Here is a 57,671-nt window from a genome sequence, read left to right on the forward strand (position 1 = left end):
CTGTTTGTTTTGGGAATTGAATTCACCTCTGTTCCAGATATACACAATAGAGTTATTTTGTCAATGCGTAAGTCCTAAAATACTTCAATGGCAACCCTAGCCAGAGATTTGATTGGCACGGCGAACGAGTTTGCCCAACTGGGACAGACAACCAATGATGATGCTTACACGTTATTTATAGATGCCTGTCGGCGTTGTTCCCCCGGGGGTGGCTGGGACGAACCCGAATGGGAGCAAATCTGGAATTCAGCAATGCAATCGAATCCTACTTCCAGCCTCAGCCACAAAATTTCCCCCAAAGCTGTAAAAAATTGCATCAAAGGTGAATACTGGCGCTTTCTCAAATCTCAAAATAATCAAGCCGAGATTTTGGATTAAGATAAAACCTCGGCTAATTCAAGTAGAAACAAAGCTCTTGAATCTGACGATAAACTGATTCAAGATTACAACAATATATCACGTTTTTTCAGAAATCGTATCCGCCTAAATAAATTAACTAAGCGGATTGAAATCGACAATCAACCAGTGTCGATCGATCGAGCAAAAATTCAGTTAGCTATCCGTTACGGAATTCTAGTTAAATCCTGCAAAGAAGACGTTTTGGATATTATCACAGAGCTAGCAGAACAGAACCAATACTCGCCGATCGAGGAGTATTTGCTATCACTGCAAGTTCCTGCTGATACTTTAATTTTGGATAATCTTGCCGAAAAATACTTCGGAGTCAGCTCGGCAATTTATCAGACTTTCGTCCGGAAGACTCTCATCGGCGCAGTTGCCCGCGCACTCTCACCGGGGTGCAAGCTCGATACAGCTTTGATCCTTCAAGGCAAGCAAGGTTTCAAAAAATCTACCTTCTTCAAAATCCTCGCCGGTGATTATTTTGATGACAGCTTAGGTGCTGTCTCCGACAAAGATGAACGCCTTAAATTACACCGAGCCTGGTTTGTCGAATGGTCTGAGTTGGAGAGCATCTTCAAACGCCGGGATGTAAGCAATACCAAGGCTTTCTTATCAAGTGCGGTCGATGCTGTGCGACCGCCCTACTGTCGCGATACCCAAGATTTTCCCCGCGCCAGCGTCATCGTTGCCACAACCAACAAAGATGAGTTTTTGTCAGACGAAACTGGCAACCGGCGATTTTGGATTATCCCAGTAAATAAGCGCATTGATACCAAACTTTTAGCCAAAGAACGAGATGCAATCTGGGCTGCTGCTGTTGCTGCTTTCAAAGCCGGCGAAAGTTGGTGGCTGGATTACGACGAGGAAATCACTGCCGAAACTATAGCCCAAGAATTTCAAACCACAGACCCTTGGCTAGAGTCGATCGTAAATTACACCCAGCACCGGGAATGGGTGCTTCTAGGCGATCTTCTCGATCACCTTCAAGTTGATTTGAGCCGACAAGAGCGCTCGCACCAAATGCGAGTTACCGGCATTCTCAAAATTCTCGGCTGGTCGAGGGGCTTGAAGGTAATCGCCGGGAAAAGATGTCGCGTCTGGAGCAAGTGCGATCGACCACCTGATGATGAAAGATCAACCTCATTTTGCGAGGTCGAGCAAAAAGTTGATCAACCTGAATCCCTTGCTGTATCAGTGTTTGGGAAACAAACTCAGCAAGTAGATCAACCCGATCAACCTTTAACACCAAAAAAAGGTATTTTTTCTGGAACAGACAACGGTGTAACAAAAACTGGAACGCAGGGTACAGAAAATCCCGAAAGTTTTGGTGAGTTTTCGGTGCAGGTCGATCGGACCCTGGAAACCTTGCTACCGGAGGATTTTCAGAGCGATCAACCTCTTTTTTTAGAGGTCGATCGGATTCAAGAAACATCTGACAATGAAATTGCAGAGCTTGTTAATTTTATTCGGGCTGCCATAAGCGAGGGCGATCGCGAATTCGCCAAAAATATTCAGGGCATCATCACCGCCTGTTGCAGCAGCGGTGTTGTCGATCGCCAAAAAGTCTGGGCAGCCCTAACTGCCAAAGAACAAACTGCCCTCACAGCATTACTCAGACCCGAATCCACGCCCGAATCCACGCCCGAAGCCGAACCCGAAGCCGAACCCGAACCCGAACCCGAAATTGCTTGCGAACTCATTGACTCTCTAGACGCCAAAAAAATCCGAGACATTGCCTTGATTTGGTGGGATGAATACTATCCGGAGCATACTCAAAACCTAATTACTCAAATGTTTGGGTGGCAAGCACCGGGGACTAAATATGACGCAGCAACCATTGCCGATTGGTTGGAAACAGAGAATGAGTTAGTACGCGATCGAATTCATCAATTATTCAATTTGGTAAATCCGACTGAGGAAACACCATGAATATCTCATTGGAACTGACGATGGAACAGCAATTCAAACTCAAGGTTTATATCGAACAAACCAAATTGCTTTCCAGCGAAGAAGCGCGCATTTTACTTGTAGAAATGATGCGACAAAACATGATTAAAGACAACGTAATTAAGAATTTGTTAAAGGTGGGAAATGAGCGATTTTAGCATTTTTGTGGACCTGTATGCTGCCTGCCGAGTTTTTCGTTGCAGCGAACGGACTTTATTAAGATACAGGCAGCAAGGCAAACTTTTAGAAGGCATACATTGGGGAAGAAATCCTAGCGGGAAAGTGCTTTATAATAAAGCACTTCTCGAACATTTGGTGATTTGCAGTGGCAATATTAATTGTCACGATCACCAAATGTTTATTCAAAAATATCTGAGCGATCGACCCGAGAATCAACCTCAGAAACGGGGTCGAAAACAGGCAACAAATCTGGCAACTGTGGTGGGTTGACAAGGCCGGCATAATTTTCGTATAGAGTGCGAACATTGTGACCGGTAAGCGATGCGATCGCCACTGGATTCATGCCAGCTTCCAAACCATGCGAAATCAAAGTATGCCGGGTGTTATAAGGCTTGCGATAATCAATGCCTAATTCAGCAAGCACAGGTTTCCAGTAACGGTTGCAGAAATTCTTGGAGTCGATCGCACAGCCGTTTGTACTGGTAAAGATTAGATCGTCGGGCCCGTGAGCGATAGTCGGTCGCCGATCGAGCAATAGCTGTTGCAGCCGTGGTGTTAGCGGCACCGTGCGCGCCTTATTAGTTTTGGTGGATTTGCGAGATCCGTTGCTCAAACTTTCTCCGATCCAGATGCGCGAGCACTCAGGTGAACAATGTCGCCAGAGGAGCGCTGCTGCTTCCCCGGTGCGAAGGCCGACTCCGAATTTGAATTCCACATAGTCCGCATAGTGATTAAGTTCGGGAGCTGAGCGGAATTTGTGAATAATGGCGCTTATTTCTGTAAGTGTGAACGGTTCCGGGCGTTGTTTGGGTGCGACCGAAACGTGAACATCAGCCCAAGGATTTTCGACTACCAGCTTCTTTTTTAGTCCCCACTCCCAGCAAGCATTGATCAAAACGATCCGTTCCCTTACGGTGACGGGTTCCAGTTTCTGTGCCAGCCAATCTCGAAAGTTCTCAGCAACATTTTCAGAAACAGAAATGCTTTTCTTGTTTTTGAAAAATACAGAAACGTGTTTCTGTAACGCAAGATATTTAGACAATCCACCGTTGGAGATGGATCGGCGCTTGTATTCGACAAATTGGTCAAACAACTCAGAAACAGAGATTGATTCTTGTTTCTGAGGCTTGTATTTGACGAGGGAGGGGTCAAAGTTGCCACTAGCGATGTCTAGCTCGATTTGGCTGGCTTTCATGGAGGCGGCTTTGCGATTGACGATCGTGTCTGGTAAGCCGATGTAGAGCCAAAAACGTTTGCCTTGCCATGACCAGGCAAGCCGCAGCCGATCCTTGAAAACTTCTATATTTACCGAGCCTTTGGGCATATCGCAGATTTATCGCATTGAGTGTCTGGGATTGTCAGTGAGTGTCACCCCTAATTGAGAATAGCAGATCTACCAGTTTGGTTGTAGAAACAACAAAACCCGCTGTGTAAACGGGTTTTATTTATGGAGAATAGCGGGCTCGAACCGCTGACCCCTACAATGCCATTGTAGTGCTCTACCAACTGAGCTAATTCCCCTTTCTTTTCGCGCTCTTCATTATGCCTTAACTGACCAATATTTGTCAATCCTTTTTGTAAAATTAGTTTGGAGCCTTGGATTGGCAAGGCTTTCGGCTTTTTATTTAAAAAAATTCTCCTCGATTCTGGACAATTGTCGATCGCTACTACGATTTAGTAAGTGTGTTGGGATATTTCGGCTAAATGGCTCAAACAAGACCCCATGAGGAAGTAGACGACTACCAGGGCCGCTGCTGAGACCGCAACTAGAGTACCGGCTAGCATTAGTGAAAATTCGCGCTGCGCGATCGCCTCTTGCATTAGGTGCAAAGACCAGGCAACGAGGGCAACGTCAATTATTAAAATAGAAACCAGCATAAGTTACGATTTGTAACAGCTTAACTATTGTAACAAAACTTTGCGCGCAGTGCAGATAAGCTCAGATCTATTTAAGTATTGATGTAAAACGGATGGGGAGCAGGGGAAAGTCATCAAGAAAAAAGTATAGGTGGTCTTAATAATTACGATATGCAAACTAAATGAGAGCTAGCTCAGCTTTTTAGGGGCGGTTGTGCGATCGCAACCCGGAAGCGGGCGTTTTTGAGGGGTAAGTGCGTAAGCGTTGCTTGCAGCTTTTTAGTCGCCCGTTTTGAGTATAAGCCGTAGCTCGATCGACAACTTCCTCCACCGCTTGAATTTCTACAAAGTGATTGCCACCGCCGATGGTAACTAACCCGCCATCCCTGACAGTGCCGTCATTTGGGACTAATTCTTCAAGAGCCCATTTGATATCGCCATTCATCGAACCGCCGAGAAAAGTACGCGAGGCGAAGCTATCCCTCGCGGGCCCAATCGCACTCTTGTTGCGCCAACTGCTGGAAATCAGAATTGGCCGCGCTGCCGGTTGGCAACTCCTGCATAGCATCCAGCCATCCGGGTATCCCGTGTTGGAACACGGCGCGAGCGGTTTTTGCGCGAGCGCTGACATCGCCAGTACCGAAGAAATAATCGCCTTTGAGCAATTCTACAAATCGATCGCGCTGACTGAGGAATTGTTCGATAGACAAATCAGCAACGTGCAAGCGCATCCCGCAGTTGATATCGGAACCGAGAGCCGCCGGAATCACCATTTTTGCTGTTTGGACTATCGAGCCAATTGCCACACCCCCATCCCCCGGATGGAAGTCAGGAGTAGCGCCAGCGCGACAAACGCAGCCACCTGGAGGGTGCCGAACCTTCGCCAAACTTGCTAACTGTTTGAGCGCCTTTGCTTCCACCGGAAAACCCTCAGTCCGCAAAACTTCTGCTGTAGCACAGACATTTTCACTATTTTCTCTTGTGAAACAGGCCGGAGTGCCAGTTTTCTCTTGTGAAACAGGCCGGAGTGCCAGTTTTCTCTTGTGAAACAGGCCGGAGTGCCAGTGTTCTTTCAGAGAACTATTGAGACAAATCGAGTAGACTCGATCGTCGTAACGAACATCAAGACCTTGCCTAGACAAAGCTCGCAAAACCCTGTTCAAATTTTTCGGCTGCTGCATAAAGAGTCTGTTGCGGGTCGATCTGCAACCCCCACAAATTGAAGAGATGTTGTAGTTAGTAAAAGACTTTGGTTCAGCAGCCGCAATCTTTTTAGACAGAAGTTGAAGGCAACTTTTCTACTTATTACAAATAGGGCAGATTATTTTTGCCCTGTCAACGTACCGAAACGATCGGTCTCAAGCGACGGTTCCAGGATTGGCGAACCTGTTCCCTGTTCTGCTTTTGGGCGCTGTCAGCGCCGCTCTAGTTTCCTGTCTTTTTTCTTAAATATAAATTAGCTGACTAAGGGTTAGTTTGTAGTTAGTTTGTAGGGTGCGCCGCAGCGCACCGGCCGAGCTTATAGCGTGCGTCGAAAAAAACTGAAAAAGTCAATCGCTGGAGGAATCGGACACCCTGTCAACACTAAGCGCAGTGCACGCCCTGCTTTCATACCAAATTTCAAGCTTTTTATGGACTAAAAACCAGGAGCGGCAAACACGCCAGACTTTCTCTGGCTGACTAAGGGTTGGGTTCAGTTTTCCAGGAAACCAGAGTTTTTTTCACTTCCCGCCAATAACCCCCAAGTTTTGTTTCTCCGAAAGCCGTGCGCATTTTCTGAATCATGCTGCTTCTTACAGGTGGCTTTCCGTAGTAAAGAAATTGACTCATGTCTTTAGTCAGACACGGATTCATGAAAGTTTTAACATCTTCGCGAGCCAAATATTTATCCCGAACCTCCTGCAAATATTCATCTCGAGCATTTGTGTGAAATACCGTCCAGCTCGGGTCTTCCACCTTACACAAAGTATATTGCTGGTGCGCCTCCATATATGCGATAAATGCTTCTTCCAGCAAAAACCTGCCAAACTTGTGTTCTCCGTGAAATCCTGTCGCAATATATTCACCCAGACATTCTTGCATGACTGTAACGAAGGTACTGCGCTTCATCAAAGAAAAATTGATCGTGCAGGCTTGAATCAAGTACCACCCAGGCGAAGCGTCGAAATGTTTGAAGGTTCTATTAAAAGCTCCGCCCACTGCAAAAATTTCATCTCGATCGAGATAATCGATCGCTTCCTCTAACCAACCGTCGTGACCTTCTCTGTAAGGTAACGTGTCTATTTTAAAGAACAATACATACGGTTTGCTAGCGATTGCTGCCGCTGTATACTCCTGAATAAAACATCTCTCCTTGTCATTGTCTTGATGGTGCGGTGCAATGATTTGCAGCTTATCAATTAAACCCTCTTGATACAGTTCCCAATAAACTTTTTGAGTGTCGCTATCGCTGCCACCGTCCACAACAATAACTTCCCCTGGTTTGCCGCCTAAAAACTTAAACCAATCTAGGAGAATCTCTCTATAGGCTAACCCATTGCCAAAATTGGCTGAGACCATCGACACTTCGCTGAGTTTGTTTAATTGCTCGCTCATGATTTATTTTCCCCAGAGTAATATACCGTTTGCTCGTTTCTTACAACTTACTAAAATTTTATACGAGTGTCAATTTTCCCTAACATCAGTTCAGTAAAAATACTGAGAACTTTAATCTATTTTTGAGTATATTTGTAACAGCAACAGTTTGGGACGCACGCCGGCTCTCATCAACCGGGTTTTTTAACCTAGGACTAATACCCTTTTCGATTTGAGATTTTCAATTGGGAATGACTTACTGCATAAGGGTTTAGAGCTTACCTCCCGTTGCATTCTTTTTTGAAACTGGTATAAGGCAAAAAACCCGGTTTCTGTAGAGCCTGTCAGCTAGCCTGTAAACTTGTAAAGTTAATACATCAGGATTTGCGCGCAGAAACTTAAGAAACCGGTTTAAAAACCGATATCCCTCGCACTGCACGAAGGATTTTGGGGTCAAATAACCCGGTTTATACGATAAATCTTAAGTCGAGCAACGAAGCATCCAGAAAGAAACCGGGTTGCTGCGCAAGTCCTAAATAAGTTTGTTTGACAGGCGAAAAACGGCAAAGTTTTAACTAGAGATCGCTTACAGATAATATCTAACCGTTGTGACAACCCGACTTCTTTTAGCCCGCAAAGCAGCTTTCAAAAAGAAAGCAGTTTGATTGTGCAGCAGTCCCTCCCACCAATTTCGCGTCACAAAAGCCGGAATAATCAGCGTTAAGAACACTCCCGGCCGCTGTTCTTCAAACAAAGTCAAAAAGTGAGTCAAAGCCTCAGTAACAGAACGGTAAGGCGATTCCAGAATTTCCAAAGGAATGTCGGACTGCAAATCTTGCCAAGCTGCTTGCAATTTTGCTCGATCGCTCAAACCAATATCCACGTGAACCGCCACAACCTCATCAGCAATTAAACGAGCGTAATCCAGGGCCTCCAAAGTTCCCCGGTGCAACTGCCCGACTAACACCACCGCCGGATGTGTCACCTCCTTAACTTTAGGTCTCCGAAGATAGGATTTAGGTGCTATTCCCTGAATGCTCAAGCGAGCCGCTACATAGCGATAGTGGCGGTGAATCGCTAAAAATAGACTGACTGCGATCGGAATAGTTACTACCACAACCCAAGCACCCAAAAGGAATTTGGTAGCGATAATTACACCCAAAACTCCCGTTGTAGCCACTGCACCAATACCGTTCATCGCAGCACTAGATTGCCAACCTTTACCTCGCTCCTTAAACCAGTGAATTACCATTCCCGATTGAGAGAGAGTAAAAGAAGTAAAAACCCCAACTGCATAGAGCGGAATTATTGCGGTAGTATCGCCTCGGAAGATGATAATTAAAACAGCAGCGCAGAGGCTGAGCAGATTAATGCCATTAGAATAAACCAGCCGATCGCCCAACAGCGACAACTGCCTCGGCAAAAACCCGTCCCGCGCCAAGAAATAACAAAGTCGCGGAAAATCCGCATAACTCGTATTCGCAGCCAACAGCAAAATCAACAGAGTTGCTGCCTGCAAATAATAATAAAATATACCGACTCCAAAAATCTGTTTTCCCAACACAGAAAGCAGCGTTTCATTTTCTCTAGGAATCACTTGATAAATATGGGCTAAGTAACTAATGCCCAAAAACATCACTCCCAGAATTACCCCCAAATAAGTTAAAGTCAGGCGCGCATTCTTCCATTCAGGAGGCTTAAAAGCCAACACCCCGTCCGATATCGCTTCAACTCCAGTCAGGGCAGTACAGCCCGCCGCAAAGGCGCGCGCGATCAGAAATAAACCCAAAGGTTCCTTGGCTGGAATATTTTCTAATGCCGGCAAAACATGACCTGTTGCCTGTTGGAATAAACCCGAACCAATCAAGATAAAAATGCCCACGATAAACGCATAGGTGGGAACCATAAATATCTTGCCAGATTCCCGCAGTCCCCTGAGATTGGCAAACATGATCAGGACAATAAAAACTAAGCACAGTTCGACGGTATAGCGGTGCAGCGAGGGAACTGCTGAAGTCAAGGCCGCAACGCCAGCCGAAATACTCACAGTTACGGTGAGGATGTAGTCAATCATCAGCGAAGCTGCTGCGATCAAACCGGGATAAATACCTAAATTTTCTCGGGCTACAATGTAAGCACCGCCGCCGTTGGGGTACGCTTTAATCGTCTGTCGGTAAGACAGCGCCACGATCGCCAACAGTAAAATAATAATTCCCGAAATAGGCAGCGATAAACTCAAACTGCTGCTCCCTGCTAGTAACAGCACCAGCAGAGTTTCTTGAGTAGCGTAGGCAACAGACGACAGTGCATCGGAAGCAAGAACAGCTAGTCCTGTAGCGTTGCTCAGCCGTTCGTGAACAGATGCGCTGGTGGGGAGAGATTCACCCAGTAAAACCCGCTTGAGTCGAGAATAAGTGTACATTGAAACTCAATATATAGGCGTCCACAAATCATAATCGACACGGGGACAGTTTTCAGCAATTTTTGGCTCACAAGTTGTAATTCTCTCTCGCTTGTTGAGTCAGCTTCAGCTTGTGTTCGAGAGCTGGCCAATTTTCGGCTTGGATATCGCTGATGAACTCGTCGAGACTGTCGCGGTAAATAGAGAGCGATCGCAACAATTGCTCTCGATTGTACTTGGCCACCATCACTCCCAGCTCGGGGTTGCCGCCCCCTACGCGGCTGGTGTCCCGAAAACCCGAACTCGCCAAATGCTGGGCTAAATTAACAATATCTCGATCGCCCTCTCGATCGCACGCAGCAACCAGCGTCGCGCTCGCCATAAGGGGCAAATGAGAAATCCAAGCCACAGCCCGATCGTGATCCTCGGGCCCGCACCGGTAAACCGACGCGCCCAACAACCGCGCAATTTCCTCAACCTTCTCCACTGACTGCGACGGAGTCTGGGCTGTCGGAGTCACCACATAAGGCCGGCCCACAAACAAATCCCTTACCGCCGCCTCGATGCCGCTTTGTGCCGTCCCCGCCATCGGGTGTCCCCCGACAAAATTCGGCCACAGAGCAGACACAGCCTGCACTATGGGGGTTTTGACGGAACCGACATCCGTTACAATCGTATCAGGGGAAAGATGCGGGAGCAACTTTTGGACGGTCGGCTCGATCGCGGATAACGGCGTGCAGATAAAAACCAGATCCGCTGCGGCCATGTCAGACAGGTGTATGCTGGCATCATTGACAACACCGTTTTCTTGCGCGCGATCGCAAGTTTGCTGCCTGCTGGAAACTCCAAAAACATCAAACCCCCGCGATCGCAAATCCAGGGCGATCGAGCCACCAATTAAACCAAGTCCTACAATACCGATATTCATTAGCAATAAAATGGGGATATTTGATACGGTGCCGCCCCCATGACAGTCGAGGAACTCCTGAAAAAATATGCAGCCGGAGAAAGAAACTTTGCCGGAATCAATCTAACTGAGGCCAACCTCAGCGGCGTCAACTTGAGCGGAGCCAACCTCACAGGTGCGAATCTGAGTGTAGCAAACCTCAGCGGAGCCAACCTCAGCAAAACCAACCTCACCGGTGCCAAACTCAACATCGCCAGACTCAGCGGCGCCCATCTCGGCGGCGCCAACCTCACCGACGCCGACCTCAACGTCGCCTACCTAGTGCGAGTTGACCTCAAAAGAGCCACACTCACAGGAGCCAAACTGATCAGAGCCGAGCTAATTCGAGCCGAGCTCAGCGGAGCCAACCTCAGCGGAGCCAACCTCAGCGGCGCCACCCTCACCGAAGCCACCCTCCGAGGAGCCAACCTCGCTCAAGCCAACCTTCGAGGCGCTCACCTCAGCGGCGCCTGCTTGACAGAAGCCAACCTCGAACAAGCCAACCTGCAAGGCGCCGACCTCAGCCGAGCCGACCTCAGCGGTGCCGACTTGCGAGGCACAGAACTGCGACAAGCCAACCTCACTCAAGCCGTACTCAGCGGCGCCGACCTCAGCGGCGTCAATTTGCGCTGGGCCATCCTCAGCGGCTGCAACCTGCGCTGGGCAGATCTGAGCGAAGCCAAATTGAGCGGCGCCGACCTCAGCCGAGCCGACCTCTGCCACGCCAACTTACTCAATGCCAGTTTAGTTCACGCCGACCTCTCAAATGCCTATCTGATCCGCGCCGACTGGATTGGAGCCGACTTAACCGGAGCCACCTTAACCGGAGCCAAACTCCACGCAGTTTCGCGGCTCGGCATCAAAACCGAAGGCCTGACCTGCAAGTGGGTCGATCTCAGCCCCAACGGCGACCACAGCCAAATTTACTGGTTGAACTCCGGAGGAACCCACGAATTTTTTCACTCGTCCTTGCCCACAGTTAGGATTGTGATTGACTCGCCCTTAGACCAAGGCGCTCATTTTGCCCTAGCTGCAACTTATTACCAAATTGCTCAACAATACCCGAGTTTAAGTCAGCCGCCCACGATCGAAGTCAGCTCCAGGCGCACCGTACTCGCCTTTAAAATGGACAGCGACGATAAATTATTTGCCACCGCTTACGTTGCCATCATTCCTTTTAACGACGGCGCCACAACTCAAAAAAATCTGATAGCTTTGATGAAAATGATTCAATCCCACGATGCAGGCAAACTGAACGTCAAAGAATCAAAACACGTCCAGTTATGCAGCAAAGCTCTCAACCAAGCTATCAGCAAAGTAGACCAAATCAAAATTTCAAGTTCTTTTCCAAAAATCGGCGAAAGTATCAATTTTTTTCAAATTCCTACACAGATGATCTTAATTAATTCCCGCGACCAAAGACTCAGCGTATATCACCACCCAGCCTTCGGCAAGCGCCTGATTAAAAAATACGATCCGAACAATTTAGGGGCAGGCAAGCTAGCTGAAAGCACAAAATTGGGTCAAGCTAATATTACAAGCATTTTGGATTTTATAAAAGGCTTCCACAATATAGATGTCTAGGCATATTGCATCAAGTTACAAAAAATGCTTATTCTATTTAAAGGTTGGCACAACAAAGCTTTGTTCTAGCTAACACATCAGGGAAAGTGAAAAGCATGGACGCCGAAGAACTCATCGCCAAATATGCAGCAGGAGAAAGAGACTTTACTGCCATCCTCCTGTGCGAGGCCAATCTCAGCAGGATCGATCTGGCTGGGGCTAATTTCAGCGAGGCAATCTTGAGCCTCACGAACATGAGCGGCACCAATCTCTCAAACGCCAACATGAGAAAAGCTAAACTCAATGTTGCTAGACTCAGCGGTGCCAATCTCAACAAAGCCAACCTCAGCGGCGCTATCCTCAACGTGGCTAACTTGATTCGAGCCGACCTCAGCGAAGCCCAACTCGTGGACGCTACACTGATCAGAGCCGAACTGATCAGAGCCGACCTCAGCGGTGCAAACTTGAGCGGTGCAAACCTCAGCGAAGCAGATTTGAGAGAAGCAACCCTCAGAGAAGCCAATCTAGAGCAAGCCGACCTCAGCGGGGCTCACCTCAGAGGCGCTTGTCTGACAGCGGCGAACTTGGAACGGACAAACTTGCACAGAGCCGACCTCAGCAGGGCAGACTTGCGAGGAGTTAACCTCTGCAATGCCGAACTCAGACAAGCTAATCTGTCTCAAGCCAACCTCAGCGGCGCTGACTTGCGAGGCGCTAATCTGCGGTGGGCCGACCTCAGCGGGGCGAACCTGACGGGCGCTGACCTCGATGAGGCGAGATTGAGCGGGGCTAACTTGTACGGGGCAAATTTGAGCAATGTCAACCTGTTGAACGCTACTCTGGTACACGCGGATTTGACTCAAGCGAATTTGACTCACGCTGATTGGGTGGGCGCAGATTTGACGGGGGCGGCCCTGACAGGGGCAAAAATTTACGCGGTGTCCAGGTTTAATCTGAAAGCCGATGATATAACCTGCGATTGGGTGGATATGAGCCCTAACGGCGATCGCAGCCACATTCAGCGCTTTACCCCAGAAGAATCTCAACGGTTTTTTAATGCTACACCGCCGACAGTTCAAATTATTGTCGATCGACCCCTCGACCCCGACGCCAACTTTATCCTCGCGGCTACCTACCGCCAAATTGCCCGTCAATACTCGGGTTTGAGCAATCCTCCCAGCATAGAAGTTAATTCGCGGCGCACAATCATCTCATTTAGAATAGAGCAAGACGAGCAACTATTTTCCACTGCTTTCGTTGCGATTATTCCCTTTAGCGACGCGGCATTTACTCAGAAAAATCTCATTACTCTGATCAAGATGATTCAACCGCAAAGCGGCAATAATAACCTAGGCGTTAGAGTCTCTAATCTGGTAGTGCAATTGAACGTCGCCCTGACCAAAACAATTAGAAAAATAGGGGAAATGAAAATCCAGCCGGTTCGCCTCGATCGCGAACCAATGTCGAGTTTTTTCCAATCGCCTACCCAAACTGTACTGGCTAACTCCAGCGCCGAAAGTTTGATGGTGCACTATCACCCCGACTTTGGCAGAAACTTGACCAATTTGCCGGGAGTCAACAAAACCTCGATCGGGCCGGCAATTAATGCCCAAAGATTCACAACTCCGCCGCTAAATACGGTGGTTGAGTTCGTCAAAAGCTTTTATCAACTCGGTGAGTAAATACTATAAATTCCTTTAAAATTTTTTATATTCATGCCACATAAAAGTTAGTTTCTCGCCCTTTCAGTCAGGTAACAACAATGGAAGCTGAAGAACTTCTCAAACGATTTGAACTCGTCAAAAGATACACAGAAGGCGACAGAGATTTCACAGGAATCAACCTGAATGAAGCTAATCTCAGCCGCATCAACCTCAGCCAATCAATTTTAAGGCAGGCTAGCTTATTTGTCACCAACATCAGCGGCGCTAACTTGAGCGAAGCTGACTTGAGCGAAGCTAACCTGAATGTGGCTAGACTCAGCAGCACCAATCTCTCGCGGGCAATCTTAAACGGGGCTAGTCTCAACGTAGCAAACTTAGTGAGAGCCGATTTAAGCGCAGCTCAATTAATCGGAGCATCCCTGATTAGAGGCGAATTAGTCCGCTGCGAACTCAGCAAAACTAACTTCAGCGGCGCTAACCTGACTGAAGCCGATTTAAGAGAGGTAAAACTGACGCAAGCTAACCTCTCCGGTGCTAATCTTTCCGGTGCAAATCTCAGAGGTGCTTCGGCTTCATCAGCTAACTTTCAAGAAGCTAACTTGCACGGCGCGGATTTGATGAAAGCAGAACTTAACGGCGTCAATTTGAGCAATGCCGATCTGAGACAAGCTTCTTTGCAGGAGGTGAATCTGTGCGGTGCCCATTTGAGCGGAGCTAACCTCAAATGGGCCGATTTGAGCGGAGCTAACCTCAGCGGCGCGGATCTGAGCGATGCTAAATTGAGCGGGGCTAACCTCAGCGGAGCAGATTTAAGAAATACTAATTTAGCCAATGCTAGTTTGGTTCACGCTGATTTGACAGAAACCATTTTGATTAACGCTGATTGGGTGGGCGCAGATTTGACGGGGGCAACTTTAACGGGGGCAAAAATGTATTTGGTTCCCCGGTTTGGCATCATCGCAGATGATATTAATTGCCAGTGGGTTGACATCAGCCCAGCAGGCGATCGCAGTTTGGTTCAACAATTTAATTCGCCGTCTGAAGCGATAAAATTTTTAAATCACACGCCGGGGTTAGTGCGAATTGTGGTTGACGCACTTTTAGACCACTCAGCAAACAGCACTTTAGCAACAGCTTACAGCGAAATAGCTCGGCATTACGGGGCAATGAGCCGTCCTCCCAATATTGAAGTCGGCTACCGGCGGACAACTCTAACTTTTAGGTTTGATAGCGACGAGCATTTATTGCCAGCAGCTTTTTTGGCGATTCTTCCTTTTAATGACGCCTTAGAAACTCAGAAAAATATTGTGGCGGTTGGGAAAAATATCGCAATTCAAGATTTGGAAGAAAAACGGATAGTGCAGTTGTCTAAAGCATTGAATGCAGCGAGGGGTAATTTAAATGATGTGAAAAAAAGGCTGGAAACAGCACTAAATGCCGGTCAGCAAACAAAGTTTTTTCAGTCACCTACCCAAACTATTTTAATTAGTTCGGGGCAGGAGAGTTTGACGGTGCAGTCTCACCAGAATTTTGGTCGGCGCAGCGGAAATAATCAGGAGAGTAAATTTAGTTTGCCTGTGGGTCAAAAAGTAGTTGATTTTATGGCAAGTTTTGATTATGTTGATTGAGAAATCCCAACAGTGAAATCGATTGATTGAGGTAGAAGTCCATAACTCGCTGCTGAGCTTTTTGCGATCGCACTCCGAGCCGCACTGGCCCCACCATTTAACGATGGCGCGGCTCGTGGCGCGGGCTTTGCGCTTGGGGCGCAGCGCTCTGATCCAAACTGGGCTTCCCGCAGGAGCTTACCGACAGCGGTATCGAGTCAGCTATTTGATGCCGATTTTGATGTGGCCCGAGCCCGTGATTTTAGTGGCGCCGGCACCGCTGCTGGAACATTTGCAGATGGTGGAAATTCCGCGATTGCAAGAGTGGCTGCAAACTAAAAAGCCGATCGAGACTTACTCCCATAATGCCGCTGGACGAGGATTGATGCTAGCAGATCCGCAGTCTTGGCTGGCGGATCGCTTGGCGGGAAATTCGGAACTTCACAGCAAGATCCCGACAATTATCGACGGTGTGGATGACTTGGAAGTTTGGACGCGCCAGCAATTGACGGCGGGTTTGCAACCGGCTGACTGGAATGATTTAATGCAATCTGGGCCTTTGGAAGCAGATGCAATTCTTCAAGCGCGGGTGCTGTTAACTCGGGCTGTGTTTCAGCATCCAGCTAAGCCTGATGAGTGCTATTTGCTGGAAACCGCAGAGCAAAATATTTTGCAGGGGCTATTTGAAACGATCGAGCCTAACCCTGTGATTCCGGCTGCTTGGCTCAATTTTTGGCAGCGGTGGAACACAAACGGGAAACTGCGGTGGGCGCAAATTCATCGCTCTGCTGGGTCATTTTCGCTGTTTAGCGCGCCGGTGCAGGTGGCGGACGTTTTGGGCAAAATTTGGTCTGCCGTGCCTGTGGTGTTGATTGGCTCTGCGGTGGATGTGGAACCGAAGGCTCCGATCTTCCGGCAAATGATGGGATTGCCTGAGTTGACGAGTGTGAAGTTTTCGCCCGATCGACAAAACGAATTAATTCAACTGTACATTCCCAACTGGCTGCCGCTGCCGAATACGCCGGAATTTCAGGGTGTTTTAATGGAAGAAATTCGGACTTTGCTGTTGATGAGCGCGTCGGTGGCGGGTTTAACTGTGCTGATTGTTGGTGATGTACCGCTGAAGGCGAGGCTGGCGGCGATTTTGGCTTCTGAGTTCGGTTCTCGGGTGCAGGTGGAAAAAACCGATGTGGGGGAGAATGCGATTTTGGTGACGGGGTGGGAGTTTTGGCGGGAACATCAGGGGGAGTTGAGGGCGCCTCACTTGCTGGCGATCGCGACTTTGCCGCTACCTTCTTTGGAGAATCCTTTGGTGACGGCGCGTGTGGCTTTTTATAAGGAACAGCGCCGGGATTGGTTTCGGTTGTATTTGCTGCCGGCGGCGCTGAATGAGTTGCAGCGGGCGATCGCGCCGGTGCGAGAACGTCAGGGGGTTGTGGCGATTTTTGACAGCAGGGTGATTCACCGCAGTTACGGACAGCAGATTTTAGCGGCGCTGAGTCCGTTTGCGAGGATTGATTATTTGGATACGACTTGGTTGACGCAGGCTTGAGATGACCTGTTGGCGTATAATTTGGTTGTTATCGAATTGAAATCTAATTTAGCAGACAAAAATTATGGGCGAATCTAAGCGTCGCAAAGAGGCGATCGGCGACGAATACGGTAAAGAAGAGCGCATCCTTCCCTGGCTGCCGATCACGAAAACCCAAAGCGAAGATTTTGTGAAGTGGACATCTCGCGGAAGCTGGATCGGGATTAGCCTGTTGGTGGCTTGGTGGATTGTGGTGCGGTTTGTTGGGCCTGCGGCGGGTTGGTGGGTGGTTAACTGATGGCGACGGTGCGATCGGGCAAAAGTGCGATCGCACATTGTGTCGAGTTTAACTCTGAAACTAGCGGCTGAATTTTTTTTGGCAATTTTAGTTGCAAATCAGGAGTCAGTATGTTATGATATTTATCTTCGGGCAATTAGCACAGTGGTAGCGCACTTCCTTCACACGGAAGGGGTCACAGGTTCAAATCCTGTATTGCCCATTAAAAATTTTAAGGTGACTCATTTAGGCGATCGCAGGAATAGAGCTAACTTTATGATACAAATAATTTTGAACTCAGAACAAGAAAAGTTATTGCAACAACTGTTAGAAACAGGGAAATATACAACCCCCGATCGGGTAATTACTGATGCTTTAAAAGCTTTATCAGAAAAGCAATATCTTAATCAACCTCGGCAAGTAGTAAAAATTGTTTCAGGAAAACCTGCACAAGAGTTACTAGCAGAAAAAATTAAAACGAGCTTGGAACTTAAGAGTAGTTATCAGCCAGATCCACACCGACAAGCTTTAGCTGAATATTTTAACAACTTATGTGAAGAAACTCAGGCTTTACACGCCGATCGTCCTTTAACTGATGAAGAAATTGCCGAAGAAATTGCAGCTTATCGGAGAGGAGAATGAGAGTAAGCTAACAGTAGGGTGCGTCAGGGGGAAATTCTTAGTTTGTTGTCGTCACATTCTGCCCTGACGCACCCTACAACTGAAGTAATTGGTGTTTAGCTTAAGCTTCAACATATTCGCAAATAGAGACAGGTTCGGGAATTGGAAAAGCATCCTCTTGTAGTCCTTCAATATGAAATGCGATCGCGTCTTTAATTAAATGCCTCACCTCTTCTAAACTTTCAGCCACAGCTACACACCCAGGTAAATCGGGAACATACGCACCGTAGCTAGTTTTACCTTTTTCAATTACCACAGCATAACGCATTAATCTTCCTCCTTGATAATTAATTAGACACTGTTCAACAAGACCAAAACAGCCGTAGCTTGCGGGGCGGGACGCGATCGCCCAAAACACCCATTTTCTACTACAAATATACTACAATAAGAATGTAGCTCGTGCCCCCGCAGGAGGTTTCCTCGTGACAAATGCCAATCTTCCTCAAAATTTCAACTTAATCGTGCCCGCCGGAACCCAAATTGTCACCAAAATAGAGGTCAAAAACCCCGGTGGAGACCAATCTTGGAAACAGGGCGCAGTAGGTGTGATTGTCAAATCGCCTACAGACAATTCCCACGCATATTTAGTCAAACTCCCAGACGGAACAGAAGTTAGTCTGCGGCGGCACGAACTCAGCATCCGCAAGCAGTTTCAGAGCGAAGGATTGCAGTCAGGAGGAGATTTTCTTGCAGAATACAACCTCTATGATTCTGTAATTTACCGCTGCATTGTTGGTTCGAGAGCTTATGGTCTTGATAACGAGCAATCCGATACAGACAGGCGCGGGATTTACCTGCCGCCGGCAATTCTTCATTGGTCGCTTTACGGCATTCCAGAACAATTGGAAAATAAGGAAAATCAAGAATGCTATTGGGAACTGCAAAAGTTTTTGGTTTTGGCGCTAAAAGCTAATCCCAATGTGCTCGAATGTTTGTACACTCCTTTGGTAGAAACGCTTTCTCCTGTAGCAGCCGAATTGCTGGAAATTCGCGAAATCTTTCTTTCGCAATTGGTTTATCAAACTTACAATAGCTACGTTTTGTCGCAGTTTAAAAAGATGGAGCAAGACCTCCGCAATACTGGGGAAATTCGCTGGAAGCACGCGATGCACTTGATTCGGTTGCTGCTGTCAGGAATTACGGTGCTTAAGGAGGGGTTTGTGCCGGTGCGGGTGCAGGATTGTCGATCGCAACTTTTGTCGATCCGCAATCAAGAGATATCCTGGGATGAGGTGAATCGCTGGCGGTTGAGCTTGCACGCAGAGTTCGATCGCGCTTTTGCGGAAACTAAGTTGCCAGAACGTCCTAATTATGATAAGGCTAATCTGTTTTTGATTAAATCTCGTCAAGGTGCGATCGGCTAAAAGGGGCGGGTTTACGAGATCATTAATTTGAGACATATATGGTTGGTAAAACCCGCCCCTACAGGTATTTGCGATTGTTTAACCGGAATTGAAATTAGCATTGATAAAATGTTGAAAAAATGACAGAATACATCTCGAATCTAGCTAAAATTATCTCCGATCGACCTTATCCGCTGCTGTTTGCGACTGTCAGCGGCTCGCACTTATACGGCTTTCCTTCCGCAGATTCTGACTTCGACTTGCGGGGAGTACATATCTTACCGCTACCGAAAGTAATTGGACTGATTTCGGGAGACGAAACAATTGAAGTTTCGGAAGTTCGGGAGAAGATGGAACTCGATTTAGTCACTCACGATATTAAGAAGTTTCTTGAGTTGCTGTTGAAGCGCAACGGCTACGTGTTGGAACAACTCTATTCGCCGCTCATAGTTTACAGTACAAAGGAACATGAAGAGTTAAAGGATCTCGCCTCGAACTGCATTACCAAGCACCACAGCCACCACTATCTCGGTTTTGCTCAAACTCAATGGAGATTGTTTGAGAAAGAAAGCCCGCGTCGGGTGAAGCCGCTGCTGTACGTTTACCGCGTGTTGCTGGCTGGGATTCATTTGATGCAAACGGGGGAAGTTGAGGCGAATTTGGTTAAACTTAATGATAAGTTCCAGTTGCCGTATATTCCAGATTTGATTGCTCGCAAGCTGGCTGGGGAGGAAAAATCTGTGCTGGAAGATACAGATATTGCATTTTATCACCAGGAGCGCGATCGGCTAATCAATGTATTAGAAGATGCAAGTTTCACAAGTCATTTACCGTCAAATCCTAATGCAAAGGTTGCTCTTAATGATTTTCTGGTAAAGGTGAGAATGGCATCTTTGAATTAAGCTGTTTCATGTCTTATTGTTAAGAATTAAGACGGGCGGGACGCCCATTCCACTCATGGTTGGGGAGATTTTAATTAGTTGGTGGCCCACGGGCGGGACGCCCATCCCAAAAGAATTGGGGAGATTTTAATTAGTTGGTGGCGAGAGTGTGTAATTCAATGCAATCGGCCCGAAGCATGGCGTCAGCCGTATCACTTTTTTTATAAAATGAGATAGAGTAAAAGTATTGTGCAACCCTTCCACTATCAGAGGTAATAATGCAAATCACCTTGAGTCCAGATCAAACCCAAGTTCTTGAAGCTTTAGTAAAGCACGGTCAATATTCCTCCCTTGAAGAAGCAATTAACACAGCCTTGCTGTTATTAATTGAGGACCTTACTTTATCCGATAGCAGCAACAACCCAAACTATTTAGCTTGGGTTGAAGAAACTCGCAATAAAATCAATATAGCACGAGAACAGGCACAACGCGGTGAGTTGCTCGATGCAGATGATGTATTAGCTCAACTTAGAGATAAGGTGAAAAAAGCCAGAGAAGTAATAGTATGAATCGCTTGCTAATTACAATCGAAGCTAGTCGAGATTTATCGGAAATTTCTGATTACTTTTTGGCGCAAAGTGTAGATGCGGGCGATCGATTTGTAGAAACATTTGGTAAAAAATGTCAGTATCTAGCCGAGTATCCATATTTGGGGCGCTCCTATGCACAATTTGCTCCCAATTTACGTGGTATACCGTTGATGGGATACATCATTTTTTACCAAATAGTTGGTGATGGTATTGAGATTTTGCGAGTTATTAGCGGTTATCGTAACTTGCAGGATATTTTCAATACTGATTGAGTAAAAGCAGTGTTCATTGGCGGGTTTTGCGAAGAAGATTTTTTTGTACTAACCGCTGAGGGCGCAGAGGGCACAGAGAAAGAGAAAAGAAAGAAATGGTGCTGTTCACAAATCACTTAGAGTCGTTCTCATACCTGCGCGGCGTGTAAACCCAAACATCTCCATATTTGCGGGGAATAATCCGAGTTTGACTCGAACCGACAATTACTAAAGTTCTCATATCCGCATCTTCCGGCTGCAATTCGGCGAGGGTGCAAACGCGCACGGATTGGCCCGGGCGGCCGAGGTTTCGCCCCAATACAACCGGGGTTTTAGCATCGCGAGTTTCTAACAAAATCTCGATCGCCCTTTTCAATTGCCAAATCCGCTGTTTCGAGATTGGATTGTAGAATGCCATCACTAAATCGGCCGAAGCCGCAGCCGCAATCCGCTGTTCTATGACCTCCCAAGGCTTGAGAATATCTGAAAGCGAAATCGCACAAAAATCGTGTCCGAGGGGTGCTCCGATCGCAGCAGCAGCCGCCTGCATGGCAGAAATCCCCGGTGCCACCCGAATGTCGATGCCTTCCCATTCGGGTTTGCTGTCAAAGTCGATCGCCTCAAACACCGCCGCAGCCATCGCAAAAATACCCGGATCTCCCGACGAAACGACGGCGACGGATTTACCGGATGCTGCTAAATCTAAAGCAAAACGCGCGCGATCGATCTCTTCCCGGTTGTCGGAATCGTGCCTGTTTTGTCCTTCTCTCCGTGTTCCGGCTAAGTCGAGATAGAACTTGTAACCCACCCAATCCGTGGCTTCGCGCAAAATTTCCTTCACTTCCGGGGACATCCAGGGCGCGCCTCCTGGGCCCGTACCGACGATCGCCAGTTTGCCGCGGCTGATGCCGATCGCACTTGGATCGATCGGTTCGGTAGCAAGTGCGATCGCGCAACTGAATGCGTTTGTGCGATCGCAGCGGACTGCTTGACTGTTTGCACCGGCTGCTGTCTGGGCTATTTGGGCGGCGGTGAATTCAAAATTAGGATTATTTTCTCTTAATTTAACCGAGTCGAATTCCACAAGTTCGGGAAGATTCAAAAAACGGACTGGGACTTTAAAATATTGGCTAATTGATTCTAAAGTCGGATTTCCCATCTCATGTTTTAAAGCAAAAAATCCGGCAACTGAGGCGGCTGCTAAACCTGCGTTTTCTAAGATTTGCTGCACGTAAGAAACTGCTACTTCCGGCTCAACATAGGATAGATTTGTGAGTGCAAATGCTGCAATTTGCGGGTGGTAAACTAAACAGTCGGGCGTCGGTACAATGGCTTTTTCGGTGACGCGGATGGTTAATTGGGCTTCGGGGGCGATCGGCAAATTGCTCTCCCAAAGCCAGTTAGCAGCCCCTTCTAGCTGTACTTTCGCCCCGGCGAGCAAATTTGAAATAAAAGTCTTCGCGTCCTCTGGATTCGCTAAATAATAGCCTTGGGGAGGGCTCAGCAGGGCGGTGCGAAACCGGATATCTCCCGTCGTCGTGATGGCGGGCTGTACGCCGAGGGCTGCTGCAATTTCTCTGGCTAAGTCGTTGACTCCGTGCAAACCTCCCAGCAGCGGTACTACGGCGCTTCCATCTTCGGCGACTGCTAAGACTGGGGGTTCGGCGCGTTTGTCTGACAGCAGCGGGGCGAGGGTGCGGATGATAATTCCGGCGGCGCAGATGGCGATGATTGGGGTTTGTGTTGCGAATAATTCCCGCAGTGTTTCGCCGAAGTTGCTAAAGTTGATGTTTGTTTGGGATGTGCGATCGACTAAACCGTAAATCTGGGAACCTGGGAAGACTGCGGAGATTTTTTGGGCGATGGCTAGGCTGTTTTGACCTAAAATAATTATTGCGGGAGAAACTCGATTCACGGTTTTATATATGGCTGTGTTTGGATTGGTTTGATTATTTTAATCTGTTGTTACTTCAATAAGACATCTTTGACGAACCGCGAAGGCGCGAAGGGCGCGAAGGAAGAGAAAGAAGAAGTCGATCTTTTTTCTTGTCTGTCAGTGGCACAGGCATCTTGCCTGTGAATTTCTGAGATTAGTTTATTATACCAACTTGGGCTTGAATATCCCCTTTATTCTTCTGTCGGGCGTTGCGCCGACTTCGTTTGTGTAGGATCGATTTCAATCGCCGACTCTTATTATTCTTCTGTCGGGCGTTGCGCCGACTTCGTTTGTGTAGGATCGATTTCAATCGCCGAGTCTTATCAATGTGATTTTTAACTCTAATTTAGTATCATTATAATAAGCAAATTTTTCGAGGTTGGGCTGTGAAACGCATTGTCTTAATTGCAGGGTTTGAATCTTTCAATGCCGATTTGTACCGCAAAGCCGCCCTGTTGGCTGTTTCTGGCTGTCGGGGATTGTCCGTGAGTGTTTTTAGCGATCGCGCCCTTGCAGATGAGCCCGACGCTGTAGCAGCCGCCCTCTCGAATGCTGACGTGTTTTTCGGGAGTTTGCTGTTTGATTACGATGCGGTAATGTGGCTGCGAGAAAGGGTGCAGCATATCCCGATTCGCCTGGTTTTTGAGTCGGCTTTGGAATTGATGAGTCTTACTCAAATCGGCGCTTTTAAAATTGGCGACAAGCCGAAGGGTATGCCGAAGCCTGTTAAGTTTATTCTGGATAAGTTCGGCAACGGGAGAGAAGAAGATAAGCTTGCTGGTTACATCAGTTTTTTGAAGGTTGGGCCGAAGTTATTGAAATATGTGCCGGTGCAAAAAGTTCAAGATTTGCGTAACTGGCTGATTATTTACGGTTATTGGAATGCGGGCGGTGCGGATAATGTTGTGTCGATGTTTTGGATTATTGCCCAAAAGTATTTGGGGCTGAAGGTTGCAGATATTCCGCCGCCTGTGGAAACTCCCAATATGGGTTTGTTGCATCCCGATTATAACGGTTATTTTGAATCGCCTCGGCAATATTTAGATTGGTATTTAAGTCATCAACTTGGTAGAAACGGGCAAGATGCCCGTTCCACAAACAACCGGCAAGATGCCCGTTTCACAAAATTTGACACCAATTGGTGTCAAAAATCGGAGGGAGGAAAATCCCCGGTTGTGGGTATCTTGCTTTACCGCAAGCACGTTGTCACCAAACAGCCTTATATTCCTCAATTAATTCGCTATTTTGAAGCTGCGGGAATTGTCCCTTTGCCGATTTTTATCAATGGCGTTGAAGGCCATGTGGCGGTGCGGGATTGGATGACTTCTGCTGCTGAAACTGCGCGGCGAAAACAAGGCAATATTGAAACTCTTTCGCTTTCTAAAGAAGCAGTAGAAGTTGATGCGATTGTTTCTACGATTGGTTTTCCGCTGGTTGGCGGGCCTGCTGGTTCGATGGAGGCGGGGCGTCAGGTGGAAGTTGCTAAAAAGATTCTGGCTGCTAAAAATGTACCTTATTTTGTGTCTGCACCTCTGTTGATTCAGGATATCCATTCTTGGACTCGGCAGGGGATTGGTGGTTTGCAAAGTGTGGTATTGTATGCTTTGCCGGAGTTGGATGGCGCGATCGACCCTGTGCCTCTGGGCGGTTTGGTGGGTGAGGATATTTACCTGGTTCCCGATCGCGCGAAACGCCTGACAAGTAGAATTAACAATTGGGTGAAACTAGGTAAAACTCCGCCATCTGAAAGGAAAATTGCAATTATTTTGTACGGGTTTCCTCCCGGTTACGGTGCGGCGGGTACGGCGGCTTTGCTAAATGTACCTAAATCCCTGCTAAATTTCCTGCACAAACTTCAACACGCAGGCTATACAGTTGGAGAAATTCCCGCTGACGGTGAGGAGTTAATTCGCATGGTGAAGGAGGCGGATGAAGGAACCGCAGATGTAGGCCCATTAACGGGGATGAACGCAGATGGGAGGGGAGGGTTTGGCAATACTGTTAATGTTCAAACTTTGGAGAAGTGGTTGGGGTATTTGTCAGCGAGTCGGATTGAAAAGCAGTGGAAGTCTTTAACTGGAACGGGTATTAAAACCAAGGGCGACGAGTTCCAAATCGGCGGCATTCAACTCGGTAATGTGTGGATTGGTTTGCAGCCGCCGCTGGGAATTTCGGGCGATCCGATGCGCTTGATGTTCGAGATCGATTTGACACCTCACCCCCAATACGCTGCTTTTTACAAGTGGCTGCAAAATGACTTGCAAGCTGATGCTGTGGTTCACTTCGGAATGCACGGCACTGTGGAATGGTTGCCGGGATCTCCTCTGGGAAATACGGGCTATTCTTGGTCGGATATTTTGTTGGGAAGTTTGCCGAATCTTTATATCTACGCTGCCAACAATCCCTCGGAGTCGATGTTAGCAAAACGGCGCGGTTACGGTGTTTTGATTTCTCACAACGTGCCGCCCTACGGTCGCGCCGGCTTGTACAAGGAATTGATGGCTTTGCGCGATTTGATTGCCGAATATCGGGAAGATACAGCAAAGAATTATGTACTTAAAGAGGCTATCTGCCAAAAGATTTTAGATAGCGGTTTGGAGGCTGATTGTCCGTTTGAGGATGGTCGAAAGTTGGGCATTGCTTTTAGTTTTGAAAATCTGCGAATGTTCAGTGCAGATGCTTTTAACCGCTATTTGGTGAAGCTGTACGAGTATTTGCAGGTGGTGGAATGCCGCTTGTTTTCTTCTGGTTTGCACGTTCTCGGGGAACCGCCTAATTCTGAGGAAATGCGGGCTTATCTTGAGGCTTATTTTGGGGATAAGTTGTCTGAGGAACGGGTGCGGGAAATTGTTTTTGATGAAAATGAACCGCGAAGGCGCAAAGGGCGCGAAGAGGAAGAAAGAGAGGGTTTTAATGCGGTTTTTGAGGAGGGGTTGCTAGTTCGAGATTTGTTGTTGCAAACGACGGATGAGTTGACTAATCTTTTGCGGGGTTTGAATGGGGAATATATTCTGCCTGCACCGGGCGGGGATTTGTTGCGGGATGGGGCTGGGGTTTTGCCTACTGGTAGGAATATTCATGCTTTAGATCCTTATCGAATGCCTTCTCCTGCAGCTTTTGAAAGGGGGCGCGAAATTGCTCGGAAAATTATTGAGAAGCACGTTGAGGAACATGGTAATTATCCTGAGACTGTGGCGGTGATGCTGTGGGGTTTGGATGCTATTAAGACTCGCGGTGAGTCTATTGGAATTCTACTAGAATTGGTGGGTGCCGAACCGCTTAAGGAGGGTACTGGCCGCATTGTTCGCTATGAATTAAAACCTTTAGCTGATGTCGGCCATCCCCGCATTGATGTGTTGGGAAATCTTTCGGGGATTTTCCGCGATAGTTTTGTGAATATTATTGAGTTGTTGGATGATTTGTTTGTGCGGGCTGCTGATGCTGATGAACCGGAATCGGAGAATTTTATTCGCAAACACGCTTTGATTTTGCAGGCTAAAGGGGTGCATAATTGTGCGGCTAGATTGTTTTCTAATCCGGCTGGGGATTTTGGTTCTTTGGTTAACGATAGGGTTGTTGATGGTAGTTGGGATTCGGGGGATGAGTTGGGGAAAACTTGGGAAAGTCGCAATGTTTTTAGTTACGGGAGAAAGGATAAGGGGGAGGCGAGGCCGGAGGTTTTGAGTCAGTTGTTGCAAGGGTGCGATCGCATTATTCAAGAAATAGATTCGGTTGAATACGGTTTGACTGATATTCAAGAGTATTATGCCAATACTGGCGGTTTGAAGAAAGCCGCCGAAAATCAGCGCGGCAAAAAGGTTAACACGAGTTTTGTCGAAAGTTTTTCCCAGGATACAACTCCTCGCAATTTAGAAGATTTGCTGCGTTTGGAATATCGCACTAAGCTGTTAAATCCTAAGTGGGCTAACGCGATGGCAAATCAAGGTTCGGGCGGCGCTTATGAAATTTCGCAGCGGATGACGGCGTTAATTGGTTGGGGCGGAACGGCTGATTTTACTGATAGTTGGGTTTACGAACAAGCGGCTGATACTTATGCGTTGGATGCAGAAATGGCGCAGAAGTTGCGATCGGCAAATCCTGAAGCTTTTCGCAATATTGTCGGCAGAATGTTGGAGGCTAACGGCCGTGGTTTTTGGCAGCCGGATGCGGATAAGTTGCAGCAGTTGCGCGAGTTGTACGAGTTAACTGATGAGAAGATTGAAGGGGTAGTTGTTTAGTTGTTTGATTCATAATTATCAGGACACGGCGCCGTGCCTATTTGTGTGAACTTAAGACTAAAACTCTTGATAAATCTCGTTTTAAGTCGAGTCCAGAGCCCCCTAAATCCCCCTTAAGAAGGGGAGTAGGGGTTGACTTGGATCTGAGTCTTGTCCCCCCCTTTTGAAGGGGGGTTAGGGGGGATCGAGACTCAGCTAAAAGCGAGATTTATCAAGGCTTTAACGCGATTATATTCCAGGCTAGATCCCCCTCGCATCCCCCGGATAGTCGGGGGACGAAAGAAAAGACTCTTGTTCCCCCCTTTTGAAGGGGGGTTAGGGGGGATCGAGACTCAGCTATAAACCAGATTTATCAAGGCTTTAATGCGATTCTTGACGCCAGTAGCAGCGCCGCGCTATTGTTTCAAAACTTCGAGACTCGATCGCAAACATCCTAGATAGTGTTTTTCGCTACATTCTGCAAAGCCGCCGCAGTCAACAATGGTAGGTAAAACTACAAAGGACAGCTCCGAAATCGGCTGGCAAATAACTTATGAAACCTCGAATCATTGTTTGCGGCTTGGGCAAAACGGGACACAAGATTTTTTGTTTGTTGAGACAGCAAGGGGCGATCGCGATCGGCATTAGCGATCGCCCAATTCGCAGCGAAACTTCTGATGTGGTTGTCGGCAATTTGCAAGCAGCTTCTACTTTGTTGGCCGCTGGCATTCAAAAAGCCCACACTTTAGTAATTGCAGGAAATGACGATGCTGTAAATTTGGCAGTTTTGATGCAGGCGAGGATTCTCAATCCTCAAATTCGCATCATTAACAGATTGTTCAATACTAGCTTGGGCGACAGAATTGACCACACTTTGCCCGAACACGCTTCGATGAGCGTTTCAGCTTTGGCGGCTCCGGTTTTTGCTTTTGCTGCTCTGGGAAATCGGGCGATCGGGCAGTTGCGTTTGTTCGATCGCACTTGGCCGATTCACGAAGAATATATCGATGAAAATCATCCTTGGCTCGATCGACAACTCAGCGATTTGTGGAACGATCGATCGCGAATGCTGATTTATTATCTCCCGGCTGCTAACAAAACTGATTTAGTATCGGCGGTGCTGGCGGGCCGGCAGTGTCAAAAGGGCGATCGGCTAATTGTGGCCACTCAGCCGACTTTCCGCAGCCCCCAAAAAACTTTAATTCAAAAACTGCTAAAAACCTTAACTAGCCTGCGCCGATTTCAGCAGCACAGCCAAGCAGCAGTCATTGTTGTACTGACGCTGCTGGCAATGATTGCAGTGGCTACTGCTACCTATATTTGTGTTGACAAAAATATCTCTGTTATCGATTCTCTCTATTTTTCAGTCGGGATGATTACCGGAGCCGGAGGCTATGAAAAAGTTGCCGAACAAGCTCCCGAAAGCATTAAACTATTTACAGTTGTCATGATGTTAGTTGGAGCCGGCATCATCGGCATCTGCTACGCACTGCTCAACGATTATGTATTGGGAACTCGCTTTACCGAATATTGGGATGTGGCGCGAGTTCCGCAGCGCCATCATTACATTATTTGCGGACTGGGCGGCATGGGAATACAAATTGCTAAAGAACTGCACAATAACGGTTACGATATTGTGGTAATCGAGCAAGATCCGAACTGCCGCTTTCTGAGTACGGCTCGCTCAATGCAAATTCCAGTAATTCAGGGAAGTGCCAGTTTGCCCGCAACTCTGGAAGCTGCTAATGTTAAGCAAGCCGCAGCACTTTTGGCAGTTACTAGCAGCGATATGTCGAATCTAGAAATTGCCTTAACCGCTAAAGGATTGGCACCCAAACTGTCGGTAATTGTCCGCAATCAAGACTCGCATTTTGCTTTGATGGTGCAGCAAGTTTTTGAATTTGAAGGAGTGTTGAACCCGACGGAATTAGCGGCTCCTGCTTTCGCGGCGGCGGCGATTGGAGGCCGAATTTTGGGCAACGGGATGACTGCTGACAGTCTGTGGGTTTCCTTGGCAACTTTGATTACTCCCAAACATCCTTTCTGCGGCCACCGCATTCAAGATGCTGCTAAATCTGCTGATTTTGTGCCTCTTTATGTGGAAACTAATTGTCAAACTATTCACGGTTGGGATTTGCTGAATTGTTGTCTGAGTGCGGGGGATGTTTTGTATTTGACGATGCCGGCAAATCGGTTGGATCAACTGTGGAGAACGACTTCGGAATTAATTAAAACTTAATGGTTTTACGGGGCAATTTACACCTGTTTCAAAAAAGAATGTAAATGTCAGTCCGATCCAAATCCGCTCAGCAGTCAGTCATCCCCAATCGAAAATCTCAAATCAGAAATCGAAAATGGTATGATGTCGCCGATCGCCCAATTGCAACTACAAACCTGATAAACTGAAGCCTGTCTAGTAAATAAAACTTACGGCTAATCCTCAGAAACCCGGTTTCTGAGCGCAAGTTCGAGTATAAATAACCAACAGACTGTCAATTAGTAGCAATTGAGAATGAGAAAATTTTTAGGATTAGTTGTGTTTGGGATGATAATGGCGATCGCCTCTGTAGCTGTGGCCGCTCAGCCTTTGTTCCTCGCTTATCCTCCCGCCAACCACAAAACAACAGCCGATCGCATCTTTCTCATCGGTACAGCCCCCCCAACCGGACAAGTATCGGTAAATGGCCAGCAAATTGCGCGCACCGCAGCCGGCCATTTCGCCCCGACATTTCCGCTGCAACTCGGCGAAAATGTCTTTACCTTGCGTTACGAAAATCAGCAAGTCCTTCTTAAGGTGACGCGCGAGTCGAATCAGCCGGAAGTCCCGACAGGCTTGGCTTTTGCGAAAGATTCCCTGACGCCGAAAGTCGATGTCGCCAGTTTACCGGGGGAATATATCTGCTTTGGGGCGATCGCCCCTGCGAATGCTCGAGTTGCGGTAAAATTGGCTGGCGTTACTATTCCTCTAAAAGCGCGATCGCAAGTCGAACTCCCGGACAACAAATCAGTCTTGTTAGGTGAAAACTCCCCCATCCCAAAAAGCAGCAGCGAACAGTATCAAGGCTGCGCTAAAACCCCCCCAAACCCCCCCTTGCCAAGGGGGGGCAATGAGTCTAATTCCGTCTCATCGCCGGGAGGAAAAGTTGATTTAGGAGTACCATTGTTTGAGCTAACAATGAACGATAAAACTATCAGCCAACAAGGTACTGGCAAAATTTCTATCCTATCTCCCGCCGATTTAGAAGTAGCAGAAGTCACCACAGAACCCGGTGTGGCCCGAACCGGGGCGAGCACGGATTTCTCCCGGATGACACCGCTGCCGAAGGGAACGCGCGCCACAGTTATCGGGCGCGAGGGAGAATGGATTCGGCTCGATTACGGCGCTTGGATCAAAGCATCGGAGGTGCGAATTGTCAAGGATGCCGTGCCTGCGCGATCGCTAATTCGCAGCGCCAGGTCGCGCCAAGTTTCCGGCTGGACAGAGGTCTTATTTCCCTTAGAAATAGCCGTCCCAGTCACCGTGCAAGAAGGTGAACGCACGTTCACTTTAACGCTGTACAATACCACCGCTCAAACAGACATTATTCGCCTCGACGATGACCCGGTAATTTCGCGTTTGGCGTGGCAACAAATATCGCCGCTGCAAGTACAATACACTTTCAATCTCAAATCTGCCCAGCAGTGGGGCTACAAATTGAGATACGAAGGCACAACTTTAGTGCTGTCTTTAAAACATCCGCCGGCGAATACAAGCATGATGCCGATTTCTGAGGAAAAACCGCTGTCAGGAATTAAGATTCTCATCGATCCGGGACACGGCGGCCCGGAGGATTCGGGTGCAGTGAGCCCGACGGGAGTTAGGGAAAAAACAGTAGCTTTAATTGTGTCGAAATTGGTGCGGGAAGAATTGGTAAATCTGGGCGCAAATGTGGTAATGACGCGGGTGGAAGATGTCGATTTGGATTTGCCGCCGAGGGTGGAAATGATTCAAAAAGAAGAACCTGCGATCGCAATTTCGCTTCACTACAATGCTTTGCCCGATAACGGCGACGCGATAAATACCAAAGGCGTCGGCGCTTTCTGGTTTCACCCGCAAGCGCACAGTTTGGCAATGTTTTTGCACAATTACTTAGTTGCCAAGTTGAACCGTCCGAGCTATGGTGTATTCTGGAACAATCTAGCGATGACTCGTCCTGCCGTTACTCCATCTGTTTTAATGGAATTGGGATTTACGATCAATCCCGAAGAGTTTGAATGGATTGTGAATCCGACAGAACAGAAAAAGTTAGCTTCTGCGATCGCCCAAGGCATTACCCAATGGTTTGCCTCCGTAAAATAACTGTCAAATAACAGTTTGCAGTAAAAACTTCAGTTTTTCCCAAAAAGTTCGCAGTAAGGACTTCAGTCCTTCCCAAAAAGTTCGCAGTAAGGACTTCAGTCCTTCCAACCCAAGGAGATTAAATAAATGCTAAGTTTTACTCAATCAAAAGCCTTTTTCATTGCAGCCGCCTTTGCAAGTTTTAGTTTTTCGCTTTACAGCTTTCCAGTTTTCGGCAAACAGCAAAATCTTGCTCCCGAAAAAGTAGAAGCTTTAAAAAAGCAAACTCAATGCTCGTTTATTACAGGTGAAGGCGGCGCGGTTAACATTCGCAAAGGCCCCGGCAATAAGTACCCGGTTGTAGCTAAACTCAAAAGAGGAGACGGAGTTCGGGCTGTTAGCAGACAAGGAAATTGGGTGAAAATTGCGGCCAGAACTTCTGGGACTGCTCCTAATGAAACTTTTACAATCCTTGACGGTTGGGTGAACAATCAATTTATTAATGGCTGTTCGGAAGACCAATTTGATAGGTGGCGGAAATAGGGAATTTGGTAGGTTTGACCTAAATTCTGCATTGCGATTTATCTGGCGTTGTGGGGGCGGGTTTTAGAGTATTAGTGTCAATTTAAGACTAAAACCCTTGAGAAATCTTGTTGTTTGTAGCTGAGGCTCGATCCCCCCTAGCCCCCCTTCCCAAGGGGGGAACCGGAAGCGGTCAAAGCCGACCCCTACTCCCCTTGGGAAGGGGGGAACCGTCCACTTCTCAAAGTCAACCCCTACTCCCCAACAACCAGGGGGATTTAGGGGGATCGGGCCTCCGCTATCAACGAAAGTCCCCCTTCTTAAGGGGGATTTAGGGGGATCGAGACTCCGCTATCAACGAGAGATACAGAGGTTTGAGAGATTGTCAATTATCTGCTGATATTATTGGTGAAACTCGCCCCGACAATTCTGGCCAAAATGTGCATTTTGATTTATCTTTAGGTGGGTGCGGGTTTTAGGAATATTTCAAAGGACACCTGTTGCTAATTGCCAATTGCCAATTGCCAATTGCCAATTGCCAACAGTATCACTCCCTTATTTTTATGCAAATTCCTGCTGCTTCTAACTTATTCGCCAGAATTGCTGGGAAATTTCCCCTGCGAACTGTGCTGATTGTCCCCTTTGTGCTGCAAATTGTGGGGACTGTAGGGTTGGTGGGATATCTTTCCTATAGAAACGGACAACAAGCAGTTGAAGACTTAGCTTATCAGTTAATAAATCAGGTGAACGAGGGCGTCGAGCAAAATCTGCAACATTACCTGGATGTCCCCAAGCACATTAATCAAAGCTTTGCAGCAGCCATTCGCACGAGAGTTTTAGACTGGAAAAACTTTGCGGGCTTAGAAAGCTACTTCGCGCAGCAACTACAAATCTATCCCACAGTTAGTGGTATGGCGATCGCCACTGAGCAAAAAGAATTCCTCACTGTTGAGAGATCCTTGGCCAGTGATTCTTTGGCGATCCGAGTTATGGACAAATCTACGGATTACGCCTTTCACCGCTATACTGCCGATCGCCAAGGAAAGCGAATTAAGCTCACAAAAGTTAGACATGACTACGATCCGCACAACGATCCACCTGATGGCCGTCCCTGGTATCGAGCCGCGCAGGAGGCGGGTAAAGCCATTTGGCTTCCGGTTGTTAATCTATCACAGGGAGTCGATCGCCCGATATTGACGATTGTTAACTTTTTGCCATTTAATGACGCAGGTGGCAAGTTTCAGGGAGTTTTGGCAGCACCCCTTTACCTGCCTGAGTTTGCTAGTTTTCTAGATTGTTTGAAAGTAGGGCGGACAGGCCAGGTATTTGTTATCGATCGCCAAGGGTTACTGATTGCGAGTTCCACAGGCGAGACACCATTTAAGCAAAATTTAAATTCAAATTATCTAAAAAATTTGAATACTCGAGAGTGGAGACAGGTAGCTCGAAACAGTACGAATCCCCTCACTCAGGCCTCGGTAAATTTTCTCTTGACTCAGGTTAAGAATTTTAATCAAATTGAGCACAAGAAAAAATTCGATTTTGACTTTCACCGCTCTCGCCATTTCCTACAGGTGAACCCCATCTCGGATAAATATGAGTTGGATTGGTTGATTGTCACAGTCGTTCCCGAAGCCGACTTCATGACGCAAATCCATGCCAATACTCGCACGGCTATCCTGCTGTGTATCGCGGCATTAATCGGGTCTACAGGGATTGGCATTCTTACGGCTCGTTGGATTACAAAGCCAATTCTGGGTTTAAACACCGCCGCCAAAGATATTGCTAAGGGAGAATGGGATAAACCTGTAGAAATTAACCGCGCTGATGAAGTGGGAGAACTGGCAAATTCCTTTAATAAAATGGCAGCGCAACTGCAACAGTCTTTTACCGAACTCCAATCCTTGAATGCAGCCTTAGTGCAGAGTGAAAGTCGGCTGAATCAAATTCTAGAAGCCATGTCGGTAGGGGTATCAGTTCACGATATTACTGGACAACTCATCTACGCCAATCAAACATCCCGGCAATTACTGGGTATCGAAACTTTACCCGAAGCCGAAACCGAGCAATTGGCAATAAGTTATCAGGTTTATCAGGCTGGAACCGAGCAGTTATATCCGGCAGAAAATCTGCCAGTCGTTCGCTCGTTTCAGGGAGAACGGGTAAGGGTTGAGGACATGGAAATTCGCCGACCGGATAGGACAGTTCCCTTAGAAGTTTACAGTACGCCTTTATTTGATGAAAATGGGAATATTGTAGCGGCGATCGCTACCTTTGCTGACATCACCGATCGCAAACAAACTGAGAAAATCTTAGCCGGCTACAACCGCACCTTAGAAGTTCAAGTTGCAGAGCGTACTGCCGAGTTAGCCAGCGCTAACGCTCATTTAGAACAAGAAATTTGCGATCGCAAACAAGCAGAAATAGCTTTGGCTGCCGCCGCATTAGCCGCCGAAGCTGCATCCCTTGCCAAAAGCAGTTTTCTAGCAAATATGAGCCACGAGTTGCGGACTCCCCTCAACGGCATTATGGGCTACGCGCAAATTCTGCTGCGAGACCCAAACCGCACCTCCAAACAACACAAAAGTGCTGGTGTCATCTACCAGTGCAGCGAACACCTATTGATGCTAATTAACGACATTTTAAGCTTGTCTAAAATCGAAGCCAACAAACTCGAACTTTACCCAGAAACGTTTAATTTTCCGGCTTTTATGCAAGGATTGTCCGAAATATTCCGCCTCAAAGCTCAACAAAAATCAATTGATTTTGCCTACCTGAATCTTAATCAAATTCCCAATCAGATTTATGCTGATGAAAAGCGACTGCGCCAAATTTTAATGAACCTGCTTTCCAATGCTGTTAAGTTTACCGATCGCGGCAGTGTAACATTTACAGTTGAGGTCATTGAAAATGAAGCTGCGGCAATAGGTAATCGGGAAGAAAACGCGGAAACACGAAGACACGCAGACACGGTTAATCGAGAGAATTTATCTACATTCCCGCAGCTTGGCGATCGCGAATTGCCCACCAGCAAAATCCGCTTTCTAATTGAAGATACAGGCGTTGGCATACCGACAGAACACTTGAAAAAAATCTTTTTACCCTTCGAGCAAGTGGGAAATATTTCCGATCGCACCGAAGGAACAGGGTTGGGACTGGCAATTACTCATAGACTCATTTCTTTGATGGAAAGTGAAATTTTTGTTGAAAGCAATCCGGGAGTTGGCAGCAGATTTTGGTTCGATCTAAACTTGCCATTTGCCTCAGATACGGTGGACTCAACCCCGGTCCGATCGAGCGATAGGATTGTTGGCTATCAAGGTAAAAGACAGAAAATCCTGGTTGTCGATGACCGCTGGGAAAATCGCTCGGTTATCGTTAACTTGCTAGAAGCGATCGGCTTTGAATTCGCAGAGGCAGCAGACGGACAAGAAGGTTTAGAAAAAGCCGTTGAATTTCAACCAGATTTGATTTTCGCTGACTTAGTGATGCCTCGGATGGACGGCTTAGCGCTGATACGGCAACTGCGCCAATTACCCCTGTTTCAAAGTACAATTATTATAGCAGTATCTGCCAGTGTCTTTGACGCTGACCGACAAAATTGTTTAGAATCCGGCTGCAACGATTTTCTCGCCAAGCCAATTCAAGCAAAAGATTTGCTCAACAAAATTAAGAGTTACTTAAACTTGTCGTGGATTTGCCAACAAGAAGCAAGTGGGGAAAATTTTACGGCGGCATTTCCTCTAGCTTCTAGCCCAGAGGAAATGTCGGTGCCGCCAAGAGAGGAATTGCTGATCTTGCATGAAGCAGCTCAGAGCGGCAATGTGGAAGGAGTAGAGCAAGAAGTCATCCGGCTGAAGCAATTAAACCCCCAATATAGTTTTTTTGCTGCCAGGGTGCAGGAACTGTCCGAAGATTTTGAGTACGAAGCAATTTTCAATTTGCTCGATCGCTCGGAATGAGGACTTACACAGAACATTTAAATCTAGGGTACTCTTCGGTGCACCTTACCCATATATATATCCAACCATTTTAGGCGTAATTCTTATTTATTATAAGCGTCGGAATCAGCACAGAAATTTCATGAGAGACGGGGATATGCAAATGTCATTAGATCGACCAATTCAAATCGAGTCAAATTTTCTACAAAACTTATCGGGTTCTGATGCAATCAAAAATAGTCCCAAAAAACCGCAAATTCTGGTAGTAGACGATACCAGTGCCAATCTTAAATTAATTTCCGATTTTTTGAGAGAGTCAGATTTTGACGTTCGGGTTGCTAAAAGTGGTTGCCAAGCCATAAAATTTATGAAAAAAAGCCAGCCAGACCTGATTTTGTTGGATGTCGTGATGCCAGAAATGGACGGCTTTCAAACCTGCCGCTGCCTGAAAGACTCGCCGCAGACAAAAGACATTCCAGTAATTTTTATGACAGCAGTTGATGATGCTTGTAATGCCAGCTATAAGGTCAAAGGATTGGAGCTGGGGGCGGTAGATTACATCAGCAAGCCGATTCAACTGGAAGAGGTTTTAGCCCGCATCAAAACACACTTGCACCTGCGTTATTTAAGTCAGAAACTCAAACAGCAAAAAGACTTACTTGAATCAGTCTTTAACGGCTCGGCTGATGCGATTTTCCTAGTCAATGTTGAAACGGGTTTGATTGCAGATTGCAATCAACGTGCAGTAGAACTATTTGAAGCAAAAAGCAAAGACGAATTGCTCAATATTGAAGGGAATACCCTTCAAAAGCAAAGTTTTTCACCCGAAGAATTGAGTTCGATTTGGGACGAGATTGCTATCAAGGGATTTTGGAGTCGGGAGGTGGAATATGTAACCAAAAAAGGAAAGTTGTTTTGGGGCAACTTAGCGGCCAAGCAAATTTATGTAGCGGGCGATCGAATGAATCTCGTTCGCGTTACGGACATTACCGATCGCAAACTTGCAGAAGCACGAGAACGGCAAAAGTCACAACAACTAAAATTGGCATTAACCGAACTGAAACGCACTCAAGCTCGACTGATTCAAACTGAAAAAATGTCTAGTCTAGGGCGAATGGTAGCTGGTGTTGCCCACGAAATTAACAATCCCATCAGCTTTATCTACGGCAATATTACTCCGGCCCGCCGCTACTTCCAAGAAATGCTAAAGCTGATTGAACTTTACCAGCAGACTTACCCCGATCCCACGCCAGAAATTGAGGATTTGGTTGAGGAGATCGACTTAAATTTTTTGGTAGAAGATTTCTCAAAACTGATGAATTCAATGCAAGTGGGGGCCGATCGCATCCGGCAGATTGTCCTTAGCTTGCGGAACTTCTCAAGATTGGATGAAAAACAGCTCAAAGCTGTAGATATCCGCGAAGGAATTGACAGCGCGCTGCTGATTTTGCAGCACCGGTTGAATTCACAAGGAGCTCGCCACGAGATTGAGGTGATTAAAAACTACGCTCAACTGCCTTTAGTTACCTGTTATGCAAGTCAGTTGAATGAGGTGTTTATGAATATCTTGATTAATGCGATCGATGCTTTGGAACCACAACCTTTTCCGGTAATTACCATCAGTACCTCACTAATTGCGAAAGAAACGGCAATTTCCCAAGGTGAATTTGCGGTGATTCGGATTGCTGACAACGGCCCCGGGATGAGTGCAGCAGTGAAAAAAAAGATATTTGACCCATTTTTTACCACAAAGCCCGTAGGAAGCGGTACGGGATTGGGGCTAGCAATCTGTTACGAAATAGTCGTGGAAAAACACAAAGGTTATATTAATTGTATGTCTGTTTTGGGGCAAGGGACAGAGTTTATTGTAGAGATTCCGGTCAAGCAGGTATTGCGTTCTTAGGTAAAGGTTCGCAGCATCGGACTTTAGTTCTCTGTTTTGATGAGGACTAAAGTCCGAACGATCAAACCTGCCCTTCATGCTTGCATTCTCAACCAACTAAACACCTGTTCGGCGGTGATATTCAAGGGAATCATTTCGGGTACGGGAACGACATTGCTACCTTCGCAGAATTGCGGTTGTTGGTTGGGCAAAAATGCTAAAATCGATCGATCGCCTGGATCGACTAGCCACCCCAACTGACAGCCATGTTCGAGACAGTGAATAATTTTTTTAGTTACGCGATTTGAGCTTTGTTCTGGCGATAGAATTTCGATCGCCCAATAAGGTGCAACTAGCACATCATTCAACGGTTCACCGTTCTCATCAAATTGAATTTGTTCCCACAATAGTACCGCAATATCGGGAACAATGGATCGCCCCCCAAACGTACACCGCAACTCTGGAAAAGCGTAAGCTATCTTGGGAGTTTCCGTCACCTGATTAATTTCGTTGCAGCTTCTGAATTGCAACAGGCTGTGCTTTGTTTTCGGCAGAGGTTTTTGGACGATCTCGCCCTGAATGTATTCGCTGGCTGGTTTAGTTTCTGGCAGTTTCAGAAATTCTTCAAGGGTAATGTGCTCAATTGCGATCGTCATACAATAAATTCCTCAATTCAAAGACAAATAAACGCAGATAATCTCAATATATTTTGCTAATTTTGCAAAAACTCTATTTATTTAGCTGTAACTAATTTCCTTATGATACCATAGAAGCCAAAAAATCACTCTCATAAATCATGAATGTTCGTCGGTTGCTCTCGGTAATTGCCGTGCTTTCGATCGCAAGCTGCAACATCCAAACGCCAAAAACCAATACACAGCGTACAGAAAGCCGTAGCTTGCGGGGCGGGACGCCATCGCCAATAGCAACCCCTGTTCCCGCCAAACCAAAGTCTGAGATTAAAGAAGCACAACTAATTGCTGTCGGCGACATCATGATGCACAGTACCCAAACGATCTCGGGCTACGATGCAAAAAAGCAAACATACAATTTTGACAGTTTTTTCGCACCAGTTAAAAGTATCCTGTCAAAAGGCGATTGGGTAACGGGAAATCTCGAAACACCTTTAGCGGGCGAAGATGCTGGCGGATATACGGGATATCCGCTATTCAACGCACCGGCTCAATTACTGGATGCTGCGAAAAAAGCTGGATTTAATATCTTGACAACTGCCAACAATCATGCTTTGGATCGGGGGGAAACAGGGGTAATTAGGACGATCGCAAATTTGGGCGATCGCAAAATTGCCTCCACAGGGACAGCCAAATCGAAAGCAGCGGGCGATACGACTTTAATCATCACCAAAAACAACATATCACTAGCAATGCTAGCCTACACCTACGGCACAAACGGCATCCCGATACCCAAAGGCAAAGATTACCTAGTTTCCCTAATCGACGAAAAAAAGATAGTCAAAGACATCGCCAAAGCCCGAAAAAAAGGAGCAGATGCGATCGCAATTTCCCTGCATTTTGGCGACGAATATCAGCGACAGCCAAACCCGCAACAAAAACAATTAGTTGAAAACCTATTAAAAGCCGGTGCAGACATCATTCTCGGCAGCCATCCCCACGTCGTCCAACCTTACAAAATCTTTAAATTCCCCGGCAAAAACGGGAAAACCCGCAAAGCTGTAGCAATTTATTCAATGGGAAACTTTATCTCAGGTCAGACCAAAGATTATACAGACTTAGGCGTAATTTTGCAAGTAAATATCCGCAAGAAATTCCCCGAAAAAACCACAGAAATCACCAGCATCAAAACAATTCCGACTTGGGTACACCGCTATACCCTGAACAATAAATCTAAGTATCGCGTTTTGCCGTTAGAAACAACTGTCACTCAGAAAAAAGATGCGCTGCTAGCAACTTCGCAGTATCCAGTTTTAAAAGCATATTTACAAGAGATGAACAATCATCTTAACTCTTTAAATACAAAAGATAAGACGGCGGTTGAAACCAGGTTTACACAAAGGAATTACGCCGACGCGAAATGAATAAAACAACCTAATTTTAAGCGCCAGTTCTTCCAATCAACTTCTCCCTCTTCCTTCGCGTCCTTTGCGCCTTCGCGGTTCGTTTCACTTCAACTGCTCAATCAGCCAACAAATCGCCCCTTCAACATTAGCAACCCGCTCAACATTGGGAATCAGCGGCCGCTGCACCATCACAACCGGAATTCCCAGCTCCCTAGCAGCCACAATTTTAGCATAAGTAGCAGCGCCCCCGCTGTTTTTACTAACAATTGTATCAATCTGATATTCCAAGAGTAATTGCCGCTCGTCTGCCAATGAAAAAGGCCCCCTTGCTAATAACAATTTACCGTTAGGAACAGGAGTATTTAGTGCCGGAGGATCGATCGCCCGCATCAAACACCAAACATCCTCCAAACCCGCAAACTCCGCCAATTCCTGCCTCCCAATCGTCAGAAATACCCGCCGAGAATGCCCTGACAAAGCCGTTGCAGCCTCCGAGTGGCTGGCGACTTCAATCCAGCGATCGCCCTCCACGGCCTCCCAAGGTGGGCGCACCAGCATCAAATGAGGCACATTACACTCAACCGCAGCCACCGCAGCATTGGCTGAAATCTGCGCGGCAAACGGATGAGTTGCATCGATTAAAAAGTCGATCGGGCTGCGACGCAAAAACTCAGCCAGCCCAGCCGCCCCACCAAACCCCCCAATCCGCACCGTACCCGTTTTTGGGGTCAAAGGCTGTTGAGTGCGCCCTGCCAGCGAAGATATGACCTCGATATCAGCAATTTGAGACGCTCTGGCAGCCAGTTCAGCAGCATCCCCCGTTCCGCCCAAAATCAGCAAGCGTTTTTTCATAAAATTACTCTTAACTCATAAGAGCGAACCAACGCCCGCAATTTCGGTTAATAATATCTTTAGTAAAGTTTCAACTGCCAACAAAGATGATGCGCTCACTTTTCACATTTTTTACAGTATTAATTGTAACCGGGTTAGTTTGGTTGGGAAATATCGCGCCCGCCGCCGCACAAGTACAACCAACAGATATCACTGCTTCCCAGCAGGAATTAGGAGAACTCGTTCAAAAAGCTTTTGAAGCTACAAACGAAGGCAAATTTCCCGCCGCCGAAACTTTCTGGACCCAAATCATTGACAAATTTCCCTCACAAGCCGCCGCTTGGAGCAACCGAGGCAATTCTAGAGTCAGCCAAAACAAGCTACAAGCAGCAATTGCTGACTACGAAAAGGCGATCGAACTAGCTCCCGAAGCCCCCGATCCCTACCTAAACCGCGGCACCGCCTTAGAAGGTTTAGGACGCTGGGAAGAAGCGATCGCCGACTACAATCACGTGCTAGAATTAGACCCCAAAGATCCAGCCGCCTACAACAACCGAGGTAACGCCGAAGCAGGTTTAGGTCAATGGGAAATTGCTATTAAAGACTACAGCAAAGCCTTTGAATTAGCTCCTGAATACGCCTTTGCTCGCGCCAACCATTCCCTCGCACTTTATCAAAACGGACAAACCAAAGAAGCAATTCGCAACATGAAAAACATTGTCCGCAGATATCCCCAATTTGCGGATATGAGAGCAGCCCTCAGTGCCTGTCTTTGGGAGGTCGGACAGCGCGGCGAAGCTGAGAGCAATTGGGTAGCTGCGATCGGTCTCGATTCCCGCTACAAAGACCTCGATTGGGTGGCAAATACCCGCCGCTGGCCGCCAGTTGCAGTTAGCGCCTTAGACAAATTCTTGAACTTGAAATAATCTCTAAATGGTAATTGGTAATGGGTAATTGGTAATATCGTGTCCGATCCATTAACCGCAGTAAGATTCGATCGCGCGTGCGGACTCCCTTCCGCTCTCATGCTGCGGACTAAAGTCCGCACGCGCGAACGTTTTTTATGGCGATTGACCGGAATTTTAGGTTTTTTGCAATCAGCAGCAGGTTTACTTTTTACTTAACTAATTCTCCAATCCGTGCAGCAGTCAATTCTTCGACTTTACTGAAAACTGCTGCTGCACCAGCTTTTTTCAGCGCTGCTGCATAAGCCTCGCAGCGCACAGAATCATCCAAAACGTGAGGCGGCAAAATTCCCGCCCCCAGCCAAACCCGATTTGGTTGTACTTCGCGCGCTTTCACCACGGTGTAAATATCGGCAACAGTATCTCCCGCGTAAATCACGGGCAAATTCTTTGCTAAACCGTGCAGGTTTTCCAACTGTTCAATTGCCGCGAAAAGTCCAGTCGGATCTGGTTTTCCCGGTGCATCTTCCATCGCCACCAACACGGGGGAATTTAAACTCAGTTTTCCTGACAAAACATAAGCAGCTTCATCCCGCATCGCTCCGCTAAAAAATCCCCAAACAATTCCCCCAACTGTTAAATTTTCCAGGTAAGCCGGACTTAACAGCAGCGGTTCGTCACAAATGTAACCAGTCCAATTTTTATCGTTATCCCCGCGATAGCGACTTTGGAAAAAAGCTACTAATTCGTCATATTTGAAATCGAGTTGGTTTCTCGATCGCCCAATCCCCTCAAAATAACGGCAAACTAACTCGAAAGACGCTTGCCAGTCATTATTCCACACACCCTCAGACTTGAGAGAGTCGATATCGATCGAATTCGGGCGAAAAGCACCAGCCGTGAAATGTTCCACCGCATCGGCGATCGCCCGCCGATAGGAACCGGACACATCCCGCACTACACCGTCAATGTCAAAAACTAAAATAAATCTGCTCATAACTTAATTATCCCTGTAGCTGGGGCGAGTGAGTGCCCAAATTTTATCGGTTTCGAGCCCATAATCCGCGGGAAACCCAGCCGCGCGACAAAACTTTTAATCGCCGATGACCCATTATTGAACAAAATGTGCTACGCTTAGCGATTGTAGAAATTTTTAACAAGTTCGATCGAAACCCCGGAGGTTTGCTTGTCCAAGTTCATCTTAAAAGTTCTCTGGCTAGAAGAGAATGTTGCCCTCGCCGTTGACCAAGTTGTCGGTAAAGGAACTAGCCCGCTGACATCTTACTTTTTCTGGCCCCGCAAAGATGCGTGGGAAGAACTCAAAAACGAACTCGAAGCCAAACACTGGATTGCTGACAACGATCGCGTCGAAATCCTCAACCAAGCCACAGAAGTAATCAACTACTGGCAAGAAGAAGGCAGACGGCGCCCGATGACTGAAGCTCAGTCAAGGTTCCCCGAAGTGACTTTTACCGGCAGCAACTAAGCCCAGCTTGCAGTTGCTACCTCTATAAATTGCCTGTTATGGCTGACAGGAAAACGAGAGAGGGGGAGAAGGCGAGAGGATTTGCTTTTTCCACCTCGTCCTGAAAAATACAATTTAAATGCGCTACAGCCGATCGATATTTTAAATATCATGTCCGAAAAACAGGTTTGATCGTTCGGACTTTAGTCCGCATCAATTTTTGCGGACTAAAGTCCGAACGATCAAACCACATTTATTGAGGGTAATCGGGTTCTTTTTAATCGGAAATTGTACAGTCATCTCTCAACAAACTTCCCTCAAACCTCAAAATCCATCCGTTAAATCCGTTACAAAATCCGTTGCCGAACCTTTTTCCCGGAACTTATGGGCGCCGAAAGCACGATCGACCAAAACGAACAGCTACCGCTGGTAGTCAATCCCGAAATTCTCCAGCAAGCCATCCTCTACAAAATTAACACTCGCATCACCGCACGCGGAGAATTAGTTTTTCCCTGCGTACCGGGAATGGTAAACCACTATCTCAAGTCAATCGAAAAGCTATTTAGCACCCTCGACAGACCCCTCCCAGCAGAACGCAGAGACGAACTCAGCAAGCTTTTAGCCAGTAAATTAGAACAAGGCTACCGCACCTCAACAGCATCGATGGTGATCCTGCAATACGAATCAGTACAGCCGCCGCAAACAGGTTTAGCCTGCAAACTGCTTGTCAGTACCTCAACAATTGGAGAACAGTACAAAAGCTGGGTAGACACCAGAGAACCGCCTCTATTTGGTTCCCATCCAGATGCAAAATTGATGGCAACGGCTGCTAAATTGGGAAATCCCGATCGCATCCGAATATTAGACGTGGGGGCTGGTACCGGGCGCAATACCTTACCGCTGGCGAGATTGGGCTATTCTGTAGATGCGATCGAACTAACCCCAGCTTTTGCAGAACAACTGCAAGCAGCCGCAACAGCCGAAAACCTTCCCGTCACAGTAACAGAAGGCGACGTGCTCGACCCCTTAATGCGGATGAAACCAGCGCGCTACCAGCTTGCAGTTGCCGCCGAAGTCATCTCGCATTTCCGAGACAGCGATCAAGTAAGGCTTTTCCTCGCAAAAATGTGCGATTTCCTCTGTCCCGGAGGCGTGTTGCTGTTCAGCACATTCTTAACCGTCGGCGACTACCAGCCAGACGCCCTCGTGCGACAAGTTGCCCAACTTTCCTGGTCTACTTTATTCACGCCCCAAGAGCTCGCCGCTGCCATGGAAGGATTGCCCTTAGTGCCAATATCCGACGAATTGGTGTTTGAGTACGAACGCCACCACCTGCCGGAAGGAGCCTGGCCGCCGACGCCCTGGTTTTCCAGTTGGGCCACTGGTAGAGATGTCTTCCCGATGGCAAACGGACGCCCGCCTATGGAATTGCGCTGGATTTTGTGCCGCCGAAGCTAAGTAACAGTTGACAGTTGACAGTTGACAGTTGACAGTTGACAGCAGTCAGCAGTCATCAGGTAGAAGGTAGAAGGTAGAAGGTAGAAGGTAGAACGGAATTAAGAGATACACAGCCGTAGGGTGCGTCGCCGTTAATAATCCCTAAATTTGACAGAAAATCTCACAGCAACGCACCTGACAAACAGGTTCAGCAAACAAACCCAACACTTTTTTGGCAGTAATTTTTTTGATAAATGGTATTATTTTTAGACGAACACAGCAATCACAACCATTGATAGACCGTAATAGTTGCCTCCGATCTTTTTATTTCAACCGCCGAAAGCCGGCTCGCTGTCAAATGTTGCGGAGCCGACACACAAAAATTTACAAAAATATATATTAAAATGTAAACACGGGGAAGCTCGATCGCCTGCGCGAGAAACCCGGTTTCTGAGCAGATCCTGCCCTGTCAAACCTTTTATTTGTTGTGAAAAATTAGGTGGTTCGGGCAAAGTGCGTCTATGTAAAATGCGATCGAGATGGCGATCGGTGCAACTATAGTTAACATGAATCAAAAAAACCTATTCCTCCAGATAGACGACAGTTTAGAGGAAGCGGAATAAACCATAGATTAGCTCGCTAATTGGCGATGCTCCTGAGAACAAATATGCTTTTAACACGTCCACTACAAGCGTTTGGAGCAATCTTCGGGCACAAACCTTCAACAAAAAGATCGATCGAGCAAAAAAGCAGTAAAAATTATTTAGGGGGGAATATTTATCCCGCTCCAAACCAACAACTTGACTGGTATATCCAACTGGAAATGCTGATGAGTAACGCGAAATCTTCCTGCACCAATGAAGAGATTACCGCTTGGCTGCGCGGATTGCTGACAATTGCTTGGGCTGACGGCAACTTTGACGAAAACGAGCAAAAAATGATTGCGACTCTGACTCAGGATGAACTACATCCGGTATCTTTTGAGACAGATTTTGAACCGATTACCGCAGAAGAACTAGCTGCTGTGTTCGGGAAAGGCACCGCCAACGGCGAGAATTTTTTGAGAACAGCAGTCATGGTAGCCTTGGCAGACGGTACGTACTCGCTCTCGGAAGACGAGGTACTGTACAATTTTTGCACAGCTTTGGGTCACAACGTCGAGGCGATCGAATCTCTGCGACACACCATCGAAGACAGCACGTGCAAGTCGCAGGGGCCAAGCAGCCAAACAGCCGTTGATTATGCGGCAGCACCGCTTTCATCTGGGCTACATAAACCTCACCATAAAAATGTCCTGCAACCCGTCAAAGACTGGCTTGACGGCTGGGAAGTTCACGATCCCAGAGTGGCACATTTTGTCTGCAAAATGATTCCGCCGCAGTGTCCGTTTGAGCGAGATGTCGTGTTATTTGGCCACAAAATCGTGCACATTCCGGCGATGTGCAAAATTAACCCGCTTTACGAACAATTGGTGGGGATGCGCTTTCGAGCTCTCTGCTATTTGGCAGATGATTGCAAGGAAGATGTATCCTCATATTGTTAGCAGTCAGTAGTCAGTAGTCAGCAGTCATTAGTCATTAGTCATTGGTCATTAGTCATTAGTCATTCTTGTCAAATGTTCAATTAATGACTGTAAGCTATTAACCAATGACTACTAATTAGTCCAGTAGGATGTACACGGCGCACCAAAAGATAAACATTGTACTTGGATCTGGTATCATAACTAATGACTAATGACTGCTGACTAATGACCAATGACTGCTGACTACTGACTACTGACTACTGACTATTAAGTAAATTATGCAATTTATCGATCGAGCAGATATTCAAGTCGCAGCCGGCAAAGGCGGCGACGGTATGGTAGCTTTTCGCAGAGAAAAGTATATACCGGCGGGCGGGCCGAGCGGCGGCACCGGCGGGCGGGGCGGTTCTGTGTTTATGGTGGCGGTGGAAAGCCTGCAAACGCTGCTAGATTTCCAGTACAACCGGATTTTTAAGGGCGAAGACGGGAAGAAGGGCGCGCCGAAGAATATGACTGGGGCTTCTGGGGCCGATCGCACGATCGAAGTTCCCTGCGGTACAGTAGTTTACGACGCGGAAACTCAGGCAATTTTAGCAGATTTGGTGACGCCCGGACAGACTTTTTGTGTGGCCAAAGGCGGTAAAGGCGGTTTAGGAAATAAGTGTTTTCTGACTAATTCTAACCGCGCTCCAGATTATGCGATGCCGGGAAAAGAAGGAGAACACAAGTTTTTGCGTTTGGAATTGAAGCTATTAGCTGAAGTGGGAATTATTGGTTTGCCGAATGCTGGCAAATCAACCTTAATTTCTGCTTTGTCTGCGGCGCGCCCGAAGATAGCAGATTATCCGTTTACAACTTTAATCCCGAATTTGGGCGTAGTTAAAAAACCGACCGGCGACGGTACTGTTTTTGCTGATATTCCGGGATTAATTGCCGGGGCTCACGAAGGCGCGGGTTTGGGTTACGAGTTTTTGCGGCACATTGAACGGACTCGGTTGTTGCTGCATTTGGTGGATATTACTGATGAAGATCCGATCGCAGATTACATCACAATTCAGGAAGAATTGAAGGCTTACGGGCGGGGTTTGGCAGATCGGCCGCAGATTTTGGCTTTTAATAAGGTAGATGCGATCGATCTTGATGATGAGGAAATCGGAAATGCGATCGCGCGATTGAAGGAAATCAGCGGTGCTCCGGTGTTGATGATTTCGGCTGTGAGTCGAGTTGGGCTGGATGAGTTGATGCAGCAAATATGGCTGAAACTCGATGAGATGAATGAGGTTGAAGCGGAGGCGCCCTCAGCAGTGGGAGTTTTGTAGCCCGGTTCTGATTTATGAGAATTTGCGACAACCGGTAGGTGTTTTTTTTGAGGGGTCAATTTTTTCGGCTGTATTGCTTGCACAGCATGGGTTTGAGGTACTCAGCCGAAAAAAACGATGCTCGCCAACGCTGTAATGCTTGCTGTGATTGGTTTTGAGTGCTGTTTATTTTTTTGCCTCTTGACAAGCCGGTGGCTGAAATGATAATTTTAGATCGATCGTCGAAACTGCACCTTGAAAACCAAATACCGTAAGGCTTTGAAACATAAGCTGTCGGAAAAACCCTAAATCCCTATCAGGGATTGAAACCTATTTTTGTAGATTCGGTCATTACCCCAATGGGTCGGAAAAACCCTAAATCCCTATCAGGGATTGAAACTCCCATCAACGGCTTTGTAGTTCATACCGCCACCAAGTCGGAAAAACCCTAAATCCCTATCAGGGATTGAAACAGATCAAATGACAACAACAAGCGAACTGCGTTTGTCGGAAAAACCCTAAATCCCTATCAGGGATTGAAACCGCAACATTCAGCGAGCCAACCGCGCCGGAAGCCACAGAAGTCGGAAAAACCCTAAATCCCTATCAGGGATTGAAACAAAACGTTTTGCGAGAAAAGAGGCAATTTGGGAGTCGGAAAAACCCTAAATCCCTATCAGGGATTGAAACTTCACTTTGCTCCGCGAAGTTTGGCTCAAATTCGTGTCGGAAAAACCCTAAATCCCTATCAGGGATTGAAACGAGCGATGCTGCTTTTTCTGGCTTTTCAGAGGCGGTCGGAAAAACCCTAAATCCCTATCAGGGATTGAAACCAGCCATTTAATAGCCGCAAAGTGATTTAAAACCGTCGGAAAAACCCTAAATCCCTATCAGGGATTGAAACCCGAGATTTTAGTCGGTGGATTGACTTTCTTGAGCGTCGGAAAAACCCTAAATCCCTATCAGGGATTGAAACATCACGGGGGTTGCTGGGTTTTTCCAGCATAAAGGTCGGAAAAACCCTAAATCCCTATCAGGGATTGAAACGATTTGGTCGGCGGCGCTCCGGGCGCGCTAGATACGGTCGGAAAAACCCTAAATCCCTATCAGGGATTGAAACACTTGCGGGACTGAACTTTCTGATAAATCTTCAGTCGGAAAAACCCTAAATCCCTATCAGGGATTGAAACAACAATTAGAATTTATTGATATGCCAGCGCCTAAGGGTCGGAAAAACCCTAAATCCCTATCAGGGATTGAAACATTGAAAAATCAAATTTAGATGCTAATAAAATTCCTGTCGGAAAAACCCTAAATCCCTATCAGGGATTGAAACAACCCACGACTACAACTATCGGGATGCAGGGCAAGCTTTAGGGTCGGAAAAACCCTAAATCCCTATCAGGGATTGAAACCTCGGTCGAGCTATCTGCCAAAAAGTCGGCATCCCTTGGAGTCGGAAAAACCCTAAATCCCTATCAGGGATTGAAACTCAGTCGCGCTCACGAAGTCGAATCCGACGGGCAAGTCGGAAAAACCCTAAATCCCTATCAGGGATTGAAACGCAGCAGCAGCAACAAATGAGAGAGCTGCAAACGTCGGAAAAACCCTAAATCCCTATCAGGGATTGAAACAAAGAAGTTTAAGCAGCCCTTGCACTGATAAGGTCGGAAAAACCCTAAATCCCTATCAGGGATTGAAACGCTAGATTCTGCGATCGCGCTCGGCCTCAAGATTCTTGTCGGAAAAACCCTAAATCCCTATCAGGGATTGAAACAAAAAATTCTACTTCAAAATAGCTTGATAAACAAAGTCGGAAAAACCCTAAATCCCTATCAGGGATTGAAACCAGACAAAGTTTTGCACAAATAACTGAAGAAGGTGCGGTCGGAAAAACCCTAAATCCCTATCAGGGATTGAAACATTGAAGCTATTAAAGAGTGGTGTAAGTTAATTTAAGTCGGAAAAACCCTAAATCCCTATCAGGGATTGAAACACAACAAATCCAGACACATTTGACAAAAGCGCTGTGTCGGAAAAACCCTAAATCCCTATCAGGGATTGAAACTGCCAAGCTTGTAAAATCATTAGTGTAGCTAGCTTTTAACGTCGGAAAAACCCTAAATCCCTATCAGGGATTGAAACATTCTTGATTTCAGTGTTCCAGTTGATAACATTTGTCGGAAAAACCCTAAATCCCTATCAGGGATTGAAACTTCCAATCTATATGAAAGGCTGTTGCTAAGATCTATCGTCGGAAAAACCCTAAATCCCTATCAGGGATTGAAACCTAGCAATTCGTGCAGAGCGCTATTTTCTGCTGGGTCGGAAAAACCCTAAATCCCTATCAGGGATTGAAACCCTGTTGCGGCTGTCCATCCTGTTTCTCGGGCCCCCGTCGGAAAAACCCTAAATCCCTATCAGGGATTGAAACATTCGCTGGTGCAATGAAGATAACCACGAGGCAATTGCGTCGGAAAAACCCTAAATCCCTATCAGGGATTGAAACCCAATTGCTCAAGCTGGATTGTTTGGTATTGGAAAAGAGGCCGCCGAAGTCGGAAAAACCCTAAATCCCTATCAGGGATTGAAACTTTTAGGATTGATGACAGCATTAAATTTTTGGATGAATCAGGTCGGAAAAACCCTAAATCCCTATCAGGGATTGAAACGTTGAAGTCATGGCGAGAACAGCACCCTAAATAGTGAAAAGGTCGGAAAAACCCTAAATCCCTATCAGGGATTGAAACCTGAATAATCAAATAATAATTCAATCAATTCATCGTCGGAAAAACCCTAAATCCCTATCAGGGATTGAAACTGGCATAGGCTTGCGCGTCTGCTTCATTGCTGGCGTCGGAAAAACCCTAAATCCCTATCAGGGATTGAAACGCGTCCCGCCAACGCGAAAAATACAAACTACTGGTCGGAAAAACCCTAAATCCCTATCAGGGATTGAAACTTTATCGTAAGGGTGCGAACAACGCCAGCCGACGCGTCGGAAAAACCCTAAATCCCTATCAGGGATTGAAACAACAACAATCGCCCTAGAAGTCAATACGATTTCGTCGGAAAAACCCTAAATCCCTATCAGGGATTGAAACCCAGAAGAAATTGTGTTTGGCGCTATCGAAGTTATGTCGGAAAAACCCTAAATCCCTATCAGGGATTGAAACGGAGTTTGAGGTTTGGTTTAGAGACCCTAAAGTTCGGTCGGAAAAACCCTAAATCCCTATCAGGGATTGAAACCCAAACTGGTGAGTCTGGGTAGGGGTACAGCCATTGAGTCGGAAAAACCCTAAATCCCTATCAGGGATTGAAACGCTGTTACTAACGGTGGCGAAATGAGATCGGCTCTTGTCGGAAAAACCCTAAATCCCTATCAGGGATTGAAACACTTTGACGATAGCTTCTCTAAAAAGCCCAGCCGCGTCGGAAAAACCCTAAATCCCTATCAGGGATTGAAACCGCTGGAAGATTAAATCGAGCATCGTCTCGGTTGATGAGTCGGAAAAACCCTAAATCCCTATCAGGGATTGAAACATGAATCACAAGGAAAAACAAGTAGTAACGCCTGGTCGGAAAAACCCTAAATCCCTATCAGGGATTGAAACTGAGGTTGAAAATTTATAGGGGTTGCCATTTTATGTCGGAAAAACCCTAAATCCCTATCAGGGATTGAAACGCTAGGCATGAATTTGTGCTGTTCTACTACAAAGTCGGAAAAACCCTAAATCCCTATCAGGGATTGAAACAGATTCGATTGGTTGCCGAGATTCTACGTGCGATCGATTGTCGGAAAAACCCTAAATCCCTATCAGGGATTGAAACTTTATCAAAGGCAAGTTGCGGAGAATTTAATTGCAGTCGGAAAAACCCTAAATCCCTATCAGGGATTGAAACTTTCTTGAGGAAGACTGTGAAGGAAAGGAGTATGTCGGAAAAACCCTAAATCCCTATCAGGGATTGAAACATTGAGCCTGAATTGATGCCTTTCACCCACAAAAACCAGTCGGAAAAACCCTAAATCCCTATCAGGGATTGAAACGCCGTGAGCCTGACCAATATTGAGCTCAGCATCAAGTCGGAAAAACCCTAAATCCCTATCAGGGATTGAAACCGTAATTTGCCATAATAAAATTGCCTCTGACTAGGGGGTGTCGGAAAAACCCTAAATCCCTATCAGGGATTGAAACAAGGGCGAAAGCCGCCAAATAAAAAAAGCGAAGCGTCGGAAAAACCCTAAATCCCTATCAGGGATTGAAACGAAATTGAATTGTCGCTGCCGGACAATCGAACTGTTGTCGGAAAAACCCTAAATCCCTATCAGGGATTGAAACCCTGTAGTCTCCGGGCAAACCACGACCAACCAAGTCGGAAAAACCCTAAATCCCTATCAGGGATTGAAACGAATTTGTAACAACATCAAGACTCGTGGCGGTAGGGTCGGAAAAACCCTAAATCCCTATCAGGGATTGAAACAAAGTTGTTAAGCCCGTATTGATTGCTGATAATTGAGTCGGAAAAACCCTAAATCCCTATCAGGGATTGAAACAACTACGCAGCAACTCACAGAGATCGGAGTAGCAGGTCGGAAAAACCCTAAATCCCTATCAGGGATTGAAACAGCCATGTTTTTAAATGCCTGGGATACCAGGAATGTCGGAAAAACCCTAAATCCCTATCAGGGATTGAAACAAAGCGTTGAACAAAAACAGCAACTAGAAATTGCCGTCGGAAAAACCCTAAATCCCTATCAGGGATTGAAACATTAAAATGAGCAAAATACTTGCACCTTCTCAGGGCGGGTCGGAAAAACCCTAAATCCCTATCAGGGATTGAAACACACGGCTACTGTCATCAGTATCACTAAAAAGAGCGTCAAGTCGGAAAAACCCTAAATCCCTATCAGGGATTGAAACACTTCTGCGATCGCCTGAAAATTGATTTCCCCATTTAAAGTCGGAAAAACCCTAAATCCCTATCAGGGATTGAAACCCTTCGCCTCGATGGCTTCAGATTCGATCAGACCGGTTACAAGTCGGAAAAACCCTAAATCCCTATCAGGGATTGAAACGTGACAGTTAATGATTCCTTTCCAATGCTTGGTAGGTCGGAAAAACCCTAAATCCCTATCAGGGATTGAAACTACAGGGCAATCGCCATAGGTCAACCAGTCAGGTCGGAAAAACCCTAAATCCCTATCAGGGATTGAAACCAGCAGCCCAATAACCTTTATCCCATCCTACCGTGTCGGAAAAACCCTAAATCCCTATCAGGGATTGAAACATTTTAACTGCTCCTGAGTGTGAAAAATCAAAGTCGGAAAAACCCTAAATCCCTATCAGGGATTGAAACAGCAACAACGGTCAGTAATTCGGATTTAATTAGCGTCGGAAAAACCCTAAATCCCTATCAGGGATTGAAACTTCTAGTCTGATCCTGTTGCGGCGGCGTATTCTATCGGTCGGAAAAACCCTAAATCCCTATCAGGGATTGAAACATCTTCTAGACTTATTAACACCTCAGCCCACTCAAAAGAGTCGGAAAAACCCTAAATCCCTATCAGGGATTGAAACTAACAAATCTTGGATACCTAAGCCGCTGCAATATATGTCGGAAAAACCCTAAATCCCTATCAGGGATTGAAACGGGAAGTTCACAAGCCAGTCAGCAAATCCATCGAGTCGGAAAAACCCTAAATCCCTATCAGGGATTGAAACATTTCCGCAAGAGCCTCGGCAATATTCTCAAATTTCATTGGTCGGAAAAACCCTAAATCCCTATCAGGGATTGAAACGTCATGGTTCTGTTAGTTTGATTTGGTTTAATCTGTCGGAAAAACCCTAAATCCCTATCAGGGATTGAAACGCCCCGCAATCCCAGCGATTCTGCTGTGAATCTTCCGTCGGAAAAACCCTAAATCCCTATCAGGGATTGAAACCCGGTGCATCAATACAAGCAAAACGCACTTTCAGGTCGGAAAAACCCTAAATCCCTATCAGGGATTGAAACTTAACACCTAGTGCTGGATCGTTTAAAATTGAAACGTCGGAAAAACCCTAAATCCCTATCAGGGATTGAAACTTTGCCAGAGGATGCAACTTTTAGCGTGTATCGATGTCGGAAAAACCCTAAATCCCTATCAGGGATTGAAACTCGCAGGTGAGCCAATCAATAATCCAAGTTCCCCACGTCGGAAAAACCCTAAATCCCTATCAGGGATTGAAACCCCAAGCTTTTGGGGAGCCGTGGAAAAACCGCCCTAAAGTCGGAAAAACCCTAAATCCCTATCAGGGATTGAAACCTTTCAAGATTGGCAGCCGTAAAGCTTGGCTCAACAGTCGGAAAAACCCTAAATCCCTATCAGGGATTGAAACTTTTGCTCGATTGACCAAAAGGCATTTTCCGCTTTTTCAGTCGGAAAAACCCTAAATCCCTATCAGGGATTGAAACATTTCAATTTTGCAGGAGTACCAAATAATTATAGCAGTCGGAAAAACCCTAAATCCCTATCAGGGATTGAAACGTTCTAGGGACAGGGTTTCCATAATTGTCGAATACCGTCGGAAAAACCCTAAATCCCTATCAGGGATTGAAACCATAATTTATCCTCCGCTGACAATGTGTGTAAGTCGGAAAAACCCTAAATCCCTATCAGGGATTGAAACATCAAAGCTGGCTACACATACCAGAAAGACTGTCGTCGGAAAAACCCTAAATCCCTATCAGGGATTGAAACGCGCCATATCTTCCAAGGAATCAATCAACTCCTCTAGGTCGGAAAAACCCTAAATCCCTATCAGGGATTGAAACGTAAAAGCTCGACCCGTGGCGGTAGGCATATAGAGTCGGAAAAACCCTAAATCCCTATCAGGGATTGAAACCACTATTTACAAACGCGATTGCCAAGTCTTGAGAAGTCGGAAAAACCCTAAATCCCTATCAGGGATTGAAACCTGCCAGCGCTTCAACGCAAGAAATAGTCGCTTCCCAAGTCGGAAAAACCCTAAATCCCTATCAGGGATTGAAACCTACAGCGATCGCGGTGTTTGGGGGGAGTTGTATTTCAGGTCGGAAAAACCCTAAATCCCTATCAGGGATTGAAACTTAGATTTTAGAGGAAGCTAGCTGTACGCTTAAATGTCGGAAAAACCCTAAATCCCTATCAGGGATTGAAACAACAATTAAGAAAAAATCATGATTTACATTTGCAGCGTCGGAAAAACCCTAAATCCCTATCAGGGATTGAAACAACCTATAATCGCGCTCCCGCTGCTCTTTTTCAGTCGGAAAAACCCTAAATCCCTATCAGGGATTGAAACCAGCCTTCAACAGTCGGCGCACCGCATCAGCGGCCGCAGGTCGGAAAAACCCTAAATCCCTATCAGGGATTGAAACCGAGTGGCATATCAAGCAGCAAGATGCTGTTCAAGTCGGAAAAACCCTAAATCCCTATCAGGGATTGAAACTCTCAGATGGGGTGGGAAAATTCACTGAAATGTTCAGTCGGAAAAACCCTAAATCCCTATCAGGGATTGAAACGAGAAAAAAACAAGCCCAGGAGTTCACGGAAAAGTGTCGGAAAAACCCTAAATCCCTATCAGGGATTGAAACGGCTAATAAAGCGGGAGTAATTGGTGACAAGGGGTCGGAAAAACCCTAAATCCCTATCAGGGATTGAAACTACAGCTTTCAATTCTTCGATCGTCCGTTGGTCAATATGAGTCGGAAAAACCCTAAATCCCTATCAGGGATTGAAACTGTAGTGACGCCGTTCGCTAACAAGCTAATAGCTCCGAGGGTCGGAAAAACCCTAAATCCCTATCAGGGATTGAAACATTTTCTACAATTGCCGTTTCCATCATCGCCAAGTCGGAAAAACCCTAAATCCCTATCAGGGATTGAAACACGGCCACTACGAAGGACGGCCGCTCCGACTGCGCGGGAAAAACCCTAAATCCCTATCAGGGATTGAAACGGAGTGCAAATGCCGGAGCGCCACGCCAAAATCCAAGTCGGAAAAACCCTAAATCCCTATCAGGGATTGAAACTTCCGGGACACGATCTCTCCCAGAACTATTTCGACTACCGCGTCGGAAAAACCCTAAATCCCTATCAGGGATTGAAACCAGTTTCTCCACCAAATTAAAGGTGGCACCGGTTCGCCCAGTCGGAAAAACCCTAAATCCCTATCAGGGATTGAAACATTATTCTTCGGGTAGGTGATTTAGTACGACATGTCGGAAAAACCCTAAATCCCTATCAGGGATTGAAACTTCTCCACAAACGTGGACACAGTAGCGCGGACAGCCCTCGGGTCGGAAAAACCCTATTTCCCTGTCTAGGGCTTGAAACCTTTATACCTGTGAAGATTGACACAATCAAAAACAGCCATAAAAACCGTAAATTCCGATCGGGATTTTGCATTATTTTTGGCAATTGATATCAGAAACCAGTTGTATTAATCTTTGCATAATTCCCAGAAACCGGGTTTCTTTCCATAGCCTCACGCCACCAACCTAGATTATCTGAGAAACCCGGTTTCTTAATCTTTGCATAATTCCCAGAAACCGGGTTTCTTCCGAAATCTCTCGCCACCAACCTAGATGCTCCCAGAAACCCGGTTTCTTAATCTTTGCATAATTCCCAGAAACCGGGTTTATTTCCAGATACTCTCGCCACCAAACCTAAATTTTCTCAGAACACATCATTATCCACATCACAACTGTATTAGCCGATCGCGCATTCCACTCAAACTCAACAATACAAACAACCGCAGCAACCATAATATCGGATAATTGGGAAGCAATTAACCTCCGGCACCAGCATGAGTATTGACCAACTAAACACAGACTACAGCATCGCCGGCCACCTCACCTTCGCCAGCGGAAACGGCGGTTTCCCGATGATTCACATCGACAACGGCCAAGCCAAAGCCTTGATATCTGTGTATTCCGGCCAAGTGCTCTCCTTCCAACCAGCCACCGAAACCGCAGACTTGATGTTCAGAAGCGACAAAGCCTACTACGCCGAAGGAAAAGCCATCAAAGGCGGTATACCCATCTGTTGGCCCTGGTTTGGCCCAGATCCCGAAGGCTTGGGGCGTCCCAGTCACGGGTTCGTCCGCAATCGCCTGTGGAATGTCCTCAACACCGGAACCACCCCAGACGGCGCCACCCAAGTCACTCTAGGGCTCAATGATACCGAAGAAACTAGAGCAATTTGGCCCCAAGCTTTTGAACTGGCGATCGCAATTACCGTCGGTACCACTCTCACAGTAGAATTAATCACCCGCAATAAGGGCGAAAAAGCATTTCCCCTCACCCAAGCCTTCCACACCTATTTCCTAGTCGGCGACATCAACCGCGTGCAGGTTTTGGGTTTAGAAAACAGCCAATATCTTGATAAAGTTGACGGTGGAGTCGAAAAAACTCAAGTAGGTGCAGTGGTAGCTGTCGGTGAGGTCGATCGAATTTATCTCAATGTCACCAACGAATTAGTCATAGACGACGCCTCCCTCAATCGTCGGATTCGCATTAAATCCTCTGGCAGTAAATCCGCCGTAGTGTGGAATCCCTGGGTGACAATTTCTAAAAACATGGCCGACCTCGACGATGCAGATTATCAGCGCTTAATCTGCGTAGAAACCACCAATGCGGCGACGGATATTGTCGAAGTCCCCGCGAAAGGTGAGTTCCGCTTGGCGGCAATTTACAGCGTTGAACGGGACTAAGCAATCATAGATTAGTGTCATTAATTAAGCCCGATCCCCCCTAGCCCCCCTTCTTAAGGGGGGGACAAGAGAAGAGCATTCTCAAAGTCCCCCTTTTTAAGGATAACTTAGAGGGATCTCCTGGCAATAAGGGCGAAAAAGAGCCTTCTCAAAGTCTCCCTTCTTAAAGGATAACTTAGAGAGATCTCCGGGCAATAAGGGTCAAAAAGAGCATTCTCAAAGTCAACCCCTACTCCCCTTCTTAAGGGGGATTTAGGGGGAAGAAGCCTCGGTTATAAACGAGAAATACAAAGATTTTCTGGTTCAACTTGACACTAACGAGTCGCGGTTGAAACGGCCATCTGATCTGTTCATCTCTTCTTCGTGAAATCCGTTACATCCCGTACATTGCTCGCTGCCGAACCTTCTTTTTACCATCAATCATTATGCAAAACTTCAACTGGACAAAACTGCAAAATGGCTCAGACATTCGCGGTATCGCCCTCGAAGGGGTTCCCGGCGAAAAAGTCAACCTCACGCCCGAAATTGCGACAATTTTAGGTCAATCCTTTGTCAGTTGGCTGGTGCAAAAAGTCAATAAACCTGCTGAAAAGTTGATAATTGCGATCGGGCGTGACAGCCGCCTCTCCGGGCCAACTTTAATGCAAGCAGTTATGGACGGCATCGCTTCAGTTGGTTCCACAGTATATGACTTTGAAATGGCATCAACTCCCGCCATGTTTATGAGTACAATCACCCCCGGTTTTGAGTGCGACGGCGCGATTATGCTCACTGCTAGCCATTTGCCATTTAATCGCAACGGCTTAAAGTTTTTCACCGCCAACGGTGGATTACAAAAAAAAGATATTACCGACATCTTAACACTAGCCCAAAGCAATAACTTTCAGCCAGCCCCAGCGCCCGGTAGCATTACCAAGCATGATTTTAT

Annotated in this window: 39 protein-coding genes, 2 tRNA genes and 1 CRISPR repeat array (1 of these 42 running past the window's edge); of the genes, 28 read left to right on the forward strand and 13 right to left on the reverse strand. The window is 46.7% G+C overall.

All coding sequences use genetic code 11. From position 1 onward, the window contains the following. Positions 1 to 87 precede the first annotated feature (87 nt). The 3 genes from QUB63_RS18340 to QUB63_RS18350 all read left to right on the forward strand — a co-directional run bounded on the left by QUB63_RS18340 (position 88) and on the right by QUB63_RS18350 (position 2,507). On the forward strand, positions 88 to 378 hold the full coding sequence (locus tag QUB63_RS18340; RefSeq protein ID WP_332946699.1) for a hypothetical protein: 291 nt from the start codon (positions 88 to 90) through the stop codon (positions 376 to 378). Between the two features lie 147 nt (positions 379 to 525). Further along, complete coding sequence (locus QUB63_RS18345) at positions 526 to 2,331, forward strand: virulence-associated E family protein (RefSeq protein ID WP_332946700.1); 1,806 nt, start codon at positions 526 to 528, stop codon at positions 2,329 to 2,331. Further along, entirely contained in the window at positions 2,328 to 2,507 is a 180-nt protein-coding gene (locus QUB63_RS18350; protein ID WP_332946701.1) for an NblA/ycf18 family protein, read from the forward strand. The genes QUB63_RS18345 and QUB63_RS18350 overlap by 4 nt, the downstream gene beginning before the upstream one ends. A 200-nt stretch (positions 2,508 to 2,707) precedes the next feature. On the opposite strand, the gene QUB63_RS18355 is transcribed toward QUB63_RS18350, so the two are convergent. From QUB63_RS18355 to QUB63_RS18390, 8 genes are all read right to left on the reverse strand, one after another. After that, complete coding sequence (locus QUB63_RS18355; RefSeq protein WP_332946702.1) at positions 2,708 to 3,853, reverse strand: tyrosine-type recombinase/integrase; 1,146 nt, start codon at positions 3,851 to 3,853, stop codon at positions 2,708 to 2,710. 124 nt (positions 3,854 to 3,977) lie between these two features. Beyond that, positions 3,978 to 4,050, reverse strand: a tRNA-Ala gene (locus QUB63_RS18360). Positions 4,051 to 4,203: 153 nt separating this feature from the next. Beyond that, positions 4,204 to 4,407, reverse strand: coding sequence for a hypothetical protein (locus QUB63_RS18365; protein WP_332946703.1), 204 nt, complete (start codon positions 4,405 to 4,407; stop codon positions 4,204 to 4,206). A gap of 181 nt (positions 4,408 to 4,588) precedes the next feature. Beyond that, complete coding sequence (locus tag QUB63_RS18370; RefSeq protein WP_332946704.1) at positions 4,589 to 4,831, reverse strand: RtcB family protein; 243 nt, start codon at positions 4,829 to 4,831, stop codon at positions 4,589 to 4,591. Positions 4,832 to 4,862: 31 nt separating this feature from the next. Continuing rightward, positions 4,863 to 5,567, reverse strand: a complete 705-nt coding sequence (locus QUB63_RS18375) for an RtcB family protein (RefSeq protein ID WP_332946705.1) — start codon at positions 5,565 to 5,567, stop codon at positions 4,863 to 4,865. A 499-nt stretch (positions 5,568 to 6,066) separates the two neighbouring features. Then, a complete protein-coding gene (locus QUB63_RS18380) occupies positions 6,067 to 6,981 on the reverse strand; it encodes a glycosyltransferase family A protein (protein ID WP_332946706.1) in 915 nt (304 codons plus the stop codon). 565 nt (positions 6,982 to 7,546) lie between these two features. Then, positions 7,547 to 9,382 (reverse strand): APC family permease, encoded by a 1,836-nt coding sequence (locus QUB63_RS18385; RefSeq protein WP_332946707.1) that lies wholly within the window; start codon positions 9,380 to 9,382, stop codon positions 7,547 to 7,549. Positions 9,383 to 9,449: 67 nt separating this feature from the next. Continuing rightward, positions 9,450 to 10,289 (reverse strand): prephenate/arogenate dehydrogenase, encoded by an 840-nt coding sequence (locus QUB63_RS18390; protein ID WP_332946708.1) that lies wholly within the window; start codon positions 10,287 to 10,289, stop codon positions 9,450 to 9,452. Between the two features lie 39 nt (positions 10,290 to 10,328). On the opposite strand from QUB63_RS18390, the gene QUB63_RS18395 reads away from it, so the two are divergent. The 7 genes from QUB63_RS18395 to QUB63_RS18425 all read left to right on the forward strand — a co-directional run bounded on the left by QUB63_RS18395 (position 10,329) and on the right by QUB63_RS18425 (position 17,591). After that, positions 10,329 to 11,891: a pentapeptide repeat-containing protein gene (locus QUB63_RS18395; RefSeq protein WP_332946709.1), complete on the forward strand. Its 1,563-nt coding sequence runs from the start codon at positions 10,329 to 10,331 to the stop codon at positions 11,889 to 11,891. A gap of 95 nt (positions 11,892 to 11,986) precedes the next feature. Next, the gene (locus QUB63_RS18400; RefSeq protein ID WP_332946710.1) at positions 11,987 to 13,552 is read left to right on the forward strand and encodes a pentapeptide repeat-containing protein; all 1,566 of its coding nucleotides are present in this window, start codon (positions 11,987 to 11,989) and stop codon (positions 13,550 to 13,552) included. A gap of 80 nt (positions 13,553 to 13,632) precedes the next feature. Beyond that, complete coding sequence (locus QUB63_RS18405; RefSeq protein WP_332946711.1) at positions 13,633 to 15,162, forward strand: pentapeptide repeat-containing protein; 1,530 nt, start codon at positions 13,633 to 13,635, stop codon at positions 15,160 to 15,162. 22 nt (positions 15,163 to 15,184) lie between these two features. Further along, positions 15,185 to 16,693, forward strand: a complete 1,509-nt coding sequence (locus QUB63_RS18410) for a helicase C-terminal domain-containing protein (protein ID WP_332946712.1) — start codon at positions 15,185 to 15,187, stop codon at positions 16,691 to 16,693. Between the two features lie 64 nt (positions 16,694 to 16,757). Beyond that, a complete protein-coding gene (locus QUB63_RS18415; protein WP_332946713.1) occupies positions 16,758 to 16,970 on the forward strand; it encodes a DUF2839 domain-containing protein in 213 nt (70 codons plus the stop codon). A gap of 130 nt (positions 16,971 to 17,100) precedes the next feature. Further along, positions 17,101 to 17,172: transfer RNA gene (locus QUB63_RS18420), tRNA-Val, on the forward strand. A 53-nt stretch (positions 17,173 to 17,225) separates the two neighbouring features. Beyond that, on the forward strand, positions 17,226 to 17,591 hold the full coding sequence (locus QUB63_RS18425; protein WP_332946714.1) for a hypothetical protein: 366 nt from the start codon (positions 17,226 to 17,228) through the stop codon (positions 17,589 to 17,591). Between the two features lie 100 nt (positions 17,592 to 17,691). On the opposite strand, the gene QUB63_RS18430 is transcribed toward QUB63_RS18425, so the two are convergent. Continuing rightward, complete coding sequence (locus QUB63_RS18430) at positions 17,692 to 17,898, reverse strand: type II toxin-antitoxin system HicB family antitoxin (RefSeq protein WP_332946715.1); 207 nt, start codon at positions 17,896 to 17,898, stop codon at positions 17,692 to 17,694. Between the two features lie 154 nt (positions 17,899 to 18,052). Here QUB63_RS18430 and QUB63_RS18435 point away from each other — a divergent pair, with 154 nt between their 5' ends. The 4 genes from QUB63_RS18435 (at position 18,053) to QUB63_RS18450 (ending at position 20,716) form a co-directional block, all read left to right on the forward strand. Further along, a complete protein-coding gene (locus QUB63_RS18435) occupies positions 18,053 to 18,994 on the forward strand; it encodes a nucleotidyltransferase domain-containing protein (protein ID WP_332946716.1) in 942 nt (313 codons plus the stop codon). A 119-nt stretch (positions 18,995 to 19,113) separates the two neighbouring features. After that, positions 19,114 to 19,875 (forward strand): nucleotidyltransferase domain-containing protein, encoded by a 762-nt coding sequence (locus QUB63_RS18440; protein WP_332946717.1) that lies wholly within the window; start codon positions 19,114 to 19,116, stop codon positions 19,873 to 19,875. A 257-nt stretch (positions 19,876 to 20,132) separates the two neighbouring features. Next, positions 20,133 to 20,423 carry a hypothetical protein gene (locus tag QUB63_RS18445; protein WP_332946718.1) on the forward strand — a complete coding sequence of 97 codons (291 nt, stop codon included), beginning with the start codon at positions 20,133 to 20,135 and terminating at the stop codon, positions 20,421 to 20,423. Next, positions 20,420 to 20,716: a type II toxin-antitoxin system RelE/ParE family toxin gene (locus QUB63_RS18450; protein WP_332946719.1), complete on the forward strand. Its 297-nt coding sequence runs from the start codon at positions 20,420 to 20,422 to the stop codon at positions 20,714 to 20,716. The genes QUB63_RS18445 and QUB63_RS18450 overlap by 4 nt, the downstream gene beginning before the upstream one ends. A 112-nt stretch (positions 20,717 to 20,828) precedes the next feature. Here QUB63_RS18450 and cobJ read toward each other — a convergent pair whose 3' ends face one another. Next, positions 20,829 to 22,610, reverse strand: a complete 1,782-nt coding sequence (gene cobJ / locus QUB63_RS18455) for a precorrin-3B C(17)-methyltransferase (protein WP_332946720.1) — start codon at positions 22,608 to 22,610, stop codon at positions 20,829 to 20,831. A 407-nt stretch (positions 22,611 to 23,017) separates the two neighbouring features. On the opposite strand from cobJ, the gene bchH reads away from it, so the two are divergent. The 6 genes from bchH to QUB63_RS18485 all read left to right on the forward strand — a co-directional run bounded on the left by bchH (position 23,018) and on the right by QUB63_RS18485 (position 37,532). Continuing rightward, positions 23,018 to 26,869: a magnesium chelatase subunit H gene (gene bchH / locus QUB63_RS18460; protein ID WP_332946721.1), complete on the forward strand. Its 3,852-nt coding sequence runs from the start codon at positions 23,018 to 23,020 to the stop codon at positions 26,867 to 26,869. 532 nt (positions 26,870 to 27,401) lie between these two features. Further along, entirely contained in the window at positions 27,402 to 29,087 is a 1,686-nt protein-coding gene (locus QUB63_RS18465) for a potassium channel family protein (RefSeq protein ID WP_332946722.1), read from the forward strand. Between the two features lie 273 nt (positions 29,088 to 29,360). Continuing rightward, positions 29,361 to 31,187 (forward strand): N-acetylmuramoyl-L-alanine amidase, encoded by a 1,827-nt coding sequence (locus QUB63_RS18470; protein WP_332946723.1) that lies wholly within the window; start codon positions 29,361 to 29,363, stop codon positions 31,185 to 31,187. Positions 31,188 to 31,313: 126 nt separating this feature from the next. Beyond that, positions 31,314 to 31,709 (forward strand): SH3 domain-containing protein, encoded by a 396-nt coding sequence (locus QUB63_RS18475; protein ID WP_332946724.1) that lies wholly within the window; start codon positions 31,314 to 31,316, stop codon positions 31,707 to 31,709. Between the two features lie 542 nt (positions 31,710 to 32,251). Then, a complete protein-coding gene (locus QUB63_RS18480) occupies positions 32,252 to 35,650 on the forward strand; it encodes a response regulator (RefSeq protein ID WP_332946725.1) in 3,399 nt (1,132 codons plus the stop codon). Positions 35,651 to 35,792: 142 nt separating this feature from the next. Continuing rightward, on the forward strand, positions 35,793 to 37,532 hold the full coding sequence (locus QUB63_RS18485) for a hybrid sensor histidine kinase/response regulator (protein ID WP_332946726.1): 1,740 nt from the start codon (positions 35,793 to 35,795) through the stop codon (positions 37,530 to 37,532). A gap of 74 nt (positions 37,533 to 37,606) precedes the next feature. On the opposite strand, the gene QUB63_RS18490 is transcribed toward QUB63_RS18485, so the two are convergent. After that, positions 37,607 to 38,167: a Uma2 family endonuclease gene (locus tag QUB63_RS18490; protein ID WP_332946727.1), complete on the reverse strand. Its 561-nt coding sequence runs from the start codon at positions 38,165 to 38,167 to the stop codon at positions 37,607 to 37,609. A 140-nt stretch (positions 38,168 to 38,307) separates the two neighbouring features. Here QUB63_RS18490 and QUB63_RS18495 point away from each other — a divergent pair, with 140 nt between their 5' ends. Beyond that, positions 38,308 to 39,567 carry a CapA family protein gene (locus tag QUB63_RS18495; protein WP_332946728.1) on the forward strand — a complete coding sequence of 420 codons (1,260 nt, stop codon included), beginning with the start codon at positions 38,308 to 38,310 and terminating at the stop codon, positions 39,565 to 39,567. Between the two features lie 84 nt (positions 39,568 to 39,651). Here QUB63_RS18495 and QUB63_RS18500 read toward each other — a convergent pair whose 3' ends face one another. After that, positions 39,652 to 40,401, reverse strand: a complete 750-nt coding sequence (locus QUB63_RS18500) for a cobalt-precorrin-6A reductase (RefSeq protein WP_332946729.1) — start codon at positions 40,399 to 40,401, stop codon at positions 39,652 to 39,654. 86 nt (positions 40,402 to 40,487) lie between these two features. Here QUB63_RS18500 and QUB63_RS18505 point away from each other — a divergent pair, with 86 nt between their 5' ends. Next, positions 40,488 to 41,306, forward strand: a complete 819-nt coding sequence (locus QUB63_RS18505) for a tetratricopeptide repeat protein (RefSeq protein WP_332946730.1) — start codon at positions 40,488 to 40,490, stop codon at positions 41,304 to 41,306. Between the two features lie 190 nt (positions 41,307 to 41,496). Here the strand turns inward: QUB63_RS18505 and QUB63_RS18510 are convergent, their stop codons facing one another. Next, positions 41,497 to 42,282 carry a TIGR01548 family HAD-type hydrolase gene (locus QUB63_RS18510; protein WP_332946731.1) on the reverse strand — a complete coding sequence of 262 codons (786 nt, stop codon included), beginning with the start codon at positions 42,280 to 42,282 and terminating at the stop codon, positions 41,497 to 41,499. A gap of 168 nt (positions 42,283 to 42,450) precedes the next feature. Between QUB63_RS18510 and QUB63_RS18515 the strand changes: the two genes are divergently transcribed. The 6 genes from QUB63_RS18515 to QUB63_RS18540 all read left to right on the forward strand — a co-directional run. Continuing rightward, positions 42,451 to 42,771 carry a 30S ribosomal protein PSRP-3 gene (locus QUB63_RS18515; protein WP_332946840.1) on the forward strand — a complete coding sequence of 107 codons (321 nt, stop codon included), beginning with the start codon at positions 42,451 to 42,453 and terminating at the stop codon, positions 42,769 to 42,771. A gap of 363 nt (positions 42,772 to 43,134) precedes the next feature. Next, positions 43,135 to 44,208 (forward strand): class I SAM-dependent methyltransferase, encoded by a 1,074-nt coding sequence (locus tag QUB63_RS18520; protein ID WP_332946732.1) that lies wholly within the window; start codon positions 43,135 to 43,137, stop codon positions 44,206 to 44,208. 646 nt (positions 44,209 to 44,854) lie between these two features. After that, positions 44,855 to 45,730 (forward strand): Mo-dependent nitrogenase C-terminal domain-containing protein, encoded by an 876-nt coding sequence (locus QUB63_RS18525; protein ID WP_332946733.1) that lies wholly within the window; start codon positions 44,855 to 44,857, stop codon positions 45,728 to 45,730. Between the two features lie 257 nt (positions 45,731 to 45,987). Then, entirely contained in the window at positions 45,988 to 47,028 is a 1,041-nt protein-coding gene (gene obgE / locus QUB63_RS18530; RefSeq protein WP_332946734.1) for a GTPase ObgE, read from the forward strand. A 272-nt stretch (positions 47,029 to 47,300) separates the two neighbouring features. Further along, positions 47,301 to 55,286: a CRISPR direct-repeat array (repeat unit 37 nt; unit sequence GTCGGAAAAACCCTAAATCCCTATCAGGGATTGAAAC). Positions 55,287 to 55,837: 551 nt separating this feature from the next. Next, positions 55,838 to 56,743 carry a D-hexose-6-phosphate mutarotase gene (locus QUB63_RS18535; RefSeq protein WP_332946735.1) on the forward strand — a complete coding sequence of 302 codons (906 nt, stop codon included), beginning with the start codon at positions 55,838 to 55,840 and terminating at the stop codon, positions 56,741 to 56,743. A 425-nt stretch (positions 56,744 to 57,168) separates the two neighbouring features. Next, a protein-coding gene (locus QUB63_RS18540; RefSeq protein ID WP_332946736.1) for a phosphomannomutase/phosphoglucomutase crosses the window boundary here: on the forward strand, positions 57,169 to 57,671 show its 5' portion. It continues 1,024 nt past the right edge of the window; only the first 503 of its 1,527 coding nucleotides appear in the window; its start codon is at positions 57,169 to 57,171; its stop codon lies beyond the right edge, outside the window.

The organism is Microcoleus sp. ARI1-B5 (assembly GCF_036705795.1).
In the GTDB taxonomy this organism is placed as follows: domain Bacteria; phylum Cyanobacteriota; class Cyanobacteriia; order Cyanobacteriales; family Microcoleaceae; genus Microcoleus.

Coding starts and splice junctions, on each gene's coding strand:
- QUB63_RS18520 (WP_332946732.1), top strand. CDS start 43,135: ATGGGCGCCGAAAGCACGATCGACCAAAACGAACAGCTACCGCTGGTA.
- QUB63_RS18430 (WP_332946715.1), bottom strand. CDS start 17,898: ATGCGTTATGCTGTGGTAATTGAAAAAGGTAAAACTAGCTACGGTGCG.
- QUB63_RS18490 (WP_332946727.1), bottom strand. CDS start 38,167: ATGACGATCGCAATTGAGCACATTACCCTTGAAGAATTTCTGAAACTG.
- QUB63_RS18525 (WP_332946733.1), top strand. CDS start 44,855: ATGCTTTTAACACGTCCACTACAAGCGTTTGGAGCAATCTTCGGGCAC.
- QUB63_RS18425 (WP_332946714.1), top strand. CDS start 17,226: ATGATACAAATAATTTTGAACTCAGAACAAGAAAAGTTATTGCAACAA.
- QUB63_RS18440 (WP_332946717.1), top strand. CDS start 19,114: ATGACAGAATACATCTCGAATCTAGCTAAAATTATCTCCGATCGACCT.
- QUB63_RS18365 (WP_332946703.1), bottom strand. CDS start 4,407: ATGCTGGTTTCTATTTTAATAATTGACGTTGCCCTCGTTGCCTGGTCT.
- QUB63_RS18445 (WP_332946718.1), top strand. CDS start 20,133: ATGCAAATCACCTTGAGTCCAGATCAAACCCAAGTTCTTGAAGCTTTA.
- QUB63_RS18450 (WP_332946719.1), top strand. CDS start 20,420: ATGAATCGCTTGCTAATTACAATCGAAGCTAGTCGAGATTTATCGGAA.
- QUB63_RS18400 (WP_332946710.1), top strand. CDS start 11,987: ATGGACGCCGAAGAACTCATCGCCAAATATGCAGCAGGAGAAAGAGAC.
- obgE (WP_332946734.1), top strand. CDS start 45,988: ATGCAATTTATCGATCGAGCAGATATTCAAGTCGCAGCCGGCAAAGGC.
- QUB63_RS18340 (WP_332946699.1), top strand. CDS start 88: ATGGCAACCCTAGCCAGAGATTTGATTGGCACGGCGAACGAGTTTGCC.
- QUB63_RS18475 (WP_332946724.1), top strand. CDS start 31,314: ATGCTAAGTTTTACTCAATCAAAAGCCTTTTTCATTGCAGCCGCCTTT.
- QUB63_RS18495 (WP_332946728.1), top strand. CDS start 38,308: ATGAATGTTCGTCGGTTGCTCTCGGTAATTGCCGTGCTTTCGATCGCA.
- QUB63_RS18510 (WP_332946731.1), bottom strand. CDS start 42,282: ATGAGCAGATTTATTTTAGTTTTTGACATTGACGGTGTAGTGCGGGAT.
- QUB63_RS18370 (WP_332946704.1), bottom strand. CDS start 4,831: ATGAATGGCGATATCAAATGGGCTCTTGAAGAATTAGTCCCAAATGAC.
- QUB63_RS18535 (WP_332946735.1), top strand. CDS start 55,838: ATGAGTATTGACCAACTAAACACAGACTACAGCATCGCCGGCCACCTC.
- QUB63_RS18485 (WP_332946726.1), top strand. CDS start 35,793: ATGTCATTAGATCGACCAATTCAAATCGAGTCAAATTTTCTACAAAAC.
- QUB63_RS18375 (WP_332946705.1), bottom strand. CDS start 5,567: ATGCAGCAGCCGAAAAATTTGAACAGGGTTTTGCGAGCTTTGTCTAGG.
- QUB63_RS18415 (WP_332946713.1), top strand. CDS start 16,758: ATGGGCGAATCTAAGCGTCGCAAAGAGGCGATCGGCGACGAATACGGT.
- QUB63_RS18355 (WP_332946702.1), bottom strand. CDS start 3,853: ATGCCCAAAGGCTCGGTAAATATAGAAGTTTTCAAGGATCGGCTGCGG.
- QUB63_RS18470 (WP_332946723.1), top strand. CDS start 29,361: ATGAGAAAATTTTTAGGATTAGTTGTGTTTGGGATGATAATGGCGATC.
- QUB63_RS18405 (WP_332946711.1), top strand. CDS start 13,633: ATGGAAGCTGAAGAACTTCTCAAACGATTTGAACTCGTCAAAAGATAC.
- QUB63_RS18385 (WP_332946707.1), bottom strand. CDS start 9,382: ATGTACACTTATTCTCGACTCAAGCGGGTTTTACTGGGTGAATCTCTC.
- QUB63_RS18505 (WP_332946730.1), top strand. CDS start 40,488: ATGATGCGCTCACTTTTCACATTTTTTACAGTATTAATTGTAACCGGG.
- QUB63_RS18350 (WP_332946701.1), top strand. CDS start 2,328: ATGAATATCTCATTGGAACTGACGATGGAACAGCAATTCAAACTCAAG.
- QUB63_RS18480 (WP_332946725.1), top strand. CDS start 32,252: ATGCAAATTCCTGCTGCTTCTAACTTATTCGCCAGAATTGCTGGGAAA.
- QUB63_RS18390 (WP_332946708.1), bottom strand. CDS start 10,289: ATGAATATCGGTATTGTAGGACTTGGTTTAATTGGTGGCTCGATCGCC.
- QUB63_RS18465 (WP_332946722.1), top strand. CDS start 27,402: ATGAAACCTCGAATCATTGTTTGCGGCTTGGGCAAAACGGGACACAAG.
- QUB63_RS18500 (WP_332946729.1), bottom strand. CDS start 40,401: ATGAAAAAACGCTTGCTGATTTTGGGCGGAACGGGGGATGCTGCTGAA.
- QUB63_RS18395 (WP_332946709.1), top strand. CDS start 10,329: ATGACAGTCGAGGAACTCCTGAAAAAATATGCAGCCGGAGAAAGAAAC.
- QUB63_RS18380 (WP_332946706.1), bottom strand. CDS start 6,981: ATGAGCGAGCAATTAAACAAACTCAGCGAAGTGTCGATGGTCTCAGCC.